A 50,305-nucleotide genomic window follows, 5' to 3' on the forward strand; every position below is an offset into this window, starting at 1 on the left:
GCGGCGCAGCCCGCCCCGGCCCAGCCGCCGGCGGCGCCGCAGCCACAGACCGGGGCGCAGCCGCAGGCCCCGGCCGATGCCGGCGCCGCCGCGCGCACCACCACCGACCCGCAGGTGCGCCAGGCCCTGCCGCCCGCCTCCCAGACGCAGCAGCAGCTGCCCCAGGACGATGGCGCCGGCCCGCCGCAGGGCTCCTCGGAGGTGCAGGCCCCGGTGCCCGAGGTGCAGAGCGCCGGCGAGACCGGGCAGCGGCAGGTGCCGAACAGCGCCGACCCGGAGCAGCCCACCGGCACGCCGGCCGCGCCCCAGCCGCAGGTGGCGCCGACGCCGGTGCAGCCCATCCCGGCCCCGCCGCCGCTGGGCAACCGCAACCTCTCCGCCGAGGAGCTGGAGCTGCAGAGCGCGCTGACGGGCCGGCGCATCACCGGCATCGTCAGCATCCCGGACGACAAGCTGGCCGTGCTGGTGCAGCCGGAAGGGCGGGACTGGCGGGCTTTCCGCAACAGCACCATGATGTGGATCGGCGGCGTCGCCATCCTCGGGGTGCTGGCGGTGCTGGCGCTGTTCTTCCTGGTGCGCGGGCGCATCCGCATGCGCCACGGCCCCTCCGGCCGCACCATGCAGCGCTTCGCACCTTCATCGTGCTGGCGCTCTCCGGGCTCAACCTGGTCTATGGCCGGCACCTGCTGCGGCCGGTGATCGGGCCGGAGGCCTTCACCACCGTCTCCGAGCTCGGCAAGATCGCCCACAACTTCCTGGCCTTCCCCTTCACCCTGGGCGTCCTCGGGCTGCTGGCGCTCTGGGTGCGGGACAACATCCCGAACAAGCTGGACTGGGTCTGGCTGAAGAATGGCGGCGGCTTCATCGGCGATGCGCACCCGCAGGCCGGGCGCTTCAACGGCGGGCAGAAGGCGGTGTTCTGGATCACGGTGCTGGGCGGCGGCGCGGTCGCAGCCTCCGGCTTCCTGCTGATGTTCCCCTTCTTCGTCCTGAACATCGAGGGCCAGCAGATCGGCCACATGCTGCACAGCGTGCTGTCGATGCTGATGATCGCGGCCATGCTGGCGCATATCTACATCGGCAGCCTGGGCATGGAGGGCGCCTTCAGCGCCATGGGCAGCGGCAAGGTGGACTACAACTGGGCCCGCGAGCACCACAGCATGTGGGTGGATGACGAGCTGAAGCGGGCGCATGAATCCGTGCGGCCCGAGCCCGCCACGCGCCCCGCCGGCGCCGACTGAGGCGGCCGGAAAGAACCGCAGGGCCGGGGGAATTCCGTTCCCCCGGCTTTTTTTTGCCCGCCGCCCCGGATAAGGCTTCCCGCATGCGCCTGATCGGATTGGCCGGCTGGAGTGGCGCCGGCAAGACCACCCTCCTCGCCCGGCTGATTCCCTGCCTGACCGGCCGTGGCCTGACGGTCTCCACCGTGAAGCACGCGCACCACCGCTTCGACGTGGACCAGCCGGGCAAGGACAGCCACACCCACCGGCAGGCGGGCGCGCAGCAGGTGCTGGTCTCCTCCGCGCAGCGCTGGGCGCTGATGACCGAGCTGCGCGGCGCCCCCGAGCCGGCCCTGCCGGAGCTGCTGGCGCAGCTCGCCCCGGTAGACCTCGTGCTGGTGGAGGGCTTCAAGCGCGACCACCACCCCAAGATCGAGGTGTTCCGCGCCGCCAACGGCAAGCCCTGGCTGCACCCGGAGGACCCCGCCATCCGCGCCGCCGCCACGGACACGCCGCCCCCCGGCGGCGCCCTGCCCCATGCCGGGCTGGACGATATCGAGGCGGTGGCCGGCCTCGTCCTGCGCTACGCTGCGCCATGGCCCAGCTGAGCGACGACTGCTTCGCCTTCGGCGGCGCGCTGCTCTCGGTGGAGGCGGCGGCGGCGCTGATCGCGGCGCGCGTGCCCCCTCTCGGCGGCACCGAGACGGTGCCACTGGCGCGGGCCCGCGGCCGCGTGCTGGCGGCCGACCTGTTCGCGCCGCACCCGCTGCCGCCCTTCTTCAACAGCGCCGTCGATGGCTATGCCTTCCGCCATGCCGATCTGCGCGCGGGGGAGGAGACGCGGCTGCGCCTCGCTGGCCGCCTCGCCGCCGGGCAGCAGGCGGCGGCGGCGCTCGCCCCCGGCACGGCCTGCCGCATCCTGACCGGTGCCCCCATGCCGCCGGGCGCCGACACGGTGATGATGCAGGAGGATGCCCGGCTGGAGGGCGGCGCGCTGCTGCTGCCGGCCGGGCTGAGGCTTGGCGCCAATTGCCGCCCGGCGGGGGAGGATGTGGCGCAGGGCGCGCTGGCCTTGCCGGCCGGGCGCCTGCTCGACCCGCCGGCCATCGGCCTGGCCGCGGCGCTCGGCCTGCCGGCGCTCGCCGTCACGGCGCGGCCGCGCATCGGCGTGTTCAGCACGGGCGACGAGCTGGCCACGCCCGGCACCCCCCTCGGCCCCGCCCAGACCTTCGACAGCAACCGCTTCTCCCTGCTGGCGCTGCTGGCCGGGCTGCCGGTGGAGCCGGTCGATCTCGGCATCCTGCCCGACCGCGCCGAGGCCACCCGTGCCGCGCTGCGCGAGGCGGCCGGGGCGCACGACATGCTGCTCACCTCCGGCGGCGTCTCGGCGGGGGAGGAGGACCATGTGCGCGCCGCCATCGAGGCGGCGGGCAGCTTGGTGTTCTGGCGCCTGGCGCTGAAGCCGGGGCGGCCGGCGGCGATGGGCGTCATCGGCGGAACCCCCGTGCTGGGGCTGCCGGGCAACCCGGTGGCGGCCTTCGTCACCTTCCTGCACCTGGCGCGGCCGCTGGCGCTGCGGCTCTGCGGCGCGGCGCCGGTACCGCTGCCGCGCTTCCTGGCGGAAGCCGCCTTCCCCTACCGCAAGAAGGCGGGGCGGCGGGAATATGTGCGCGTCACGCTCTGCCCCGGCGCGCCGGGCGGGCTGCCGGTGGCCGCCAAATACGCGCGGGAGGGGGCGGGACTGCTCTCATCCCTGACGCAGAGCGATGCCTTCGCCGAGCTGCCGGAGGAGTCCCTCGGCGTGGCGCCGGGGGACCGGCTGGTGGTGCTGCCCTTCGCGGGGCTTTTCTAGGGGCCTCTTCTGAAGCCGGCGTCCGGCCCCATCTCTGCGGCAGCATCCGCGAGGGAAAGAGCCGCATGTTCATCGCCATGAACCGCTTCCAGGTCGCGCCGGGCTCCGAGGCCGAGTTCGAGCAGGTCTGGAAGAGCCGCGAATCGCACCTGCACACCGTGCCCGGCTTCGTCGAGTTCCACCTGCTGCGCGGCCCGCAGCGGGAGGACCATGTGCTCTACGCCTCGCACACCATCTGGAAGGACCGGGAGTCCTTCGAGGGCTGGACCCGCTCCGACGCGTTCCGCGCGGCGCACCGGGGCGCCGGGCAGACCAAGGTGCTCTATCTCGGCCCGCCGCAGTTCGAGGGGTTCGAGGTGATCCAGACGGTGGGGCACCCCGGCCCCGGCGCCTGACGCGGCGGGGGCGCGGCCCTCAGGCCCGGGCGCGCGCCAGCCGGGCCTGCACCGCCGCGCGCACCACCGGCCGCAGCCGCTGGTAGCTCAGCCACAGCAGCGCCGCGCCGGCCAGCACGCCGCCGATCGCCAGCGGGTCCGGCTCCGGGCCGAGCTGCCGCGCCAGCCAGCCGCCCACCGTGCCGGGCATCAGCACCAGCGGCGCCCAGACCAGGGCCGAGAGCACGTTGGCGCTCTGGAACGGCCAGTTGCGCATGCCCACCACGCCCGCCGCCAGCGGTGTCACCGCCCGCATCGGCCCGAGGAAGCGGCCGATGAACACCGCCCACCAGCCCCAGCGCCGGAACACCACCACCGACCAGGCATAGACGCGGCGGCAGGATCTCGGCAGCCGCCGCCGCACCGCGTAGGGCCCGAACCAGCGTGCCAGCCAGTAGCCGGCGGCATCGCCCAGGATCCCTCCCGCCACGCAGGCCAGCAGCGCCGGCCCGGGCGCGATCAGCCCGCCGCCGATCAGCGCCCCCACCGCCAGCAGCAGCGCCGTGGACGGCACCACGATGCTGACGACGGGGAAGGATTCGAAAAAGGCGATGAGGAACGTCACCGGCGCCGCCCAGGCGGCATTGGCACGCACCCAGGCCTCGAAGGCCATGGTCCAGTCTTCCAACATGGCGGAGCGGTAGCAGAGCAGGCGGCACCCCCGCCAGAGAAGGCTGCGTGAGCGGGGCGGCGATGCCCCGGGCCAGGGGCGGGGGCCAGAGGCGGGGGGGCTTGAGGGGGAAGGCGCTGCGGCGGCACACTCCACGCAAGGAATGGAGGAGAATGGCCATGGCAGGCCGCCGCGGGCTGCTGCGTGCGTGCATGAAGGGCGCCGCCCTGGCAGGGGCGGGGGCAGGGACGTGGGCCGCGCCCGGCGCCCCGCGCGCCAGGGCCGCCGCAGCCTCCGGCTGGCCCGCCCGCCCGGTGCGGCTGATCCTCCCCGACGCACCGGGCAGCGGCAACGACACGGTGGCCCGGCTGGTGGCGCCGGCCCTGGAGGCCGCACTGGGCCAGCCCTTCGTCATCGAGAACCGTGGCGGCGCGGGCGGGCGCATCGGCGTCGAGGCCGCCCACAACGCGGCGCCGGACGGCTACAGCTTCCTGCTCGGCAATGCCGGCTCCAACGGCATCAACGCCGCCATCTACCGCGACCTGCCCTATGACCTCGCCACCGCCTTCGAGCCGGTCTCGCTGCTGGTGCAGGGCCCCAACGTGCTGGTGGTGAACCGCCGCCTGCTGGCGGCGCGCGACCTGCCGGCGCTGATCGCCGCCTTGCGGGCGCGGCCGGGGGCGCTGAACTACGCCTCCGGCGGCATCGGCTCCTCCGCGCACATGTCGATGGAGCTGTTCAAGGCGGAGGCCGGGCTCGACATCGTGCACGTGCCCTATCGCGGCACGCCGGCCATGGCGCAGTCCGTCATCGCCGGCGACACGGCGCTGATGTTCGCCAATCTGGTCAACGTCATGCCCTATATCCGCCGTGGCGAGCTCGCCGCGCTGGCCGTCACCTCCCTCGGCCGCAGCGCCGAGCTGCCCGAGGTGCCGCCGGTGGCCGACACCCTGCCCGGCTTCGAGACGCTGGCCTGGAACGGCATCCTCGCCCCGCGCGGCACCCCGGCGCCCATCCGCGAGCGGCTGCACGCCGCCCTGGCCGGGCTGCGCGACTCGGCCGAGTTGCGGGACCGCGTGCGGCTGCTCGGCGGCGAGCTGGTCGCCGGCCCGCCGGAGGCCTTCGGCCAGCGGATCGTCCACGACATCGCCCAGTGGAAGGCCCTGGCCGCCCGGGCCGGCATCCAGGCGGAGTGACACACCTCATGCGCATCACCGCCCTCGACTTCCTCGGCACCCAGGTCACGCCCAAGACCAACTGGTGCTTCCTGCTGGTGCGCACCGATGCCGGGCTGACCGGCCTCGGCGAGTGCACCCTCGCAAACCAGGAGGGCGCCCTGGCCGCCGAGGCCGCGCGGCTGGCCGCGCAGGTGGTGGGGGAGGAGGCCGCCGCGCGGAACCGGCTGTGCCAGGTGCTGCCGCACGCCCCCGGCGGGCTGGTGGCGCAGACGGTGCAGAGCGCCTTCGAGGCGGCGCTGTGGGACATCGCCGGGCAGGCGGCGGGCGTGCCGATCCATCACCTGCTGGGCGGCGCGCTGCGGCCGCGGGTGACGCTCTACGCCAACATCAACCGCGGCGCGCAGCCGCGCACGCCGGAGGGCTTCGCCGCCGCCGCGCGCCGCGCCGTGGCGCAGGGCTTCACCGCCGTGAAGCTGGCGCCCTTCGAGCCGATGGTCTGGCAGGATGCCGGTGGCGACACCGCCGCGCAGCGCGCCGCCTATGCCGGGGGGCTGGACCGCATCGCCGCCGTGCGGGAGGCGGTGGGCGGCGGGGCCGATGTCATGGTCGATGCCCATTGGCGCTTCTCGGCCGGCGGCGCCGCGGCGCTGATCCGCGACTTGGCGCCGCTCGATCTCTACTGGCTGGAATGCCCCGTCGCCGAGGGCAACCTGCCGGAGATCCGCCGCCTGCGCGGCCTGGCGAACGAGCGCGGCATGCGGCTGGCGGGGGCGGAGACGCTGAGCGGCCTCGCCGCCTACCGCCCGCTGATCGAGCAGGGCTGCTACGACGTGCTGATGCCCGACATCAAGCACGCCGGCGGGCATGAGGAGATCCGCCGCATCGCCGCGCTGGCGCTGACCGCCGGCCTCGAGGTCGCGCCGCACAACCCCACCGGGCCGGTCTGCCACGCGCATTCGCTGCATCTCTGCGCGACCCTGGCGAACTTCCTGCGCCTGGAGGTGCAGTTCGGCGAGACGGACCGCTTCTTCACCCTGGTCTCGGGCGGCGAGGCGCTGGCCTTCCAGGAGGGCGCGGCGCGGCTGCCCGACCGGCCCGGCCTCGGCATCGCGCTGCGGGAGGCGGAGGCGCGCGGCACCCCCTGGCAGGCGATGCCGCGCCCCTGGCTGGACCCGCGCCTCGGCTGAGGCGGCTCAGTTCACGCGCAGGTCGTACTGCTTCACCAGCCTGCCGAAGCGCTCATACTCGGCGTTGTGGTAGGCGGTGAAGTCGGCGCGGCGGCGCAGCAGGATCGGCATGTCCATCCGCCTGAAGCCCTCCACCACGGCGGGCGCCGCCACGGCCTGGGCGCAGGCCTCCTCGATCGGCTTCAGGATGGCATCCGGCGTGCCGGCGGGCGCGTAGAGGCCGGACCAGATGGTGAAGTTCAGGTCGAAGCCCAGCTCCCGCATGGTGGGCGTGTCCGGGAATTCCTTCGCCCGCGCCGCGCTGAAGACGGCGATGGGGTGCAGGTTGTACTGCCGGACCAGGTTGCCCTGGTCGGTGAACAGCGAGAGCTGCTTCCCCGCCATGGCCTGCATCACGTCGCCCGAGCCCCGGAAGGGGATGTGGTTCATCTCGATGCCCGCCAGCCGCTCCAGCGAGATCATGCTGATATGCGGCGTGCCGCCGGGGCCGGTGCTGGCATAGGCGAAGGCGCCCGGGTTCTCGCGCGCGCGGGCCACCACGTCCTGCAGCGTCCGCAGGCCCGAATCCTGCTGCGTCATCATCACCACATGCGCCGCCGAGATCTGGCACACGGGGATGAACTCCGCCTGCTGGAAGGGGGCGCCGCGGGTGTGCGGCGTCAGCACCAGCGAGCCGCCGGGCGCGAACAGGATGGTCTCGCCATCCGGGCGGGAGCGGGTGAGTTCCATGGCGCCCACCGTGCCGTTGGCGCCGGGCGAGTTCTTGATCACGACCTGACGGCCCAGGGCCTTGGCCATCTCGGGCTGCAGGATGCGGGCCATCAGGTCGGACGCGCCACCGGGCGGGTAGCCGACGATCATGGTGACGGCGTTCTGGGCCATGGCGGATGAGGCGCTTGCCAGGAGGCAGGCAAGCGCCGCCGCGAGGGCAGCGTAACGCATCGGGCTTCTCTCCCATTCGGCTTTTTTTGTTTTACGCACGCAACGCAGGCAGCATAGGAAAGGCCGGCCGCGCCAGCCAGGGGCGTCGCGCCCCTTCCGGCGTTCCTGAAACCCGGCGCTCTTGAAAAATGCCGCCTGAAAGGCGAAAACCCGGATGCTCTGGCATCCGCCCGTTGAGCGTCTGCGGACGCCATCGCGGAGGGTGGCCTTGCGGGACGATGCGGGTCCGCCACATCGTCAGGAGAATGCCGGGTTAGCACAGCGGTAGTGCAGCGGTTTTGTAAACCGAAGGTCGGGGGTTCGATCCCCTCACCCGGCAAATGCCCCCGCCCTCTTCCCCATTGTTTTCCCACGATGCCGCGATCGGCGGGCCCTGCGGGCTCCCGGCGGCGCGGCCGCCTTCCCATGTCAGGTGCCGCGGGTGGAAAGGGGATGCGATGAGGGCCGGCATGAGGATCTCCGCCTGGGGCGCCGCCCTGCTCTCCCTGGCGGCCTGCGCCGGCTGGGAGAAGCCCGGCGCCACCGGCGCCGAGAGGCAGGCCGCGCTGGGCCGGTGCGAGGCGGCCGGCCGCCAGATCCCCCCCGAGTGGCAGGATTACGTGGAACGCCCCGGCTACTGGGAGCCGTCGGTGACCGAGTGCGGCCGCGATGGCCGGCGCTGCTGGACCTCGCCGGGCGGCTTCCGCCCGCCCCAGTACCGGACGCGCGATGCCGCCGCGCCGCTGCGCGCCACGGTCATCGAGGCCTGCATGCGCGACCAGGGCTGGACGCGGAAGGAAGGGCTGTAGGGGATTTCCGGCCCGCCGGGATTCATCGGGCCGGAGCCTCCGCCCCGGGGCTGTTACGGCCAGATTCCCCTCGCCGCGCGCCGGATCGTATGCTGTGCTGCCCTGCGGCGGAGCGGGAGGCGGGCGATGCGGGCAGTGGCGGCGGAGGGCGGTGCATGGCCCTGATCGGCCACAATGGCGGCCCGCCGCTGGAGCCGGAGCCCGACCTTTCCTGGAATGCCTGGAACTGGCGCCGTGCCAGCCGCAAGGCCTGGAAGACGCCGCCGCGCGAGATCGCGCTGCGTCGCCTCGCCCGGGCCGAGGAGCTGGGGATGAGCTACCGCGAATACACGCTCGAGATCCTGGAGCGCGGCCGCCACCTCTGAGCGGCCTTCAGCCCGGCCCGTGCCCCTCTCCTGGTGGGTGCAGGCGGCGGCGGCGCTGGTGCCAGGCCAGCCAGGCGCGCAGCACCAGCCAGCAGCCCATGGCCCAGGCGGCGCCCAGGCACCAGCCGGCCAGCACGTCGGTCGGCCAGTGGACGCCGAGATAGACGCGGCTGCTGCCCACCAGCAGCGTCAGCCCGATGGCGATGCCGAGGATGTAGGCCTTGAGCCGCCTGTGGTGCGTCACCCCCGCCAGCAGCGTGCCGAGCGTCAGGTAGCAGGTGGCGGAGAGCATGGCGTGGCCGCTCGGGAAACTGGCCGTGTGCACCTCGACGAGATGCGCCACGAGGTCCGGCCGCGGCCGGTCGAAGCCCAGCTTCAGCAGGCTGTTCAGCGCCATGCCGCCGCCGAAGGAGACCGTCAGCAGCGTGGCGGAGAGCCATTTGCGCAGCATGACGATGTAGCCCAGCGCCACGGCGCCGATCAGCAGCAGCACGGCGTGGCTGCCGAGCGACGTGTAGTCGCGCATCATGATCTCCAGCCAGAACGGCCCGAGCGGGTCCGAGAGGTCGCCCGGGTTGCGCAGCGCCCGCAGCAGCGTCTCGTCGAAGGCGTGGGTGCCGCCTTCCAGCGCCTCGTCCATGATGGCGGCGAAGGCCAGCATGCCGCCCGCGCAGACCAGCAGGGCCGCCAGGGTGGCGAACTGCCCCCAGCTGAAGCGGCGGGAGAGAATGGTCAGGGTGTCGCGTAGCATCCGGGATTCCGCTTGCCGATAAGGCAGAGACGCGGCCATCTGGTGGGAGTTGCCACGCTTCCGCATCCCTCCGCTCCCTGGCGCGTTTCCCGCCGGATGTGCCAGCGCCAGGGCGCGGCCGGTTCTGCCAGGAGAAAGCCAGGGTGCAAAGCTGCGGAGCGAGCGTGATGCCGGCGACGGGGTACGGGGCCTGTGGGGTGGCGCATGGCTGAGCCGGACCGCCGCGCCCTGCTGATCGTCAACCGCAACGCCCGCAACGGCGGCGCCGTCATCGACGCGGCGCTGGCGGTGTTGCGCGATGCCGGCTGGTCGCTGGTGGAGCACCCCTGCAGCCCCGGCCAGACCGCCGCCGAGGTGATCCGCGCCCGCGCCGCCGAGGGCTTCGCGGCGGTGATCCTGGGCGGCGGCGACGGCACGCTGAACGGCGCCGCGCCGGCGCTGATGGAAACCGGCCTGCCCTTCGGCATCCTGCCGCTCGGCACCGCCAACGACCTGGCGCGCAGCCTGGACATCCCGTTCGACCCGGTGGAGGCGGCCCATGTCATCGCCGGCGGCGTGCTGCGGCCGATCGACCTGGGCGAGGTGAACGGCCGGCCCTTCTTCAACGTCGCCAGCATCGGCTTCAGCGCCACCCTGGCCAAGGGGCTGGGGCGGGAGGAGAAGAAGCGCTGGGGCAAGCTGGGCTACGCGCTGGCCGCCTTCCGCCTGCTGCGCCGGGTGCGCCGCTTCACCGCCTGGATCACCCATGACGGGGTGACGGAGCAGGTGAAGACCATCCAGGTTTCGGTCGGCAATGGGCGGCACTATGGCGGCGGCATGACCGTGGAAAGCTCCGCCCGGCCGGATGACGGCAAGCTCGACGTCTACAGCCTGGAGCTGGACCACTGGTGGCGGCTGCTGGCGCTGCTGCCCTATCTGCGCCGCGGCACGCAGGGGCAATGGCACGACGTGCGGGCCTTCCCCACCACCGCCTGCGAGGTGCGCACCCGCCGCCCCATGCCGGTGAACACCGATGGCGAGCTGAACGCCATGACCCCCGCGCGCTTCCGGCTGCTGCCGAAGGCGGTGCGGGTCTATGTGCCTTCCTCCAACCCTTCCCATGGGATGCCTGCCTGATGGATTCGCTGCTCGCCCTGGCCGCCGACCCGGCCGCCTGGGTCGCCCTCGCCACGCTGATGGCGATGGAGGTTGTCCTCGGCATCGACAACCTGATCTTCATCTCCATCATCACCAACAAGCTGCCGGTGGAACAGCAGGCGCGGGCGCGGCGCATCGGCATCGGGCTGGCGCTGGTGCTGCGGCTGGCGCTGCTCGGCACGGTGGCCATCATCGTCCGGCTCACCGCGCCGGTGTTCGAGCTGTTCGGCCACGGCTTCTCCTGGCGCGACCTGATCCTCATCGCCGGCGGCCTGTTCCTGGTGTGGAAGGCCACCAAGGAGATCCACCACAATGTCGACCCGCCGGCGGAGGGCGACATGTTCGCGGGGAAGGCCACGCTCACCTTCTCCAGCGCCATCGCGCAGATCCTGGTGCTCGACCTGGTGTTCTCGATCGACAGCATCATCACCGCGGTCGGCATGACGCCGCACATCCCGATCATGGTCATCGCCGTGCTGACGGCGGTGACGGTGATGCTGCTGGCGGCCGACCCGCTGGCCAACTTCATCAAGGCCAACCCGACGGTGGTGATGCTGGCGCTGGGCTTCCTGCTGATGATCGGCATGACGCTGATCGCCGAGGGCTTCGGGGCGCATGTGCCGAAGGGCTATGTCTATGCCGCCATGGCTTTCTCGACGCTGGTGGAGGCGCTGAACATCGTCAGCCGCCGGGCGAAGCGCCGCACCAGCTGAACCGGCAGAAAAAAGAGGGGGCGCGGGGGAATTCCTTCCCCCGCCCTGGCTTCCTGTCAGACGCCCCTCTGCAACCCTCCATCCACCGCGATGGCCTGCCCCGTGACATAGGCCGAGACAGGCGAGGCGAGGAAGGCGACCATGGCCGCCACCTCCTCCGGCTCTGCCAGCCGCCCCATCGGGATGTCGGCCGCCACGCGCTCCAGCACCGTCGCTTCCGGGATGCCCTCATCCTTCGCCATGGTGGCGGCGCGGTTGCGCCAGAGCGGCGTCAGCGCCCGCCCGGGCGAGACGCTGTTCACGCCGATCCCCTCCGGCGCCAGTTCCAGCGAGAGGGTCTTGGCCAGCGCCAGCACGCCGGCCTTGTGGGTGTTGGAGACGACCTGCTGCGCCGTGGGCTGGCGCGCCGAGACGGCGCCGAGCAGCACCACCCGCCCGCAGGCGGCCCGGCGCAGCGCCGGCAGCAGGGCGCGCACCACCCGCACCGTGCCCAGGATGTTGAACTCGTAATTGGCCAGCCATTGTTCGTCGGTCAGCGCCTCGAAGCTGGAGCGGTGGCTGCCGCCGGCGGCGCAGACCAGCGCGTCCAGGTGCCGCCCCTCCCAGCGCGCGGCGAGGGCCGCCACCTGCGCCGGGTCGGCCTGGTCGCAGCGGGCGGTCTCCGGCCGGGTGCCGGTCTCGCGCGCCAGGGCCTCGGCGGCCCCGGCCAGCCGGGCCTCGTCGCGCCCGGCGATGGTGACGCGCGCGCCCTCGCGCAGCAGCAGCGCCGCAGTGGCGAGGCCGATGCCGGAGGAGCCGCCCACCACCAGCGCCTCCCGCCCGTTCAGTTGCAGGTCCATGCACGTTCCCTCGGCTGCGGCCTCATTCCGGCCGGGTGCCGGAGGCCTGGAGAATGGGGCGCCACTTCTCCGTCTCCTGCTTCAGGAAGCGCGCCAGCGCCTCGGGCGTGGAGGGGCGCGGCTCGGCGCCGTGGTGGGAGAGGGCGGAGACGAGCTGCGGGTCGGCCAGCGCCTCGCGCAGCGCGGCGCTGAGCCGCGCCGCCACCGGCTGCGGCAGCCCCTTGGGGCCCAGCATGGCGTACCAGTTGGCCACCTCGAAGCCCGGCACCGTCTCGGCCACGGCGGGCACGTCGGGCAGCAGCGGGCTGCGGCGCGCGGTGGGCACGGCCAGGGCGCGCAGCTTGCCGGCCTCGATCAGCGGCAGGGCGGTGGGGGCGGTGGCGAAGGAGAAGTCCATCTTGCCGCTCACCAGGTCGGTCATCGCCGGCCCGCCGCCGCGATAGGCGACATGGGTGGTGCGGATGCCGGCCAGGTGGTCGAGCAGCGCGCCGCCCAGATGCCCGGCGCCGCCGATGCCGGAGGAGGAGTAGTTCAGCGCCTCCGGCTTCGCCTTCGCGGCGGCGATCAGCTCGGGCAGGGACTTCCAGGGCCGGTCCACCGGCACCACCAGCACGTTCAGCACGTCGGCGAAGAGGCCGATGGGGGTGAGGTCGGCCTGCGGGTTGAAGCCGAGATCGGTGAACAGGCTGGGGTTGATGGCGAGGGCGGAGATGGTGCCCATCAGCAGGGTGTGGCCGTCCGGCGCGGCGTTGACGACGGCCTGGGTGGCCACGTTGCCGCTGCCGCCGGGCCGGTTCTCCACCACCACCGGATAGGTGGTGCCGAGCGCCGCCTGCAGGCGCGGCGCCAGCAGGCGGGTGGTGATGTCCGTGGCGCCGCCCGGCGCGAAGCCGACGATGACGCGGACCGGGCGGTCCGGATAGGCGGCTTGCGCGCGTGCCCCCCCGCCCGGCGCCGGCAGGGCCTGGGCGGGCAGGGCAAGCGCGGCGCCCAGCAGGGTCCGGCGCTGCAGCATGGCGTTTCCTTCCTTCGCTGCGCCGGCCCTGCGGATTGGTCTTGTGGATGCGGGCCGGTCACGGAATGGCTCCCGGCGGCCATGCTGCGGGGCGGCCCGCAAAGTGTCAACAGTCTGCCGGCTGTCGACAAGCGGCGTGCGATGTGTTCCATGGCCGCATGGCCGCCACCGCATCCGCCCTTTCCGCCCCGGCCCCCAGCCCCGAGGCGCTGGACCGCATTGCCCGCCGCCGTGCCGAATCGCTGGCCGAACTGGCGCATGCCGGAATCGAGCGGATGATCCTGGAGGGGCTGCTGGCGCCGGGAGCGCGGCTGAACGAGCAGGCGCTGGCGGCACGGCTCGGCGTCTCGCGCGGGCCGCTGCGCGAGGCGCTGCGGGCGCTGGAGCGCGAGGGGCTGGTGCAGGGCGGCCCGGCGCAGCGCGGCATGAGCGTGCGCCGCCTGGATGCCGCCGAGGTGGCCGAACTGTACGACACGCGCGCGCTGCTGCAGGGCTTCTGCTGCGCCCTGCTGGCGCGCCGCGCCACCGCGCCGCAGATGGCCGCGCTGCGCGCCCAGGTGGCGGCCATGGCGGCGGCGCTCTCGGCCGGCGACGCGGCGCGCTACTACGCGCTGAACCTCGCCTTTCACGACGCGATGCTGGAGGCGGCGGCGCACCGCCGCACCGCCGCCCTCTACCGCGCCATGCTGAAGGAGAGCCACCCGGTGCGCCGGCAGATGCTGGACGACGCGGAGAACCGCCGCGCCAGCAATGCCGAGCACGCGGCGATGCTGGACGCCATCGCCGGCGGCGACGCGGAGGCGGCGCGCCGCGCGGGGGAGGCGCATGTCCTGGCCGGCAAGCGCCGCTGGCTGGCCGGGCTGGGCGGCGGGTGAGGCGCCGCCGCCCCGGCCTTCCGCCTCAGGCGGCCAGCAGCTCGTCCGCCGGGCCGAAGAACTCGTGGTGGATGCGCGCTGCCGGCACGCCCAGCGCCAGCAGCGCCGCCACGAAGACGCGCAGGAAGTCGCGCGGGCCGCAGAGATAGTAATCCGCCTCCGCCAGCGGCGTGTTGGCGCGCAGCCAGTCCGGGGTAATGCGGCCGGCCACGTCGTAATCCTGGCCGGGGCGGTCCTCCGGCCGCGGGCATTCGTAGAAGGTGGTCACCTGCACCCGGCCGGCGGCGGCCAGGGCCCGCGCCTCGGCGCCCAGGGCGTGGGTGGCGCCCGAGAGCGTGCCGTGGACGAACTGCACCGGCGCCGCTGGGGCGCCGCCCGCCACGGCGTGCAGCATGCTCAGCAGCGGCGTCTGGCCGACGCCGCCGCTGAGCAGCACGACCGGCCGCGCCGGCGGCTCCGGCAGGAAGAACTCGCCGGCGGGAGCGGCGACCTTCAGCCGGGCGCCAGGCTGCACCGCGTCGTGCAGCCAGTTGGAGGCGACACCCCGCGGCTCGCGCTTCACGCTGATGCGGTAGGAGGTGCCGCCCGGGGCGGAGGAGATGCTGTAGTTCCGCTTCAGCGGCGGCTGGCCTGGAATGTCGAGCCAGAAGGTGAGGTACTGGCCGGGCCTGTGCCGCAGCACCGGGCCGCCATCGGCCGGCACCAGGATGAAGGAGGTGATGACCTCGCTCTCCCGCAGCTTCTCCGCCACGGTGAAGTCGCGCCAGCCATTCCAGCCGCCGGGCGCCGCCGCGTGCTCGGCATAGATCTGCCCCTCGCGCCCGATCAGCAGGTCGGCCAGGAACCAGTAGGCCTCGCCCCAGGCGGCCAGGATCTCCGGCGTCGCGGCCTCGCCCAGCGTGTCCCGGATGGCGCCGAGCAGGGCGTCCGCCACGAAGGGGTAGTGCTCGGGCAGGATGTTCAGCCCGACATGCTTCTGCGCGATGCGCTCCACCGCGCCGGCGAGCACGCCGAGATTGTCGATGTTGCGCGCATAGGCCAGCACCGCGCCCGCCAGCGCCTTGGGCTGCGATCCGGTCTCGCCATGGTGGGACTGGTTGAACAGGTCGCGGATGGCGGCGTTCTCGAACAGGCGCTCATACATCCGGCGGGTGAGGGCGAGGCCGTGGACCTCCAGCGCGGGAACCGTGGCCTTCACGACCGAGATGGTCTGCGCGCTGAGCGGGCGGGGCATGGCGGTCTCCATAAGGTGTATTCTACATGCTCCTTATGCGGCCCTGGTAGAAAGATGTAAAGCTGCTACATCTTCCGGATGCGGCTCACGCTCTACACGGACTACGCCCTGCGGACCCTGATCTATCTCGGGCTGCGGCCCGAGCGGCGCGTCTCCATCCGGGAGATCGCGGTGGCGCACCGCATCTCGGAGAACCACCTGGTGAAGGTGGTGCACCATCTGGGCCGCGGCGGGTTCATCGAGACCACGCGCGGCAGGGGCGGCGGGCTGCGCCTGGCGCGCGCGCCCGAGGAGATCCGCATCGGCGCGGTGGTGCGCTTCACCGAGGAGGACATGGCGCTGGTCGCCTGCTTCCAGGACAGCGCCGAGGGCGCCGGCTGCCCGCTGACCAATGCCTGCCGGCTGCAATCGCTGCTGGGCGAGGCGCTGTCCGCCTTCCTGGCGGTGCTGGACGGCCAGACGCTGCGCGACCTGCTGGACGGGCCGAACCGCCCGGTAATGGCGGCGCGGCTCGGGATCGGGGCGCCGGAGGCGGCGCCCGCGCCCGTGCCCGCCGGCTGAGCGGGCGGGCGCGGCCTTAGCCGGTCTCCAGGATGCGCAGGCTGCCCATGGGCTGGGCAGGGGCCAGCAGGTCCACCGGGCGCCCGGCCAGCAGGTCGGCCAGCACCTTCAGCGGGCCGCCATGCGCCACCACCACGCAATCCTGCCGGAGCCCGGCATGGAAGCTTCGCAACCGCGCCACCAGCGCTGCGCCGCTCTCGCCGCCCGGGGGGGCGAAACCCCAGGGATCGGCCGCCCATTCGTCCAGCGCCGCGCGGGGCACGTCGTCCCAGGCCAGGCCTTCCCAGGCGCCGAAATCCAGCTCCAGCAGCCGCGCGTCCTCCACGATGGCGGCGCCACCGGCCAGCGCCCCGGCCAGGGCGCGGCAGCGCCGGGCGGGGCTGCTGAACCAGCGCGCCGGGCCCAGCCCGGCCAGCGCCTCGCGCAGCGGCGCCGGGTCGGCCCCGCGGCCCGGCGGCACGTCCAGCCGTCCGTAGCAGAGGCCGCGCGGCAGGTCGGTGGGCAGGTGGCGCACGAGGGCGACGCGCATGGCCGGGCTACGCAGGCCGGAAGGCGGGCGCCGTTCCGGCGCGTGTCGCCAGGGCGGCCGGCGGGCATGGCGGGGCGGGGCGGCGCATCGGGCGGGTCCGTCAGGCAGGAGAGGGCGGGGCGCGGGCTCCGCAGTAACAGCCCCGTGCGGGCGGGAACAGGCGCGGGGCGGTTTTCCCGCGGCCGCGCCGGGCGCAGGATCGGGCCACCGCCCGTTCCGCCGGGCACGGCTATCACCAGATCGGAGCCTCGCCGCCCCATGCCGGACCTGATGACCAACCCCCTGGAGGCCCTGCTCGCGCCCCTGCAGGCCGCCGCCCGCCGGCACGAGACGCCCTGCGGCGAGGGCCGCATGGTGTGGCACGAATGGGGGGAGGGGGCGCCGGGGGAACCCCCGGTGGTGCTGCTGCATGGCGGCTCCGGCTCCTGGCGCCACTGGGCGCGCAACATCCCGGCCCTGGCCGCGCGCCACCGCGTCCTGGCCGCCGACCTGCCGGGGCTCGGCGAATCCGACATGCCGCCGCGGCCGGATTCGCCCGATGCCATCGCCGCCATCGTCGCCGCCGGCGTGGCGGCGCTGCTGGACCCGGTGCGCTACCGGCTGGTGGGGTTCTCCTTCGGCGCCATGATCGGCGGGCATGTGGCGCGGCAGGCGCCGGAGCGGCTGGCGAGCTTCACCCTGGTGGGCGCCGGCGCCATGGGGCTGCGCCGCCGCCCGACGCCGATGCAGCCGGTGCGCAGCCTGCAAGGCCCGGCGCGTGAGGCGGCCAACCGCGCCAACCTGGCGGCGCTGATGCTGGCCCATCCGGAGCGGATCGACGGCGCGGCCCTGGCCCTGCAGGACTGGCATGTGCGGCATGCCCGGCTGCGCAGCCGCCCCTTCGCCGGCACCACCGCGCTGCGCGATGCGCTGGAGGGCCTCGCCGTGCCCCTGGCCGGGATCTGGGGCGAGCTGGACAGCACCGCCACGCCCTGGCTGCAGGACCGGCTGGACCTGCTGCGCGCCCTGCAGCCCGGCGTGGCCCTGGCCGTGGTGCCCGATGCCGGCCACTGGGTGATGTGGGAAGCGCCGGAGGCGTTCGGGGCGGCGCTCGCCGGCACATGGGAACACGCAATGTCGTGAAGTGGCGGAGGCGTGTGAAACCGATGCGCAGGTTTCAAATTAAAGGCAAAGGAATGCCGCCGCGAGGTTCAACGCCATGTTTGTCGCCCCCTTCAAGCGTATGTCGACCCTGGATACCAGCCCCGCCGTGCGCCTCGGGACCCTCGAGGCGGAGCGGCAGGCGTCCCTGCTCCGCGTGCCGCGCGAGACCATGCCGAAGCAGCCCGGCCAGCCGCTGCCGCCCAAGGCCGGCGGCGAGCCGGTTCGCCGCTGACGGCATCGCGGCCGGGGGCGGGTTCCTCCACCGGGCCGCTTCTCCGCCCATCCTGATTCCTGCCGCCCTGGCGAATCGTCGCCGGGGCGGCTTTCCGTTCCGGGTGTTTTCCGTTCTGGGGGATGCCAGGCGCCGGGCCTAGCGGGGCAGGGCGCCGGCCAGGTCCATGCTGCCTTCCAGCCGCGCCACCAGCGCGGCGAGCCGGGGCCGGGCTTCCTGCAGCAGGTATTCCGGGCTGACCAGGAAGGAGGGGGCGCCGCAATTCACCACCATCGGCGGCAGCCCGCCGCCGGGATGGAAGCCGAGGGCGATGGCGTTCACGTCCGGCTGCCAATCGCCGAAGGAGCAGCAGCAGCCATAGTCGCGCTGCTCGGCCAGGGCCCGCTCCACCGTGGCGCGCAGCCGGGCCTCGTCCGGCGCGTGGATCTGCCGCAGCACCGCCTCGCGCTCGGCGGGGCTGCAGGCGGCCAGCCAGGCGCGGCCCATGGCGCTGTTCACCAGCGAGATGCGCGAGCCGGCCTCGAGGTTCACCGCGATCGCCGCGTCGCCCCGCGCCAGTTCCAGATAGACCACCCCCAGCCGGTCCCGCGTGCCGAGCGCCACCACGCTGTGCGTCTCGGTGGCGAGCTGCTGCAGCAGGGGGCGCGCCACGCGGCGGATGTCGAGCCCGCCCAGCATGGCGCTGCCCAGCGCCAGCACCGCCGTGCCCAGCCGGTAGCGCCCCAGCTCCGGCACGTAGTGCAGGTAGCCGAGCTGGGTGAGGGTGTGGGTCAGGCGTGAGACGGTGGAGCGCGGCAAGCCGCAGCGCGCCGCGATCTCCTGGTTGCCGAGCAGCGACTCGCCCCGGCGGAAGCAGCCCAGCACCTCCAGCCCGCGCGCCAGCGCGGTGACGAAATCGCGGTCCTGCCCGGCGGGGCTGTCCGGCTGGTGGGCTGTGGGGGCGGCACGGCGGCGTGGCATGGGCATCCTGTTCGGAATGGCGACGCCACGCTTGACGCGCGCGGCGCTTTGCGCGACCCAATAGCACAAACATGCGGAATTCAATTCCGCAATGCAGAATTAAGCGCGCCGCATCCCAGGGAGAAGACGCCGATGACCGGTCCCGTGACCTATCAGGTGGAAGACGGCATCGCCGTCATCATGGTGGAGAACCCGCCGGTGAACGCCCTCTCCGCCGCCGTGCGCGGCGGGCTGAAGGAGGCGGCCGAGCGCGCCGGCGCCGACCCGGCCGTGGCGGGCATCGTGCTGGGCGGGCGGGGCTCCACCTTCATCGCCGGGGCCGACATCACCGAGTTCGGCAAGCCGCCCGTGCCGCCCAGCCTGAACGAGGTGATCGCGGCGCTGGAGGCCTGCCCGAAGCCGGTGGTGGCCGCCATCCACGGCGCCGCGCTGGGCGGCGGGCTGGAGGTGGCGCTGGGCTGCGATGCCCGCATCGTCGGGCCGCGCGCGCAGCTCGGCCTGCCGGAGGTGAAGCTCGGGATCCTGCCCGGCGCCGGCGGCACGCAGCGCACCCCGCGCCTGATCGGCGCCGACAAGGCGGTGGCGCTGGCCGCCTCGGGCGACAAGGTTTCTGCCAGTGACGCGGTGGCGATGGGCCTCGCCGATGCGCTGGAGGAGGGCGACCTGATCGCCGCCGCCAAGGCCAAGGTGCGGGCGCTGGCCGCGGCGCCCCTGCCGCCGCGCCTGAACGTGCGGGATGACCGCCTGACCGCCCCCGGCGCCCGCGAGGCCTTCGAGGCGGCGGCGCAGAAGCTGGCCAAGCGCGCCGCCGAGGAGCCGCAGGTGGCGGCCATCGTGCAGTCCGTGCGCAACGCCTTCGAGATGCCGCTGGAGCAGGGCCTCGCCGGCGAGCGCGCCTTCTTCACCCAGCTGCGCGACGACCCGCGCAGCCTGGCGCTGCGCCATGTGTTCTTCGCCGAGCGCGCGGCGGCGCACATCCCCGGCCTGCCGCGCGGCACGCAGCCGCGCAAGGTGGCGCGCGTCGCGGTGCTGGGCGCCGGCACCATGGGGGGTGGCATCTCCATGGCCTTCGCCAATGCCGGCATCCCGGTGACGATCATCGAGACCGAGACGGCGGCGCTGGAGCGCGGCCTGAAGCGGATCGACGGCATCTATGCCACCTCGGTCAAGCGCGGCAGCCTGAGCGCCGAGGCGCATGCGAAGCGCATGGGGCTGATCGAGGGCAAGGTGGGCCTCGAGGCCGCCGCCGGCGCCGACCTGGTGGTGGAGGCGGTGTTCGAGGAGCTGGAGCTGAAGAAGGAGATCTTCGGCAAGCTGGACAACATCGCCCCCGGCGCCATCCTGGCCAGCAACACCTCCTATCTCGACATCAACGCCATGGCCGCAGCCACCTCCCGGCCGCAGGACGTGCTGGGGATGCACTTCTTCTCCCCCGCCAACGTCATGAAGCTGCTGGAGGTGGTGCGCGCCGAGAAGACCTCGCCCGAGGCGCTGGCGACGGCGGTGGAGATCGGCAAGAAGCTGGCCAAGGTGCCGGTGGTGGTGGGCGTCTGCCACGGCTTCGTCGGCAACCGGATGCTGGCGCGCCGCACCCAGCAGGCCGAGCGCCTGCTGCAGGAAGGCGCGACGCCCGCCCAGGTGGACAAGGCGCTGACCGATTTCGGCTTCCGCATGGGCCCCTTCGCCATGGGCGACCTGGCCGGGCTCGACATCGGCTGGCGCATCCGCAAGGCGACGGGCGGCAGCGCCCCCGTGGCAGACGCGCTGTGCGAGGCCGGCCGCCTCGGCCAGAAGACCGCCAAGGGCTACTATGACTACCCTGAGGGCGCGCGCGCGGGCGTGGAATCGGCCGAGGTGCAGGGCATCATCGAGGGCGTCTCGCAGAAGCTCGGCATCCAGCGTCGCCAGATCAGCCAGCAGGAGATCGCCGAGCGGCTGATCTACCCGATGATCAACGAGGGCGCGCGCATCCTTGAGGAAGGCATCGCCGCCCGCCCCGGCGACATCGATGTGGTCTGGCTCTATGGCTACAACTGGCCGGCCTGGCGCGGCGGCCCGATGCACCATGCCGATGCGCTGGGCCTCGCGCACGTTGCCGAGCGCCTCGCCGCCTATGCGGCGCAGACCGGCGACGACAGCCTCAAGCCCGCCCCGCTGCTGGCGAAGCTGGCCGCCGAGGGCGGTTCCTTCGCCAGGCTGAAGGCCGAGGCGAAGGCCGCCTGAGCGAAGCGCCGCCGGTGACCCGCGCCCCCCACCCCTGGGAGGCGTCCTACCCGCCCCAGGGGCGGTGGGACGCGCCTATCGAGACCTCCACCCTGCCGGCGCTGCTGGATGCGGCGGCGGCGCGCTGGGGCGCGCGCCCGGCGCTGCGCTACCGCGAGGCCGTGCTCTCCTTCGAGGGGCTGCGCGCGCTCGCCGACCGCGTGGCCGCCGGGCTGCTGGCCGGGGGGCTGCGCCCGGGCGAGGCGGTGGCCCTCTACCTGCCCAACACGCCGTGGCACCCCGCCTGCTTCTTCGGCGTGCTGCGCGCGGGGGGGCGGGTGGTGCATCTCTCGCCGCTCGATGCGCCGCGCGAGCTACTGCACAAGCTGCATGACAGCGGCGCCCGCTGGCTCGTCACCACCGACTTCCCGACGCTGCTGCCCAACGCGCTGCGGCTGCTGAAGGAAGGCGCGGTGGAGCGCGCCTTCCTGGCGCCGGAAGCCGAATGGGGCGGCACGCCGGCCCCGGCGCAGCCGGATTTTTGTTCGCTGCCGCTGGCGGAGCCGGACGGCACGCCCTGGCCGGTGCTGGACGAGGATGCGGTGGCGCTGCTGCAATACACCGGCGGCACCACCGGCCGGCCCAAGGGCGCGATGCTGACGCACCGCAACCTCACCGCCGCCGTCTCCATCTACCGTGCCTGGCGCGACACGGACACGCTGGAGCCCGGCGCGCAGCGCGTGCTGGGGGCGCTGCCGCTGTTCCACATCTACATGCTGGCCGCCGTGCTGCTGCGCCACCTGGCCGACGGCAACGAGCAGATCCTGCTGCCGCGCTTCGACGCCGCGCAGGCGGCGGACCTCATCGAGCGCGAGCGCATCACCATCTTCCCCGGCGTGCCGACCATGCTGATCGGCCTGCTCAACCTGCCCGGCATCGAGGCGCGGGACCTCTCCTCGCTGCGGCAATGCTCCTCGGGCGGGGCGCCGATGCCCTTCGAGGTGCAGCAGAGGCTGGAGGCGCTGCTGAAGCTCCGCGTCGGCGGCGGCTGGGGGATGACGGAGACGGGGCCGGCCGGCAGCCGAATGCCCTTCCACGGCCCGAAGCGCGCCGGGATGATCGGCCTGCCGCTGCCGGGGGTGGAGATGCGCGTCGTGGCGCTCGACGACCCTTCCCGCGCCCAGCCGCCCGGCGAGCATGGCGAGATCGCCATCCGCGGCCCCAATGTCTTCCCCGGCTACTGGAACCGCATGGAGGAGAACGCCGCCGCCTTCCGCGATGGCTGGTTCCTCACCGGCGATCTCGGCTGGATGGACGAGGCCGGCTACTTCACGCTGGTGGACCGGCGGAAGAACATGATCATCTCCTCCGGCTTCAACGTCTATCCGGCGGCGATCGAGCAGGCCATCTACGAGCACCCGGATGTCGAGGAATGCCTCGTCATCGGCGTGCCGGACCCCTACCGGGGGCAGGCGGCCAAGGCCTTCGTCAAGCTGCGCGACACGGCGCCGGTGCTGACGCTGGAGACGCTGCGCGCCTTCCTGGCCGACCGCATCGGCCGCCACGAGATGCCCGCGGCGCTGGAACTGCGCGCCGCCCTGCCGCGCAGCCCGGCCGGAAAGCTGCTGGCCGCCCGCCTCCGCGAGGAAGAAGCGGCGGCGCAAGAGACAACCCACAAGGAAATGCCCGTATGAGGGAAGCCGTCATCGTCTCCACCGCCCGCACGCCGATCGGCCGCGCGGCGCGGGGCAGCCTGAACATCACCCACGGCGCCGAGATGGCGGCGCACGCCATCACCCATGCCCTCTCCCGCGCCGGGGTGGAGCCGGCGGCGGTGGAGGAGGTGATCCTGGGCTGCGGCTACCCCGAGGGCGCCACGGGCGGCAACATCGCCCGCGCCGGGCTGCTGCGCGCCGGCCTGCCGGTGGAGACGGCCGCCATGGTGGTCAGCCGCTTCTGCGCCTCCGGCCTCGATGCCATCGCCAACGCCGCGCGGCGGGTGATGGTGGATGGCGTGGATGTCGCCGTGGCCGGCGGCCTCGAATCGATCAGCCTGACCGTGCCGAAGGTGGACCGCGCCGCCGCGCGCAACGCCTGGCTGGCCGAGCACCGCCCACATCTCTACGACAGCATGATCGAGACCGCCGACCTCGTGGCCGAGCGCTACAACATCTCGCGCGAGGCGCAGGACGAGTTCGCGCTGCTCAGCCAGCAGCGCACCGCCGCCGCGCAGCAGGCCGGGGTGTTCGACAACGAGATCGCGCCGATGGAAGTCACCTACGCGGTGACGGACAAGGCCACGGGCGAGGTGTCGAAGCAGACCAAGATCTTCGACCGCGACGAGGGCAACCGCGCCGACACCACGCTGGAGGGGCTGGCGAAGCTGAAGCCGGTGCGCGAGGGCCAGTTCATCACCGCCGGCAATGCCAGCCAGCTCTCCGACGGCGCCAGCGCCTGCGTGGTGATGTCGGCGGAGGAGGCGGCGCGGCGGGGCCTGAAGCCGCTCGGCATCTTCCGCGGCTTCGCCAGCGCCGCCTGCGAGCCGGAGGAGATGGGCATCGGCCCGGTCTTCGCCGTGCCGCGCCTGCTCAAGCGCCAGGGCCTGACGGTGGACGACATCGACCTGTGGGAGCTGAACGAGGCCTTCGCCTCGCAGTCCATCTACTGCCGCGACCAGCTCGGCATCCCGCAGGAGAAGCTGAACGTGAATGGCGGCGCCATCTCGATCGGCCATCCCTTCGGCATGAGCGGCGCGCGGCTGGTGGGCCATGCGCTGCTGGAAGGCAAGCGGCGCGGTGCCAGGCGCGCCATCGTCACCATGTGCGTGGCCACCGGCATGGGTGCCGCCGGCCTGTTCGAGATCTGCTGAGAGGGGACGCCGCCATGGAACTCCGCTACACGCCCGAGGAAATCGCCTTTCGCGACGAGCTGCGCGCGACCTTCCGCAGCAAGATCCCGGCCGAGATCCGCCAGAAGGTGAGCGAGGGCCGCCACCTGGAGCGCGACGAGATCGCGCAGGCCCACCGCATCCTGCACGCCGAGGGGCTGGCCACGCCCAACTGGCCGGTGCAGTGGGGCGGCAAGGACTGGACCCCCGTGCAGCGCTACATCTACACGGAGGAGGTGCAGTTCAACGCGGTGCCGATGCCGCTCTCCTTCAACGTCGCCATGGTCGGGCCGGTCATCGCCAACTTCGCGAGCGAGGAGCAGAAGCAGAAGTTCCTGCCCGCCACGGCCAGCCTGGATATCTGGTGGGCGCAGGGCTTCTCGGAGCCCGGCTCCGGCTCCGACCTCGCCAGCCTCAAGACCACGGCGAAGCGCGAGGGCGACCACTACATCGTCAACGGGCAGAAGACCTGGACCACGCTCGGCCAGCACGCCGACTGGATCTTCCTGCTCGTGCGCACCGATCCGGCGGCGCCGAAGAAGCAGCAGGGCATCTCCTTCCTGCTGGCCGACATGAAGACGCCGGGCATCACCGTGCGGCCGATCATCACCATCGATGGCGGGCACGAGGTGAACGAGGTCTTCTTCGACGACGTGAAGGTGCCCGTCGAGAACCTCGTCGGCGAGGAGAACAAGGGCTGGGACTACGCCAAGTTCCTGCTCTCCAACGAGCGCACCAACATCGCCCGCGTCGGCTTCTCGAAGGAGAAGCTGGCGCTGGTCAAGGCGCGCGCCAAGGAGACGCCGGCCGGCGAGGGCATGCTGTGGGACGATGTGGGCTTCCGCCACCGCGTCGCCATGGCCGAGATCGAGCTGAAGGCGCTGGAGATCACCCAGATGCGCGCGGTCGCCGCGCAGCGCCACCGCGCCGCCGACAAGCCGGACCCCACCTCCTCGATCCTCAAGATCAAGGGCTCCGAGATCCAGCAGATGGCCACCGAGCTGATGATGACGGTGGCCGGGCCCTATGCCGCCGCCATGCCGGGGCACTCGCACAACGAGCCGCCCGTGGGGCCGGACTGGGCGGATGCCGTGGCGCCGCAGTTCTTCAACTACCGCAAGGTGTCGATCTACGGCGGCTCGAACGAGATCCAGCGCAACATCATCGCCAAGGCCTTCCTCGGTCTCTGACAGGGGGCCTCTGAGACAGGAGAGTTTCATGGATTTCGATCTGACCGAGGAACAGCGCCTCCTGAAGGAGAGCGTCGACCGGCTGATGGCCGACGCCTATGGCGATTTCGAGAAGCGGAAGCACCACCAGGACAACCCGCAGGGCTACAGCCCGAAGCTGTGGTCGCAATATGCCGAGATGGGGCTGCTCGGCCTGCCCTTCAGCGAGGAGCAGGGCGGCTTCGGCGGCGGCGCCGTCGAGACGATGACGGTGATGGAGGCGATCGGGCGTGGCCTCGCCGTCGAGCCCTATCTCGCCACCGTGGTGCTGGGCGGCGGCTTCCTGCGCCTCGGCGGCAGCGCGGCGCAGCAGGAGGCGCTGATCCCCGGCATCGCCGAGGGCAGCACCACCCTGGCCTTCGCGCAGATCGAGCGCCAGTCGCGCGACGACCTGTTCGATGTCGCCACCACCGCCCGCCGCACCGATGGCGGCTGGGTGCTGGATGGCGCCAAGAGCCTGGTGCTGCATGGCGACAGCGCGCAGCACCTGATCGTCTCCGCCCGCACCGCCGGGCAGCGGCGGGACCGCGGCGGCATCTCCCTGTTCGTTGTTCCTGCCGATGCGCAGGGCGTCTCGCGCCGCGGCTACCCGACGCAGGACGGGCTGCGCGCCGCCGAGGTGCTGCTGGAGGGCGTCGCGCTCCCCGCCGGTGCACTGCTCGGCGCCGAGGGCGAGGGGCTGGCGCTGATGGAGCGGGTGGTGGACGTGGCGCTCGCCGCGCTCTGCGCCGAGGCGGTGGGCGCCATGGAGGCACTGCACGAGCTGACGCTGGACTACCTGAAGCAGCGCAAGCAGTTCGGCGTCACCATCGGCAGCTTCCAGGCGGTGCAGCACCGCGCGGCGGACATGCTGGTGGCGCTGGAGCAGGCGCGCTCCATGTCGATGTACGCGGCGATGATGGCGGAGAACCCGGACCCGGCGGTGCGCCGCCCGGCCATCGCCGCCGCCAAGGCGCTGGTGAACCGCTCGGCCGAGTTGATCGGCAAGGAGGCGATCCAGCTGCATGGCGGCATCGCCATGACGATGGAGTACAAGGCCGGCCACTACTTCAAGCGGCTGACCATGCTGGTGAACCAGTTCGGCGAGACCGACACGCATCTGCGCGTCGTGGCCGCCGCCGGGGGACTCAGCGAAGCGGCATGAAGGGTTCTTTTTTGTAAAAAAGAACCAAAAAACTTTTGTCAGTCTGGCGGTGCGCGGGTTGCTGGCGCACCGCCAGACGAACAAAGTCTTTTTGTTTCTTTTTCTTCAGAAAAAGAAGAATGCTTCACTTCACCCTGAAGATCGTCACGTCCCGCCAGTCGCGATCCTCCAGCTCCCGTGTCGTCGGCACGCGCATGGTGGCGATGGCCTCCATCCCGTCCTTCGGCAGGTAGGCCCGGCCGGGGTCGGCCAGCAGCACCTCCGCCCCCTCGGCGGCCAGGCGGCGCAGCCATGGCATGATGTGCCCGGTCATCGGTGCCTCGTAGCAGACATCGCCCGCCAGCACCGTGTCCCAGCGCCGTGGCTGGCCCACCACATCCGCCTCGGCGGCGGCGACGGTCACGCCGTTCAGCGTGGCGTTGAGGTGGATGGCGGCGATGGCCAGCGGGTCGATCTCGGCGGCCTCCACAAGGCGCGCGCCCTGCCGCGCGGCGGCGATGGCGGCCAGCCCGCCGCCCGCTGCGAAGTCCAGCACCCGCCGCCCGGCGACGGGGATGGTGCCATCCAGGATCAGCCGCGCCAGCACCTGGCTGCCGGGCCAGGCGAAGGCCCAGAAGGGCGGCTCGATGCCCTGCATCCGCAGCCAGTCCTCGCTGGCCTGCCAGATCGGCGTGATCTCGGTGGCGAGGTGGAGTTCGATCTCGGGCGTCAGCGCCGGGCGGGCGATGGCGGTGTGGGTGGCGATGAAGGCGCCATCATCCCGGGGGTCATCGCGCCTCACAGGCGGCCCGCCAGGAAGGCGAGGGCGATCAGCAGCCCCACCTCGCGGTTGTTCTGGAACAGGCGCAGGCAGCGGGCGGGGTCGTGGATGTCGAGCCGTGCCACCTGCCAGCCCAGCACCGCCGCCGGCGCCAGCAGCACGGGGTAGAAGAGCGGCCCCAGCCCCGCCTGCCAGCCGGCCGCCAGCAGCAGCGCCACGGCACCGCCATAGCAGGCGACGAGAAAGGGCCGCGTGCGCTCGCCCAGGCGGCGCGCGCTGCTGCGCACCCCCACCAGCGCGTCATCCTCGCGGTCCTGGTGGGCGTAGATGGTGTCGTAGCCCAGGATCCAGAGGAAGGCGGCGGCGTAGAGCAGCAGCCCGGGGGCATCCAGCCGGCCGGTGGCGGCGGCGTAGCCCATCGGCGCGCCCCAGGAGAAGGTGAGGCCGAGCACCGCCTGCGGCCAGTCCGTGACGCGCTTGGCCAGCGGGTAGAGCCCCACCGGCACCAGCGAGACGACCCCGAGCAGGATGGACAGCCCGTTGAGCTGCACCAGGATGATCAGCCCGAGCGCCAGCAGCGCACTGAGGAAGGCCAGCGCCTGCCGCGGCGAGACGGCGCCAGAGGCGAGCGGGCGCCCGGCGGTGCGCGTCACCTGCCGGTCCAGGTCGCGGTCCCACAGGTCGTTGACGACGCAGCCCGCGCCGCGCATCACCACGGAGCCGATGCCGAACAGCAGGATGAGCGCCACGCCCACCCCCCAGCCCGGCGCCGCCAGGGCGAAGGCCCAGAGCGCCGGCAGGAACAGCAGCCAGGCACCGATGGGCCGGTCCAGCCGCATCAGCAGGGCGAAGGGCTGCCAGCCCTCGGGGAGTTGCGCGACCCAGCTGCGGGCGCGGATATCGGTGTGCGTGTTCACGTCTCTATAAGCCTCGCCGGAGGGCGCCATGTCCATCCCACGCCTGTATGTCGAAGCCGCCCTGGGCGCGGATGCCGAGCTGCCGGGGCTGCCCGGCCAGGGCCACTATCTGGGCCAGGTGATGCGCAAGCGGGAGGGCGACCCGGTGCTGCTGTTCAACGGCCGGGACGGCGAGTGGCGCGCCAGCATCGCCGCCCTGCGCAAGGACAAGGTGAGCTTCCGCCCCGAGGCCGAGGCCCGCCCCCAGGCCGCCTCGCCCGACCTGCGGCTGCTGCTGGCGCCGGTGAAGCGCGACGCGATGGACTGGATCGTGGAGAAGGCCACGGAGCTCGGCGTGCGGCGCATCCAGCCCGTCTTCACCGCGCGCTGCGTGGTGGGGCGGGTGAACCTGGAGCGGCTCGGCGCCATCGCCCGCGAGGCGGCGGAGCAGTGCGAGCGGCTGGACCTGCCGGAGATCGCCCCCCCGCTCGACCTGCACGCGGCGCTCGATGCCTGGGACGGCGCCCCCCTGCTGGTGGGGGATGCGCGCGGCAAAGCACCATCGCTCAGCGTGGTATTGCAGGGAAAGGCGCCGCCGATCGGGCTTCTCGTCGGGCCGGAAGGTGGATTCACGGAGCCGGAGCTTGACGCGGTGCGCCGGCGACCCTTTGTTTCACCGGCCGCGCTCGGGCCCCGCATCCTGCGGGCCGAGACGGCAGCGGTCGGGGGCCTCGCCGTGCTTCAGGCACTGGCGGGGGACTGGGCCGCTCCCTCCTGAGCTTTTTTCCTGCACGCCAGCCACGCCGGGCACTTTGCGCCCCGGGCCCCGGGCATATGGAAGGTGACCATGTCGAATCCCGGCGAGGCCGATCTCACGCCGATCACATCCGTGCGGCAGCTGGCGGAATGGTTCGCGCAAGGCAGCAAGCCGCGCGAAGCCTGGCGCATCGGCACCGAGCACGAGAAGTTCGGCTTCCGCCGCGACGACCTCTCCCCCCCGCCCTACGAGCCGGGCGGCATCCGCGCCATGCTGGAGGGGCTGGAGCGCATGGGCTGGGAGCCGATCCTGGACCGCGGCAACCCGATCGGGCTGAAGCGCGGCGATGCCTCGGTCAGCCTGGAGCCAGGCGGGCAGTTCGAGCTCTCCGGCGCGCCGCTCAAGGACCTGCACGGCACCGCGGCGGAGCTCGAGGACCATCTGCGCGAGGTGCGGGAGGTGGCCGCGCCGCTCGGCCTCGGCTTCGCGCCGCTCGGCTTCCACCCGCTGGCCCGGCGGGAGGACATGCCGTGGATGCCGAAGGGCCGCTACGCCATCATGCGGGAGTACATGCCGCGCGTCGGCGCCATGGGGCTCGACATGATGCTGCGCACCTGCACCGTGCAGGTGAACCTCGACTTCGGCGACGAGGCCGACATGGTGGAGAAGCTGCGCATCAGCCTCGCCCTGCAGCCGCTGGCCACCGCGCTCTTCGCCAACTCCCCCTTCCGCGAGGGGCGGCCCAACGGCTTGCGCACCCTGCGCGGCCGCGTCTGGACCGAGACGGACCCGGACCGCACCGGCATCCCCCCCGTGGTGTTCGAGGCGGGCTTCGGCTTCGAGCGCTTCGCGCAGCATGTGCTCGACGTGCCGATGTACTTCCTGATGCGCGAGGGCCAGTGGATCGACGCCACCGGCTCCACCTTCCGCGACTTCATGGCGCGCGGCCTGCCCGGCCACCCCGGCATCGAGGCGACGATGGGGGACTGGGCGGACCATGTGACCACCGTCTTCACCGATGTCCGCCTCAAGCGCTTCCTGGAGATGCGCGGCGCCGATGCCGGCAGCCCGGAGATGATGGTGGCCCTCTCCGCCTTCTGGACCGGCCTGCTCTACGACGACGCGGCGCAGAAGGCCGCCGCCGCCCTGGTGCGCGGCTGGGACGTGGCGGAGATGCAGGCGCTGCGCGTGGCGGTGCCGGAGGGGGGGCTGGCCACGCCCTTCCGCGGCGCCACGGTGCGCGAGCTGGCGCATGTGGCGGTGGCCATCGCGCGCGACGGGCTGCGCGCCCGGGGCCTCGGCGAGGAGCGCCACCTGGCGCCGCTGGAGCGCATCGTGGAAAGCGGCGAGACCCAGGCCGACCGCTGGCTGCGCCTCTATGGTTCGGAATGGGGCGGCGACGTCTCCCGCATCCTGGCGGCGGCGGCGGTCTGAGGCGCGGCACCGCCCGCCGGCGGTGCCTTCTGCCAGCCTCCGCTCAGGCAGGCACCGGGGCATGGCGCTGTGCCGCCTCGGCCATCAGCCGGATGGCCGCCGGCACGTCGGGCGCCGTGCCCAGCGTCTCCAGGGCCTCGTCCACGCTCAGCAGCAGGCGCAGGCCATGCGGGAAGCGCTGGATGATCACGCACCACTCCTCTTCCGCCCAGGCGGTGGGAGCGGCGAGCAGCGTCACCTCGCCGTCGCAGCCGACGCTGGGGAACAGGCTCCAGCGCCCGGGCAGGGCACGCAGGCCGGCCGTCAGCGCGGCGATCTCGGCGGCGCTGAGCCGGTCGGCTTCCTGGAAAACATGCACCGCGCACATTCTGTGCCCCTTTAACGTCCGGGGCACGACAGCCGCACCCACACCCGGTTTTCCCACGAGGTTTTCGCGGAGAAAGGTTAACATCCCTTAAAAATCATGAGTTGATCACGGAAATGTTAAAAGCAGGGAAAGGCTAATCCGTGCACGCACTCCTGTTCATGGAGTGTTCCGGATGCTGGCATCCTGCTCCTCGGCGCCCCACATGCCCATCCCGCGCATCCGGTGATTCCCGCATGAACCATATCATCCCCGCCGCCACGCCCTTCCTGCCGCCCAAGCGCCCGGCCCCGCCGCAGACGCGGCGGCTGCAGGTGGTCTCGCCCTATGAGCCGGCGGGCGACCAGCCCACCGCCATCGCGCAGCTGGTGGAAGGGCTGAGGCAGGGGGAGCGGGACCAGGTGCTGCTCGGCGTCACCGGCTCGGGCAAGACCTTCAGCATGGCCAAGGTGATCGAGGCGCAGCAGCGCCCGACGCTGATCCTGGCGCCGAACAAGACGCTGGCTGCGCAGCTCTACGGCGAGATGAAGTCCTTCTTTCCGGAGAACGCGGTCGAGTACTTCGTCAGCTACTACGACTACTACCAGCCGGAAGCCTATGTGCCGCGCTCCGACACCTATATCGAGAAGGACGCGCAGATCAACGAGCAGATCGACCGGATGCGGCACAGCGCCACCCAGGCGCTGCTGGAGCGCAACGACGTCATCATCGTCGCCTCCGTCTCCTGCATCTACGGCATCGGCTCGGTCGAGCTGTACTCGAACATGGTGGTCAAGCTGCAGCTCGGCGGGCGCATCGCGCGCGAGCAGCTGCTGAAGGCGCTGGTGGAGCAGCAGTACCGCCGCAACGACGCCGCCTTCCAGCGCGGCACCTTCCGCGTGCGCGGCGAGACGGTGGACATCTGGCCCTCGCACCTCGAGGACCGCGCCTGGCGCGTCTCCCTGTTCGGCGACGAGGTGGACAGCCTCCGCGAGTTCGACCCGCTGACCGGCGAGATCGCCGGCGAGATGGAGAGCGTCGCCGTCTACGCCAACAGCCACTACGTGACGCCGCGCCCGACTCTGCTGCAGGCGATCCGCGACATCCGCGTGGAGCTGAAGCAGACGCTGGAGCGGCTGACCGCCGAGGGCAAGCTGCTGGAGGCGCAGCGGCTGGAGCAGCGCACCACCTTCGACCTGGAGATGATGGAGACCACCGGCTCCTGCAAAGGCATCGAGAACTACTCCCGCTACCTCTCCGGCCGCGGCCCCGGCCAGCCGCCGCCGACGCTGTTCGAGTACCTGCCCGAGAACGCGCTGCTCGTCGTCGATGAGAGCCATGTGACGGTGCCGCAGATCGGCGGCATGTACCGGGGCGACTTCGCGCGCAAATCGGTGCTAACCGAGTTCGGCTTCCGCCTGCCCTCCTGCATGGACAACCGCCCGCTGAAGTTCGAGGAGTGGGAGAGCTTCCGCCCGGACACCATCTTCGTCAGCGCCACGCCGGGCGGCTGGGAGATGGAGCGGACGGGCGGCACCTTCGCCGAGCAGGTGATCCGCCCCACCGGGCTGATCGACCCGCCGGTGGAGATCCGCCCCGTCGAGGGCCAGGTGGACGACCTGCTGGCCGAGTGCCGCACGGTGATGGGCAAGGGCGGGCGCGTGCTCGTCACCACCCTGACCAAGCGCATGGCCGAGGACCTGACGGAGTACATGACCGAGGCCGGCATCAAGGTGCGCTACCTGCACTCGGATGTGGACACGCTGGAACGCATCGAGATCATCCGCGACCTGCGCAAGGGCGTGTTCGACGTGCTGGTGGGCATCAACCTGCTGCGCGAGGGGCTGGACATCCCGGAATGCGCCCTCGTCGCCATCCTCGACGCCGACAAGGAGGGCTTCCTCCGCTCCACCACCTCGCTGATCCAGACCATCGGCCGCGCCGCGCGCAACGCCGAGGGCCGCGTGGTGCTCTACGCCGACCGCATGACCAACAGCATGCGCGCCGCGCTGGAGGAGACCGACCGCCGCCGCAGCAAGCAGCAGGCCTACAATGCCGAGCACGGCATCACGCCGCAGACCATCCGCCGGCAGATCAGCGACGTGCTGCAATCGGTCTATGAGCAGGACTACGTCACCGTCGCGCCCACGGCGGCGGAGGAGGACGGGCCGGTCGAGTTCGTCGGCAAGGACCTGCGCGCCAGCATCGCCGAGCTGGAGCGCAAGATGCGCGCCGCCGCCGCCGATCTGGAGTTCGAGACCGCGGCACGGCTGCGCGACGAGATCAAGCGGCTGGAGAACCTGGAGCTGGGCCTCGGCGCGCCGGCGCTGGAGCCGAACCGCGCCGGCCGCTCCATGCAGGAGGCGGCGCCACGGCGCGGCGGCAAGGGGGAATGGAAGCCGAAGCCGCTCGGGCCGGGGGGCGGAGGGTATGACCCGGAGAAGAAGCGCGGCGGGCGCGGGCGGGGGAAGAAGTAAGGAAGGGCGCGGAGAGGGGTCCCCTCCCCGCGCCCGCGCCTTTCCCTCCCGGCTCAGCCGGCCAGGGCGGCCTCGCGGCGCAGCAGCCGCAGCGGCTGGATGCGCACCACCGCCCCCTCCAGCGGGCCGCCGCGGATCTGGAACACCGTCTCCAGCTCGCCCGTGTCGCTCGGGTTCTCGAAGGGCAGCTCCAGCGTCATCTCCGCGCCGGGCTTCAGCTCGGCCACCGGCACCGTCACCCGTGCCAGCTCCCGCCCCGGCACGCCCTTCATGATCTTGATATCAAACATCTTGGCGCGCGGCGGCGCCGGCAGGATCGAGTTCTCCGGCTGCTCGGGCGCGGGCGGAACGGCCTCGAAGGTCAGCCGCGCCCGCAGCAGCCAGGCGCCGCGCGGGATGCGGATATAGGGGCCGAAGGCGATGGTGACCTTGTCGGACAGGGTCACCACCAGCGCGCCATTCTCCCGCTGGTGCGCCTGGCCGGAGCGCAGCAGCTCCGTCTCCACCGGGAAGTCCGGCTTCTGGCTGTGGAACAGGCTGCGGAAGTAGCGGCCCTGCGAGGGGCGCTTCTCCGGCACCGCCGGCTCCGGCAGGCCGCTGCCGTGCAGCGGCACGCCGGGCGGCGGCTCGGCGCCCAGCTTGCCCCGCACCGTGTCGCGGATCAACGAGACGTAGCGGCCGAGATGGCGGGAGAGCCAGGCGCGGCGTTCCTCGTCCGTCTGCCGCGGGCGGCCCAGGCCGGGCTTCAGCACGGAGGCGAAGTCGGCATCCTTGCGCAGCGGCACGACGTTGAAGTGTGCGCCGAAATCCTCGCCCAGCAGGGCGCGCCGGTCGATGCCGAGCAGCGTCACGTCCAGTCCCAGCGTCCAGGCCGGCAGCGCGCCATGCACGCGCAGCGAGATCAGGCTCTCGGCGGTGGCGAGGTAGCGGATGAAGCTGTCGGCGTCGCCGAACTCGACATGCGGGATGTCCAGCTCGTCCAGCATCTGCATGTCCTGCTCGTCATGCGCGATGAAGATGCGGCTGGGGTCGGCCTCGTGCAGCTGGCGGAGGAAGAGGTGGACGTCGGCATCCACCCGGTTCCAGAAGCTGGCCGTGCCGTTCAGCACGGAGACGAGCTGCTCCTTGCGGCGGAACAGCGGGCGCGGCTCGAACAGCGCCGAGAAGAAGCCGGGGCAGGGCATCGGCTGGTGCGCGATGCCCAGGGTGTTGAACACCGCGTCGCCCGCCATGTCGCGGCAGGTGACGAGGTCGAAGCCGCCATAGCGGCGGTAGTAGCCGGCGGAGCCCGCGCCCTGCACGCGCTCGGCGAAGGCGCGGTCGGCGGCCGGGCGGTCCTCGCCGAAGGCGTCGAAGTAGAAGGCGCCGGCGCCGAGGTTGATCTTCACCGGCACGTCGCTCTCCGCCACCTCGGCGATGCGCTCGACGTTGCGGCTGACCGTCCCGGAGTTGAGGATCTGCGGCGTGCCGCAGATGATGGCGATGTCGGTGTCCGCCGGCAGCGGCTCGCGGTCCGAGAGGTAGCGGATGGTCTCGTGGTGCGGGCCGATGGCGGCGTGCATGATGTTGCGCACGCCGCGATAGATCACGCGGTCGCCGACATTCAGCAGCAGGCCGCCGGCCTGGTCGGGGAGCGTCAGGTAGGTGACCCTGAGGGCGGACATGGTGTCTCCAGTCGGTTTCGCCTGGCCGGATAGGCTCGTCGCGGGGCGCGGGCGACTATATGGCCGACGGCGGAACGGGGAAACAGATCCGCGCGTCAGCCCGCGGCCGTGGCCCGCAGCAGGGCGCGCAGCGCCTCCACCTCTGGCGCCACGGCGGCCTCGGCCTTGGCCTGCATGCGGCGGTAGGCGCCGAGCACTGCCTCGCCCAGCGTGGTGAGGCGCGCGCCCCCGCCGCTGCTGCCGCCGCGCGAGGCCTGCACCAGGGGCTGGCCGAACTCCGCCTCCAGCGCCTCCAGCAGCCGCCAGGCGCGGGCGTAGGACATGCCGGTGGCGCGGCCGGCGGCGCTGATCGAGCCCAGCTCGGCCACCGCCTGCAGCAGGTCGGCCTTGCCGGGGCCGAGCTGCGCCGCGCCCACCACCGCCACCCGCAGATGCCGCACCGCCGGCGGCGCGCCGTTCCGCCCCTGTTCCATGGCGGTCAGCAAAGCATGCGGGCGGGCCGCATTCCAGGCTTGCCGTTGTATCCGGCGGAACATAACGTCGCCGCCCATGCAACGCCGCGCCCTGCTCGGCAGCCTGCTGGCTGCTCCCGCCCTCCTGCCGTGCCGCGCCGCCCAGGCCCAGGCCCAGGCCCAGACGCAGGCGCCCGCCGCCCTCACCGTCTTCGCCGCGGCCAGCCTGCAGGATGCGCTGAAGGCGCAGGACGCGGCCTGGCGGGCGGCGGGCGGGGCGCCGCTGCGCCTGTCCTTCGCTTCCTCCTCGGTGCTGGCGCGGCAGATCGGGCAGGGGGCGCGGGCCGACCTCTTCGCCTCGGCCGACGAGCCCTGGATGGACTACCTGCAGCAGCGTGGCCTGATCCGGCCGGAGACGCGCGCCCCGGTGCTCGGCAACACGCTGGTGCTGGTGGCGCCGGCCGACCAGCCGGCGCCGGTGGCGCCGGCCGGCATCGCCGCGCGGCTGGGTGCCGGCGGGCGGCTGGCGGTGGGCGACCCCGCGCATGTGCCGGCCGGCCGCTACGCCGAGCAGGCGCTGGCGCAGCTCGGCCTGTGGGATGCGCTGCGCCCCCGGCTGGCGCGGGCCGAGAATGTGCGCGCGGCGCTGCTGCTGGTGGAGCGGGGCGAGGCGCCGCTCGGCATCGTCTACGGCACCGACGCGGCGGCGAGCGACCGGGTGGCGGTGGTCGGCCGCTTTCCCGCCGGCAGCCACCCGCCCATCACCTATCCCTTCGCCCTGACGCGGGAGGCCGCCCCCGGCGCCGGGGCGCTGCTGGCCTTCCTGAAGGGCCCGCAGGCCGCGCCCGGCTGGCGCCGCGCCGGCTTCTCCCTGCCCGAATGAGGGGGGTGGGGAGGCCCGGGAAGGACGCGCGCCGCCGATGCTGACGCCGGAGGAATGGGAGGCCGTGCGCCTCTCGCTGAGCGTCTCGTTGCGCGCCGTGGCCTTCTCCCTGCCCCCCGCCATCCTGGTGGCGCTGGCCCTGGCGCGCGGCCGCTTCCCCGGCCGCACGCTGCTCGACGCCGTGGTGCACCTGCCCCTGGTGGTCCCGCCCGTCGTCACCGGCTGGGCGCTGCTGATGCTGTTCGGCCTGCGCGGCCCGCTCGGCGCGCCGCTGGCCGAGTGGTTCGGCATCCGCCTGGCCTTCACCAGCGCCGGCGCCGCCCTGGCCACGGCGGTGATGACCTTCCCGCTGATCGTCCGCGCCATCCGCCTCTCGCTGGACGGGCTGGACCGCGGGCTGGAGGAGGCGGCGGCGACGCTTGGCGCCGGGCGGCTGGACCGCTTCCTGACGGTGACGCTGCCGCTGATGGCGCCCGGCATCCTCTCCGGCGCGGTGGTGGCCTTCGCGGCGGGGCTCGGCGAGTTCGGCGCCATCATCACCTTCGCCTCCAACGTGCCGGGGGAGACGCAGACCCTGCCGCTGGCCATCTACACCGCCACCCAGGTGCCGGGGGGCGAGGCGGCGGCGGCGCGGCTGGCGGGCATCGCCTTCGCGCTGGCCATCGCTGGGCTGCTCTCGGCCGACCTGCTCTCGCGCCGGCTGGCGCGGCTGCTGGGCCGGCCATGAGCGGGCGCGAAGCTTGATGCTGGAGGTCGCGCTGCGCCACCGGCTGGGCGCCTTCGCGCTGGAGGCCGAATTCACGGCGCCGGCGGGGGTGACGGTGCTGTTCGGCCCCTCGGGCAGCGGCAAGTCCAGCATCCTGGCGGCGGTGGCGGGGCTGCTGCGCCCGGCCGAGGGCCGCGTGGCGCTGGCGGGCGCGCCGCTGACCGACACGGCGGCCGGGCTGTTCCTGCCGCCGGAGCGGCGGCGCTGCGCCACGGTGTTCCAGGAGGGGCGGCTGTTCCCCCACCTCTCCGTCGAGTCGAACCTGCGCTACGGGCTGCGCCGCGCGCCCCGCGGCGCCGAGGGGCCGGGCTTCGCCGAGGTGGTGGCGCTGCTCGGGCTGGAGGGGCTGCTGGGCCGCCGCCCGGCGCGGCTCTCGGGCGGCGAGAAGCAGCGCGTGGCGCTCGGCCGCGCCCTGCTGGCCCGCCCGCGCCTGCTGCTGCTGGACGAGCCGCTGGCGGCGCTCGACGCGCCCCGCCGGCAGGAGGTGCTGCCCTTCCTGGAGGCTTTGCGCGACCGCGCCGGCCTGCCCATGCTCTACGTCACCCACGCCATCGAGGAGGCGGACCGGCTGGCGGACACGCTGGTGCTGCTGGAGGGCGGCCGCGTGCTGGCGCATGGCCCCCTGGCGGCGCTGACCGCGCGCACCGACCTGCCCCTCCTGGCCGCGCGGCGCGACGCCGGCGTGGTGCTGCCCTGCCGCGTGGCGGCGCAGGACCGCGCGGCCGGGCTGACGCTGCTGGACTTCCCCGGCGGGCGGCTCTCCATCTCCTGGCGGGATGCGCCGGTGGGCGCGGCGCTGCGGCTGCGCGTGCGGGCGCGGGACGTGGCGGTGGCGCTGCCCGGCGGCGCGCTGGCCGGAACCCTGCCTTCCACCCTCTCGCTCGGCAATGCGCTGCCCGCCACGCTGCGGGCGGTGGAGGCGCTGGGCGAGGCGGAATGCTTCCTGCGGCTGGCGGTGGGCGAGAGCCTGCTGCTGGCGCGGGTGACGCGCGAGGCGGTGGCGCGGCTGGGGCTGCGGCCGGGCCAGGAGCTCCTGGCGCTGGTCAGCGCCGTCTCGGCCGGGCAGGGCTGAGGGAGGCGGGCGGCCGTTGCCGCCCGCCGCCGGCTGCGGCACACCGCAGGGCCTGAGGAAACGCGCAAGGCCCCGCCCACCATGACAGCCTCCCCCGCGCCGGAAGGGCGCACCCGCGTGCTGCTCGCGCTCTGCGGCTGCGTCGTGCTCTGCATGACCACCTGGTTCTCCGCCGCCGCGGTGCTGCCGCAGCTGCGCGCGCTCTGGGCGGTCTCGGAGGCGGTGGCGGGGTGGCTCACCATCGCCGTGCAGCTCGGCTTCGTGCTGGGCGCGCTGGGCGCCGCACTCACCGGCCTGCCGGACCGGCTGCCGCCGCGCACGCTGATGGCCGCCTCGGCCCTCGGCGCGGCGCTGGCCAACCTGGCGCTGCTGGCGGCGCCGGGGCCGGGCAGCGCCATCGCGCTGCGCGTCGCCACGGGCGTGCTGATGGCCGGCCTCTACCCGCCGGCGCTGAAGCTCGTCGCCACCTGGTTCCGGAGCGGGCGCGGCGTGGCGCTGGGCAGCGTCATCGGCGCGCTCACCCTCGGCTCGGCGCTGCCGCACGCGGTGAATGCGGGGGGCGGGCTGCCCTGGCAGGGCGTCATCCTGGCGGCCAGCGCCGCCACGCTGGCGGGGGGCGTCGGCGTGCTGCTGTTCCTGCGCGAGGGACCCTACCCCTTCCCGCGCGCGCGGTTCGAGCCGGCGCGGCTGCGCCAGGCGCTGGGCAACCGGGCGGTGCTGCTCGCCACCGGCGGCTATCTCGGCCACATGTGGGAGCTCTACGCGATGTGGAGCTGGATGCTGGCCTTCCTCGCCGCCCGGCCCGGCGCCACCGGCGGCGATGCCTCGCTGCTCACCTTCCTCATCGTCGCCGCCGGCGCGCCGGCCTGCGTGCTGGCCGGATGGCTGGCCGACCGGCTGGGCCGCACCACCCTGACCATCGGGCTGATGGCGGTCTCGGGCGGCTGCGCCGGGCTGATCGGCTTCGCTTGGCCAGGACCGGCCTGGCTGCTGCTGGCCATCGGCCTGCTCTGGGGCGCCACGGTGATCGCCGATTCGGCGCAGTTCTCGGCGGTGGTGACGGAGGTGGGCGACCCGGCGCTGGTCGGCACCGCGCTCACCGCGCAGCTCGGCCTCGGCTTCGGGCTGACGGCGCTGGCCATCTGGGCGCTGCCGCTGGCCGCCGGGGCGCTGGGCGGCTGGCAATGGGCCTTCCTGGTGCTGGTGCCGGGGCCGCTGCTCGGCATCCTCTCCATGGCCCGGCTGCGCGCCCTGCCGGAGGCGCGGCGCATCGCCGGCGGGCGGCGCTGAGGGCTCAGCCCTCCTCCGCCTCCATGGCGCGCCCGGCGCGGTGCCGCCGCAGCAGCAGCACGCCGATCAGCGCCGAGCCGAGGAACAGCACCCCCGCCAGCACCAGCTGCGAGCTGCGCTCCACCGCCACGCCGGCGCCCGCCAGGGTGAAGATGGCGGTCTGCGGCACGTAGCCCAGCGCCGAGGCGGCCAGGAAGGGCAGGGCGGGAAGGCCGGAGAGGCCGGCCAGCAGGTTCAGCGCCAGGTTGTTGCCCACCGGCAGCAGCCGCAGCGCCAGGGTGGCGCCGAAGGGGCTGGCCGCCAGCGCGTCCCGCAGCGGCCGCAGGCGGCGGCCGAAGCGGCCGGCCAGGCGCCGCTCCGCCCAGCCGCGCCCGACCATGCGGGCCCAGCCATAGGCGGCGGCGCAGCTCAGCACCTGCGCCAGCATCGAGAGCGCCAGCCCCGGCCACGGCCCCAGCGCATAGCCGCCGAGGAAGGCGATGGCCTGCCGGGGCACGCCCACCGCCGCCGCCAGCGTGCCCACCAGCAGGAAGGCGGCCTCGCCCCACAGCGTCTGCTCCAGGCCGAAGCGGCGCACCCAGGCCTCGGCCTGGGCGCCGCCCGGGGCGCCGCCCAGCTCGCGCAGCAGCCAGCCGCCGAGCGCGAGGCCGGCCGCCAGCAGCAGCATGCGCCCCAGCGCGGCGAAGGGGCTGCGGCGGGCGGCGGGCCCCTGCGGGCTCATTCGGGCGTGGCGGCCAGCGATGAGGCCGGCGATGAGGCTGGCGATGAGGCCGTCGTTGATGCCGGCGGGGCGGCGAGGAGCTGCGGCCGCTTCCAGCGGCGCTGCAGCCACATCACGCCCAGGATGTCGGTGACGCCCACCGCCAGTCGGTCCAGCGTGCCGTAGTTGGACTGGCCGCGCAGCCGGGGGCGGTGGTTCACCGGGCGGCTCACCACCCGCCCGCCCTGGCGCAGCACCAGGGCAGGCAGGAAGCGGTGCATGTGGTCGAAGGCTGGCAGGCTCAGGAACAGCGTGCGCGGGAACAGCTTCAGGCCGCAGCCGGTGTCCGGCGTGGCGTCGCCCAGCAGCCGGGCGCGGATGCCGTTGGCGAGGCGGCTGGAGAGGCGCTTCACCTGGTTGTCGCGCCGGTTGACGCGCCAGCCCGCCACCATCAGCGGCGGCTGGCCGGGCGTGCCATGCGCCTGCGCATAGTCCCAGAGGGCGGGGATGTCGGCCGGGTCGTTCTGCCCGTCGCCGTCCAGCGTCGCGATCCAGGCGCCGCGCGCGGCCCGCACGCCGGTGACGATGGCGGCCGACTGCCCGCAGGAGACGGCATGCCGCAGCACCACCAGCGCCGGCACCGTGGCCCGCAGGCCGGCCAGCGCCTCGGCCGTGGCGTCGGTCGAGCCGTCGTCCACATAGATGATCTCGTGCGGCACGCCGGAGAGGGCGGCACCGATCTCGGCCACCAGCGGCGCGATGTTGGGCGCCTCGTTCCGCACGGGGACGACGACGGAGAGGAGGGGGTCGGCAGGGCTCATGCCGGTGCTTTCGGCTGCGGCGGTGCGCGGATGGTCCGGCATGGGCGCGCGGGGTAGCAGCCATGGGCGGGGCCGACAAGCCGTCGCGGGTCCGCCCCGCTGCATTGCTAATGCGTCCTGGCGGACCACCTCTGCCAGAAACCCTATGCTAGAGTGGCGCGCCATGCCTTTCGATCCGCACCCCCCACATTCCGCCCGCCAGGACAGCCGCCGCGCCATCGCCGGGTGGCTGCTCGGCGTCGCCGGCCTGATCTGGGCCATGGTGGCGCTGGGCGGCGCCACGCGCCTCACCGGCTCGGGCCTGTCCATCATGGAATGGGCGCCGCTCTCCGGCGCCCTGCCGCCGCTCTCCGAGGCCGAGTGGCAGCGCCTCTACGACCTCTACCGCACGATCCCGCAATACGAGCTGGTCAACCGCGGCTTCGGGATCGAGGGCTTCAAGCAGATCTTCTGGCTGGAATGGGCGCACCGCCTCTGGGGGCGGATGATCGGCCTCGCCTTCCTGCTGCCGCTGCTCTGGTTCTGGGTGCGCGGGCGCATCCCGGCCGGGCTGAAGCCGCGCCTGCTGCTGCTGTTCGCGCTGGGCGGGCTGCAGGGGGCGGTGGGCTGGTTCATGGTCGCCTCCGGCTTCGAGGCGGACCGCACCGCCGTCTCCCCCTACCGGCTGGTGCTGCATCTGGGCCTCGCCCTGGTGCTCTACGGCATGGTGCTCTGGACGGCGCTCGGCCTGCTGCGGCCGGAGCGCACCGGGCCCCGCCAGCCCGCCGGGCTGCGCCGCCTGGTGCACGCCACGGCCGGGCTGGTGGTGCTGGCCATGCTGGCGGGCGGCTTCGTCGCCGGGCTGCGCGCCGGCCTCACCTACAACACCTTCCCGCTGATGGACGGCCAGCTCATCCCCGAGGGCTATGCCCAGCTCTCCCCCTTCTGGCACAACCTGACGACCAACATCGCCGCCGTGCAGTTCAACCACCGCCTGCTGGCCACCCTGGCGGGCGTGGCGGCGCTGGCCGCAGCCGCCTGGGGCGCGCGCGCCCTGCCGGCCGGCTTCGCCCGCGGCGCCGTGCTGGCGCTGGGCGGGGTGGTGGCGCTGCAATACGTGCTGGGCGTCGCCACCCTGGTGATGGTGGTGCCGGTCTGGCTCGGCACGCTGCACCAGACCGTGGCCGTCGGCGTCCTCACCGCGGCGCTGGTGGCGCTGCACGCCCTGCGGCCGCCCCGCATGGCCGCCCGATGAGCATCTCCATGAGCCGACCACCATGAGCCAGGGCATGGCGCCGGGCGATCTGCCCCTGGCGGTGCTGCGGGCGCTGCCCGCCGCCGTCTTCGTCTTCGACGGGACCGGGCGGCTGGCCATGGCCAACGCGGCCGCCTACGACGTGCTGGGCATGACCCCCGAGCCGCCGCTGGAAGGCCGCGCGGTGGCCGACATCATCCGGCTCATCGCCTATAGCGGCCTGTACGGGCCGGGCGACCCGGAGGCGCAGACGGCCACCGCCCTGGCGGCGGACCGCAACCAGAGGCTGCGCCGCACCGCCCGCACCACCGATGGCCGCTGGTTCGACCTGCTCTCCGAGCCCCTGCCGGATGGCGGCTGGATCAGCCTGGTGGTCGACGTCACCCTGCACCGCCGGGCGCTGGAGACCAGCCACCTGCGGGAGCGGCTGACCGACCACGCCCTGCGCTACCACCCCTCCGGCATCGGCCTCTACGACGCCCAGGCCCGGCTGGTGCTGTTCAACGAGGCCTATGAGCGGATCCTGGAGATGCCGCCCGGCACGCTGCGGCTCGGCATGACCTTCGAGGCGGTGTTCGACCAGATGGCGCTGCACCAGGCCATGGAGCCGCAGCTGGCCGAGACGCTGCGGCAGCAGCGCATGGCCATCGACCGCAGCCGGCCGCACCAGCAGGTCCGCCAGCGCCCGGATGGCCGCGCCATCAGCTCCATCAGCCAGCCGACGCCGGAGGGCGGTTTCCTCGTCTCGCTGCAGGACGTGACGGAGCTGCAGCAGGCGCGCAACGAGGCCACCCGCCGCGCCGCCCTTCTGGACGGCGTGCTGGCGGCGCTGCCGCACGGCGTCTGCGTCTATGGGCCCGACCGGCGGCTGAGCATGGTCAACGACGCCTATCAGCGCCTGCTGAAGGGCGCCGAGCTGCGGGTGGGCGAGCACCTGATGGAGATCTGCCGCCGCCGCGAGGCGCAGGGCGAGTACGGGCCGGGCGTCACCGCCGAGATGGTGTTCCGCCGCCAGTTCGCGTTCAGCCCCACGGGCCGCGAGCGCACCCGGCCCGACGGCACCGTGGTCAGCACGCATGGCGCGATGCTGCCCGATGGCGGGCACATCGCGGTGGTGAGCGACGTCACGCCCCTGCGGCGGGCCGAGGCGGCCGCCCAGCAGCGCGCCAGCCTGCTGCAGGCCATGCTCGACAGCATGCGCCATGGCGTCTGCCTGTTCGACGCCGAGCACAAGGTCGTCGCCGCCAACGCCCTGGCGGCGCGCATGATCGGGCTGCGGCCCGAGGACATGGCGCCCGGCACGCCGCTCGCGGTGCTGCGCCGCCGGCAGTACGAGACCGGCGAGTTCGGCACCGGCGCGGCCGCGGACGAGCTCTACACCAGCCGCGCGGTCAACCTGGTGCCGCGGCTGGACCGCTACAGCCGCATCCGCCCCAATGGCTCGGTGCTCGAGATCACCACCGACCCGACGCCGGATGGCGGCTATGTCCGCACCTACACGGACGTGACCGAGGAGCGGCGCGTGCGTGCCGCCATCGAGCATGCCCGCGCCCTGGCCGAGGAGGCGGACGCTGCCAAGAGCCGCTTCCTGGCCACCATGAGCCACGAGCTGCGCACCCCCCTGAACGCCGTGATCGGCTTCTCGGAGGCGTTGCAGGCCGAGCCGCAGGGGCCGCACGTGGCCGAGTTCGCCGGCACCATCCTGGAGGCCGGCCGCCACCTGCTCTCGCTGATCGACGAGATCCTGGAGGTGGCCAAGGCCGGCACCGGCACGCTGGCGGCCGAGACCCGCCCGCTCCACCTGGCCAGCGTGCTGGAGGGCGCGGTGCGGCTGATGCGCAACGGTGCCGAGGCCGGCGGCGTCGCGCTCTCGGTGGAGGCGCTGCCGGCCCTGCCGCGCGTGCTGGCCGATGAGCGGCGGCTGCGCCAGGTGCTGCTCAACCTGCTCTCCAACGCGGTGAAGTTCACCCCGCAGGGCGGCGCGGTGCGGATCGGCGCCGCGCTCCTGCCGGATGGCGGGGTGGAGGTACGCATCGCCGATAACGGCATCGGCATCGAGCCGGGGCAGCTTGAGCGGGCCTTCGAGCCCTTCGTGCAGTTGGAAACCACCCATGCCCGGCGCTATGCCGGATCGGGGCTGGGCCTCTACCTGGCGCGCGCCCTGGCGCAGTCGATGGGCGCCACGCTGGCCCTGGAGAGCACGCGGGGCCTGGGCACCGTCGCGCGGCTGCGGCTCGAGGCGGCGGAACAACAACAGGAGCAGACGGAATGAGCGCAATCGAGACCACCGACCGGCTGTTCTTCCGCGACCTCGACCGCACCGCGGCGGAGCGCCAGCTCGCGGAGGCGCTCTCCGGCGCCGAGGATGGCGAGCTGTTCCTGGAATATGTGGAGAGCGAGGCGATCAGCCTCGACGATGGCCGCATCCGCTCCGCCAGCTTCGACGCCACGCGCGGCTTCGGCCTGCGCGCCGTGGCCGGCGAGGCAGCCGGCTACGCGCATGGCGGCGAGATCTCGGAGGCCGCGCTGGCCCGCGCCGCCGCCACGGTGCGCGCCGTGGCGGCCGGCCATTCCGGCCATCTCGCCGTGGCGCCGCGCGCCACCAACGCCCGCCTCTACGACGACGCCAACCCGCTCTCGGCCCTGGAATTCCCGGCCAAGACGGCGCTGCTGGCGGAGATCGACGCCTATGCCCGCGGCCGCGACAGCCGCGTGACGCAGGTGATGGCCAGCCTGACCGGCGAGTGGCAGGCGGTGCAGGTGCTGCGCGCCGGCGGCGAGCGGGTGGCCGACCTCCGCCCGCTGGTGCGGCTGAACGTCTCGGTGGTGGTGGAGCAGGGCGGGCGGCGCGAGACCGGCAGCCACGGCCTCGGCGGCCGCTTCGGCTACAGCCGCGTGGTGGGCGAGGCGGTGTGGAAGGCGGCGGTGGACGAGGCGCTGCGCCAGGCGGTGCTGAATCTCGACAGCATCCCCGCCCCGGCCGGCGAGATGGAGGTGGTGCTCGGCCCCGGCTGGCCCGGCATCCTGCTGCACGAGGCGATCGGCCACGGGCTGGAGGGCGACTTCAACCGCAAGAAGACCTCGGCCTTCGCCGGGCTGCTCGGCCAGCGCATCGCCGCGCCCGGCATCACGGTGGTCGATGACGGCACCATCCCCGACCGGCGCGGCAGCCTGACGGTGGATGACGAGGGCACCCCCTCCGGCCGCACCGTGCTGATCGAGGACGGCATCCTGACCGGCTTCCTGCAGGACCGGCAGAACGCCCGGCTGATGGGCGTGGCCGCCACCGGCAATGGCCGCCGCCAGAGCCATGCCCACGCGCCGATGCCGCGCATGACCAACACCGTCATGCTGGGCGGCAACACGCCGCCGGAGGAGATCCTCGCCAGCGTCAAGCGCGGCATCTGGGGGGTGAATTTCGGCGGCGGGCAGGTGGACATCACCAGCGGCAAGTTCGTCTTCTCGATGTCCGAGGCCTACCTGATCGAGGACGGCAAGGTGGGCGCGCCGGTGAAGGGCGCCATGCTGATCGGCAACGGGCCGGAGGCGCTGACCCGCGTCTCCATGATCGGCGACGACATGGCGCTCGACCCCGGCATCGGCACCTGCGGCAAGCAGGGGCAGGGCGTGCCGGTGGGCGTCGGCCAGCCGACGCTGAAGATGAACGGCCTGACCATCGGCGGAACGGCGGTGTGAGCCTCCCGCCGCTCAGGCCCGCCCGGCCGGAGGAGGCGGAGGCCCTCGCCGCCCTGGTGGGGCGGGCCTATGCCGCCTACCTGCCCGTCATCGGCCGCCGCCCGGCGCCGATGGACGACGACTACGCCGCCCGCATCGCCGCCGGCCAGGCCTGGGTGCTGGAGGCGGAGGATGGCGGACTGGCCGGGCTGCTGGTGCTGGAGGTGGCCGGCAGCCATCTCTGGCTGGAGAACGTCGCGGTCGATCCGGCGCGGCAGCGGGCCGGCCTCGGCCGGGCGCTGATGCGCTTCGTGGGCGGGGAGGCGCTGCGCCGCGGCCTGCCCGAGGTGCGGCTGCTGACCAATGAGCGGATGGAGCGCAACCTCGCCTTCTACGCCCGGCTGGGCTTCGCCGAGCTGGAGCGGCGCGAGGAGAAGGGGTTCCGCCGCGTCTACATGGCCATCCCGGCGGAGCGGCTGGCCGGGTAGGCGGCAGGGCGCAGGCGGCAGGACCGGTAGAGGACCGGGCCGGGAGAGGATCGGGCCTTCCCCGGCCCGATCCGTGTCAGAGCATCCGTGTCAGCGCGCGCGGCGGGTGGGCGTGGTGCTGCGCGCCGGCGTGGTGCTGCGGGCGGGCGCCGTGCTGCGCGCCGGGGCGGTGCTGGTGGCCGGCGGCGCCGTGACGCGCGGCGTGACGGCGGCCGGCGTCGCCGCCGCGGCGCCGGGCTCGACCGTCACGTTCACCTTCACGCTGGTGGAGCCGGGCAGCAGCCGCACCACGAAGCTGTCGGCGCCCGAGAAGCCGGGGTCCGGCGTGTAGTCGATGCGCGTCCAGTCGCCCACGCTGTGCACATGCACGCGGCCGCGCGACGGGCGGCTGGTCAGCAGCCCGGCATCGAACGGCTCCGGCCCGGGGCGGGAGACCCGCACGGCGCACCAGCCGCCATCGTTGCGCACCGTCATCGGCACGTCGGTCTGCTGGGCATCGACCAGCTTCGGCTCGTCCTGCACGGTGCAGAGCTGCGCGGCGCCCTGCAGGTCGGCGGCGAAGATCGGCCGCTTGGATTGCAGGGCGGCCGGGCCGGACTGGGGCTGGGCACAGGCGGCGAGCAGGGCCGGAAGGGCCAGCGCGGCCCAGGCAGCATGAAGGCGCATCAGCGGGAAGCCCGGCGGGTGGGAGCGGGGGCGGCGGGCGCCGAGGCGCTGGAGACGCAGCTGCCCAGCGTGGCCGGCAGCAGGTCCTTGGCGGCGGCGTAGGGCGCCAGCTCGGTGGCGGAGGGCAGGGCCATCACTTCCTCGAACAGCCGCGCGTTGCGGGCGCAGAAATCGGCGCCGATGCGGTTGGCTTCCTGGGCGCGGGCATTGGCGAGGTTGGTGATGAAGGTGTCGTTCGCCCGCTGCCCGGCGCGGCGGTCGCGCCCGGTGAAGTGCCGGATCACCGCCATGTCGTTGCTGCTCAGCGTCGAGCGGTAGCGGGTGATGAAGTCGTTGTAGGGCTTCTCGGTGTCGCAGGTGGTGGCGACGACCATCAGCTCCGTCTTCAGGGCCGAGAGCTCGAACATCGCCTGCGCCTCAGGATCGGCGCAGCGGAAGGGCGCGGCCATCGCGGCGGTGGAGGCGAACAGGGTGCTGAGCATGAGCAACCCCGCCAGGCCACGGCGGACCCTGCTGGACGACGCCCCGGCGAGGGAGGTGGTCGGGCGCATGTCTGGAAGCGGGTGGCGCTGAACCATACCCATCTCCTCTCCGTTCTTGATACTGCGCGCGGTGACTGCCGCGGACTGGCTGCGGAAAACTGGAATGGCGCGGGCGGGCGTGGCCGTGCCCGTGTCCCGGTCCGGTTCCCGCCCCGGGCAGGGAGGCACCGCGACCGGATGCCGGCTCCGGCCCCCGCCCGGGCGCGCCCGGAACGGGGAGCGGCGGGGCCGGAACGGCCGGAAGGCATCAGGGCTGCGGCGCGGTGGTGCCCGGCGCTGGAATACCGTGCCGGCCTGGACCAGGGCAAGGGAGAGAACGCCCCGGCCCGCCGATTGTGCGTTTGCGAAATCAAGTTGTTACGCCATATTGCTGCGCTGGCGTCTGCACTGTGTTCCCGGTGCATCAGGCCGCGCCGCCGGATGGCAGGCACCGGCGCCGAATCGTGCTAAGCCGCGCCACCCCGCCTCCTGGCCCTCCGGCGCCCGGCGCGGGGCTGGAGCAGGCGCATGACCACGCATGGATGGATCGTCGCGGCACCCCGCTCGGGCGCCGGCAAGAGCACCCTGACCCTGGCGCTGCTGGCCGCCCTGCGCCGGCGCGGCCTGGCCGTGGGCGCCGCCAAATCCGGCCCCGACTACATCGACCCCGCCTTCCACGCCGCCGCCTGCGGCCGCCCCAGCCGCAACCTGGACAGCTGGGCCATGCCGGGGCCGCTGCTCGACGCCACGGCGCGCGCGGCGGCGGAGGGGCTCTCCCTGCTGCTGGTCGAATCGGCCATGGGGCTGTTCGACGGCGCGGGGGGCGCGCCCGGCCGCCAGGGCAGCGCCGCCGACCTCGCCGCGCGGCTCGGCCTGCCGGTGCTGCTGCTGCTCGACGTCTCCGGCCAGTCGCAATCGGCCGCCGCGGTGGCGCATGGCTTCGCCACGCTGCGGCCGGATGTGCGGGTGGGCGGCGTGGTGCTGAACCGCGTGGCCAGCCCCCGGCACCGCCGCGGCGCGGCCGAGGCCATCGCCGCGGCCGGGCTGCCGGTGCTGGGCGCCCTGCCGCGCGAGGACGCCATCGCCCTGCCGGAGCGGCATCTGGGGCTGGTGCAGGCGCGCGAGCTGGGCCACCTGCCGGGGCTGCTGGAGCGGCTGGCCGACCTCGCCGAGTCGCATCTCGACCTGGAGGCGATCCTGGCCGACGCCGCACCCCTGGCCGTGCCGCCCGCCGCCGCCGCCCGCCCGCTGCCGCCGCCGGGCCAGCGCGTGGCCGTGGCGGAGGATGCCGCCTTCAGCTTCCTCTACCCCCACATCGCCGAGGGCTGGCGGCAGGCCGGCGCCGCGCTGGTGCCCTTCTCCCCGCTGGAGGACGCGCCGCCGCCCGAGGATTGCGACGCCTGCTGGCTGCCCGGCGGCTACCCCGAGCTGCACGCCGGAAGGCTGGCCGCCGCCACGCGCTTCCTGGCCGGCCTGCGCCGCTTCGCCGCCACCCGCCCCGTGCATGGCGAGTGCGGCGGCTACATGGTGCTGGGCGAGGGGCTGGAGGATGCGGAGGGCCAGCGGCACGCCATGGCCGGGCTGCTCGGCCACGCCACCAGCTTCGCGCGGCGGAAGATGAACCTCGGCTACCGCGAGGCGCGGCTGCTGGAAGGCGGCGTGCTCGGCCCGGCCGGCGCGGTGCTGCGCGGGCACGAATTCCACTACGCCACGGTCACCACCCCGGGCGGGGACCCGCCGCTGGCCACGCTGCGGGATGCCACGGGCGCCGATCTCGGCCCCGGCGGCGGGCGGCGCGGCCGGGTCAGCGGCAGCTTCTTCCATGTCATCGCCGCGCAGGAGCCGTGATGCCCGCCTATCCCAGCCTCGATGCCCTCCTGGCCGCCTGCGCCACCCCGCCGCCTGGCGACGAAGCCGCCGCCGCCGCCGTGGCCGCGCGCCAGGCGCGGCTGACCAAGCCGCCCGGCAGCCTCGGCCGGCTGGAGGAGCTGGCGGCCTGGATGGCGCGCTGGCAGGGCCGCGCCCTGCCGGTGCTGGAGCGGGTGCAGGTGCTGGTCTTCGCCGGCAACCACGGCGTGGCGGCGCGCGGCGTCTCGCCCTACCCGGCGGCGGTGACGGCGCAGATGGTGGCCAATTTCGCCGCCGGCGGCGCCGCCATCAACCAGCTCGCGGCGGTCGCCGGGGCGGCGCTGCGCGTGGTGCCGCTGGCGCTCGACACCCCGACCGAGGACTTCACCGCCGCCCCCGCGATGGACGAGGCGGCGTTCCTGGACGCGGTGAACCAGGGCGCCGCCGCGCTGGAGCCGGGGGTGGGGCTGCTCTGCCTGGGCGAGATGGGCATCGGCAACACCACCGCCGGCGCGGCGCTGGCCGCCGCGCTGTTCGGCGGCGGCGGCGCCGCCTGGGCCGGGCGCGGCACAGGCGTGGATGAGGCCGGCCTCGCCCGCAAGCGCGCCGCGGTGGATGCCGCCATCGCCTGCCACGCCCCCGCGCTCGCCGACCCGCTGGAGGCCGCGCGCCGCCTCGGCCGGCCGGAGCTGGCGGCGATCCTCGGCGCCACGCTGGAAGCGCGGCGCAGGGGCGTGCCGGTGCTGCTGGACGGCTTCGGCTGCACCGCCGCCGCCGCGTCGCTGGCGCGCCTCGCCCCCGGCGGGCTGGACCATGCGCGGGTGGCGCATTGCTCGGCCGAGGCGGGGCACGCAAGGCTGCTGGCGGCGCTCGGCCAAGCGCCGCTGCTCGATCTCGGGATGCGGCTGGGCGAGGGTTCGGGCGCCGCGCTCGCCGTGCCGCTGCTGCGCGCGGCGCTGGCCTGCCACGCCGGCATGGCCACCTTCGACGAGGCGGGCATCTCGGGCGCGGCCGGATGAGCGGCTGGCTCATCGGCTGGCTGGCCGCGCGCCGGGCGGAACTCGGCGCGGCGCTCGGGCTGATGACGCGCCTGCCGCTCGGCCGCTGGCCGATGCCGGAGGCGCCGGAGGGCTTCGCCCGCGCCGCCTGGGCCTACCCTCTGGCCGGCGCGCTGGCGGGCGGGCTGGCGGGGGGAGCTCAGGCGCTGCTGCTCTGGGCCGGGATGCCGCCTGCCCTGGCCACGGCCTGGGCGCTGGCCGCCCTGCTGCTGCTGACCGGCGCCCTGCACGAGGACGGGCTGGCCGACATGGCCGACGGCTTCGGCGGCGGGCGGGACCGCGAGCGCAAGCTCGCCATCATGCGCGACAGCCGCATCGGCAGCTATGGCGCGCTGGCGCTGCTGCTCTCGCTCGGGCTGCGCGGGGCGGCGCTGGCGCTGCTGGCCTCGCCGCTGGCCTGGGCGGCGGCGGGCGCGCTCTCCCGCGCGGCGCTGCTCCTCCCGCTCGGCCTGCTGCGCCCGGCGCGGGCGGAG

At 73.7% G+C, this 50,305-nt stretch carries 50 protein-coding genes, 1 tRNA gene and 1 pseudogene; 35 read left to right on the plus strand and 17 right to left on the minus strand.

The features are described from left to right. The 5 genes and pseudogenes from ACFOY6_RS11855 to ACFOY6_RS11875 form a co-directional block, all read left to right on the plus strand. Nucleotides 1–699, plus strand: a pseudogene (locus tag ACFOY6_RS11855) (hypothetical protein); the annotation flags it as partial. After that, nucleotides 642–1,241: a formate dehydrogenase subunit gamma gene (locus ACFOY6_RS11860; RefSeq protein WP_379650893.1), complete on the plus strand. Its 600-nt coding sequence runs from the start codon at nucleotides 642–644 to the stop codon at nucleotides 1,239–1,241. The pseudogene ACFOY6_RS11855 and the gene ACFOY6_RS11860, both read left to right, overlap by 58 nt. An 83-nt stretch (nucleotides 1,242–1,324) precedes the next feature. Then, nucleotides 1,325–1,828, plus strand: a complete 504-nt coding sequence (mobB, locus tag ACFOY6_RS11865; RefSeq protein ID WP_379650894.1) for a molybdopterin-guanine dinucleotide biosynthesis protein B — start codon at nucleotides 1,325–1,327, stop codon at nucleotides 1,826–1,828. Further along, the gene (locus ACFOY6_RS11870; protein ID WP_379650896.1) at nucleotides 1,816–3,072 is read left to right on the plus strand and encodes a molybdopterin molybdotransferase MoeA; all 1,257 of its coding nucleotides are present in this window, start codon (nucleotides 1,816–1,818) and stop codon (nucleotides 3,070–3,072) included. The genes mobB and ACFOY6_RS11870 overlap by 13 nt, the downstream gene beginning before the upstream one ends. A 65-nt stretch (nucleotides 3,073–3,137) precedes the next feature. After that, the gene (locus ACFOY6_RS11875; protein ID WP_109515618.1) at nucleotides 3,138–3,467 is read left to right on the plus strand and encodes an antibiotic biosynthesis monooxygenase family protein; all 330 of its coding nucleotides are present in this window, start codon (nucleotides 3,138–3,140) and stop codon (nucleotides 3,465–3,467) included. Between the two features lie 19 nt (nucleotides 3,468–3,486). Here the strand turns inward: ACFOY6_RS11875 and ACFOY6_RS11880 are convergent, their stop codons facing one another. Then, nucleotides 3,487–4,119, minus strand: coding sequence for a DedA family protein (locus ACFOY6_RS11880; RefSeq protein WP_379650898.1), 633 nt, complete (start codon nucleotides 4,117–4,119; stop codon nucleotides 3,487–3,489). Nucleotides 4,120–4,295: 176 nt separating this feature from the next. On the opposite strand from ACFOY6_RS11880, the gene ACFOY6_RS11885 reads away from it, so the two are divergent. Together ACFOY6_RS11885 and ACFOY6_RS11890 are read left to right on the plus strand one after the other, a co-directional pair. Further along, complete coding sequence (locus ACFOY6_RS11885) at nucleotides 4,296–5,312, plus strand: Bug family tripartite tricarboxylate transporter substrate binding protein (protein WP_379632084.1); 1,017 nt, start codon at nucleotides 4,296–4,298, stop codon at nucleotides 5,310–5,312. 8 nt (nucleotides 5,313–5,320) lie between these two features. After that, a complete protein-coding gene (locus ACFOY6_RS11890; RefSeq protein ID WP_379650900.1) occupies nucleotides 5,321–6,481 on the plus strand; it encodes a mandelate racemase/muconate lactonizing enzyme family protein in 1,161 nt (386 codons plus the stop codon). A 6-nt stretch (nucleotides 6,482–6,487) separates the two neighbouring features. Here ACFOY6_RS11890 and ACFOY6_RS11895 read toward each other — a convergent pair whose 3' ends face one another. Next, entirely contained in the window at nucleotides 6,488–7,363 is an 876-nt protein-coding gene (locus ACFOY6_RS11895; RefSeq protein WP_379632092.1) for a tripartite tricarboxylate transporter substrate binding protein, read from the minus strand. Nucleotides 7,364–7,670: 307 nt separating this feature from the next. Here ACFOY6_RS11895 and ACFOY6_RS11900 point away from each other — a divergent pair. The 3 genes from ACFOY6_RS11900 to ACFOY6_RS11910 all read left to right on the plus strand — a co-directional run bounded on the left by ACFOY6_RS11900 (nucleotide 7,671) and on the right by ACFOY6_RS11910 (nucleotide 8,576). Continuing rightward, nucleotides 7,671–7,742: transfer RNA gene (locus tag ACFOY6_RS11900), tRNA-Thr, on the plus strand. 130 nt (nucleotides 7,743–7,872) lie between these two features. Continuing rightward, the gene (locus ACFOY6_RS11905) at nucleotides 7,873–8,211 is read left to right on the plus strand and encodes a hypothetical protein (RefSeq protein WP_146201818.1); all 339 of its coding nucleotides are present in this window, start codon (nucleotides 7,873–7,875) and stop codon (nucleotides 8,209–8,211) included. Nucleotides 8,212–8,366: 155 nt separating this feature from the next. Beyond that, complete coding sequence (locus ACFOY6_RS11910) at nucleotides 8,367–8,576, plus strand: hypothetical protein (RefSeq protein WP_109515612.1); 210 nt, start codon at nucleotides 8,367–8,369, stop codon at nucleotides 8,574–8,576. A gap of 7 nt (nucleotides 8,577–8,583) precedes the next feature. Here ACFOY6_RS11910 and ACFOY6_RS11915 read toward each other — a convergent pair whose 3' ends face one another. Next, a complete protein-coding gene (locus ACFOY6_RS11915; protein WP_379650902.1) occupies nucleotides 8,584–9,327 on the minus strand; it encodes a phosphatase PAP2 family protein in 744 nt (247 codons plus the stop codon). A 204-nt stretch (nucleotides 9,328–9,531) separates the two neighbouring features. Here ACFOY6_RS11915 and ACFOY6_RS11920 point away from each other — a divergent pair, with 204 nt between their 5' ends. Both ACFOY6_RS11920 and ACFOY6_RS11925 read left to right on the plus strand, forming a co-directional pair. Continuing rightward, complete coding sequence (locus ACFOY6_RS11920; RefSeq protein ID WP_379632100.1) at nucleotides 9,532–10,443, plus strand: lipid kinase; 912 nt, start codon at nucleotides 9,532–9,534, stop codon at nucleotides 10,441–10,443. Further along, on the plus strand, nucleotides 10,443–11,177 hold the full coding sequence (locus tag ACFOY6_RS11925) for a TerC family protein (RefSeq protein ID WP_379632102.1): 735 nt from the start codon (nucleotides 10,443–10,445) through the stop codon (nucleotides 11,175–11,177). Before ACFOY6_RS11920 ends, ACFOY6_RS11925 begins: the two co-directional genes overlap by 1 nt. Nucleotides 11,178–11,233: 56 nt before the next feature. On the opposite strand, the gene ACFOY6_RS11930 is transcribed toward ACFOY6_RS11925, so the two are convergent. Both ACFOY6_RS11930 and ACFOY6_RS11935 read right to left on the minus strand, forming a co-directional pair. After that, nucleotides 11,234–12,016, minus strand: coding sequence for an SDR family oxidoreductase (locus ACFOY6_RS11930; protein ID WP_109515607.1), 783 nt, complete (start codon nucleotides 12,014–12,016; stop codon nucleotides 11,234–11,236). A 22-nt stretch (nucleotides 12,017–12,038) separates the two neighbouring features. Further along, nucleotides 12,039–13,031, minus strand: a complete 993-nt coding sequence (locus ACFOY6_RS11935) for a Bug family tripartite tricarboxylate transporter substrate binding protein (protein WP_379650904.1) — start codon at nucleotides 13,029–13,031, stop codon at nucleotides 12,039–12,041. A 158-nt stretch (nucleotides 13,032–13,189) separates the two neighbouring features. Between ACFOY6_RS11935 and ACFOY6_RS11940 the strand changes: the two genes are divergently transcribed. Beyond that, nucleotides 13,190–13,906: a GntR family transcriptional regulator gene (locus ACFOY6_RS11940; protein WP_109515605.1), complete on the plus strand. Its 717-nt coding sequence runs from the start codon at nucleotides 13,190–13,192 to the stop codon at nucleotides 13,904–13,906. Between the two features lie 25 nt (nucleotides 13,907–13,931). Here the strand turns inward: ACFOY6_RS11940 and hmpA are convergent, their stop codons facing one another. Further along, nucleotides 13,932–15,140 (minus strand): NO-inducible flavohemoprotein, encoded by a 1,209-nt coding sequence (gene hmpA / locus ACFOY6_RS11945; RefSeq protein ID WP_379650907.1) that lies wholly within the window; start codon nucleotides 15,138–15,140, stop codon nucleotides 13,932–13,934. Between the two features lie 78 nt (nucleotides 15,141–15,218). Between hmpA and ACFOY6_RS11950 the strand changes: the two genes are divergently transcribed. Then, complete coding sequence (locus ACFOY6_RS11950; RefSeq protein ID WP_379650909.1) at nucleotides 15,219–15,701, plus strand: RrF2 family transcriptional regulator; 483 nt, start codon at nucleotides 15,219–15,221, stop codon at nucleotides 15,699–15,701. 16 nt (nucleotides 15,702–15,717) lie between these two features. On the opposite strand, the gene ACFOY6_RS11955 is transcribed toward ACFOY6_RS11950, so the two are convergent. Then, the gene (locus ACFOY6_RS11955; protein WP_379650911.1) at nucleotides 15,718–16,230 is read right to left on the minus strand and encodes a histidine phosphatase family protein; all 513 of its coding nucleotides are present in this window, start codon (nucleotides 16,228–16,230) and stop codon (nucleotides 15,718–15,720) included. Between the two features lie 258 nt (nucleotides 16,231–16,488). Between ACFOY6_RS11955 and ACFOY6_RS11960 the strand changes: the two genes are divergently transcribed. Further along, entirely contained in the window at nucleotides 16,489–17,352 is an 864-nt protein-coding gene (locus ACFOY6_RS11960; protein WP_379650913.1) for an alpha/beta fold hydrolase, read from the plus strand. A gap of 76 nt (nucleotides 17,353–17,428) precedes the next feature. Beyond that, nucleotides 17,429–17,605, plus strand: a complete 177-nt coding sequence (locus tag ACFOY6_RS11965) for a hypothetical protein (protein ID WP_379632106.1) — start codon at nucleotides 17,429–17,431, stop codon at nucleotides 17,603–17,605. Nucleotides 17,606–17,743: 138 nt separating this feature from the next. Here the strand turns inward: ACFOY6_RS11965 and ACFOY6_RS11970 are convergent, their stop codons facing one another. Next, nucleotides 17,744–18,565 carry an IclR family transcriptional regulator gene (locus ACFOY6_RS11970; protein WP_219929674.1) on the minus strand — a complete coding sequence of 274 codons (822 nt, stop codon included), beginning with the start codon at nucleotides 18,563–18,565 and terminating at the stop codon, nucleotides 17,744–17,746. Between the two features lie 132 nt (nucleotides 18,566–18,697). Here ACFOY6_RS11970 and ACFOY6_RS11975 point away from each other — a divergent pair, with 132 nt between their 5' ends. The 5 genes from ACFOY6_RS11975 to ACFOY6_RS11995 are packed head-to-tail and all read left to right on the plus strand — an operon-like array spanning nucleotide 18,698 to nucleotide 26,027. Next, nucleotides 18,698–20,788, plus strand: a complete 2,091-nt coding sequence (locus ACFOY6_RS11975) for a 3-hydroxyacyl-CoA dehydrogenase NAD-binding domain-containing protein (protein WP_379650916.1) — start codon at nucleotides 18,698–18,700, stop codon at nucleotides 20,786–20,788. A gap of 14 nt (nucleotides 20,789–20,802) precedes the next feature. After that, nucleotides 20,803–22,461 (plus strand): AMP-binding protein, encoded by a 1,659-nt coding sequence (locus tag ACFOY6_RS11980; RefSeq protein ID WP_379650918.1) that lies wholly within the window; start codon nucleotides 20,803–20,805, stop codon nucleotides 22,459–22,461. Then, nucleotides 22,458–23,636 carry an acetyl-CoA C-acyltransferase gene (locus ACFOY6_RS11985; protein WP_379650920.1) on the plus strand — a complete coding sequence of 393 codons (1,179 nt, stop codon included), beginning with the start codon at nucleotides 22,458–22,460 and terminating at the stop codon, nucleotides 23,634–23,636. Before ACFOY6_RS11980 ends, ACFOY6_RS11985 begins: the two co-directional genes overlap by 4 nt. 14 nt (nucleotides 23,637–23,650) lie before the next feature. Continuing rightward, a complete protein-coding gene (locus ACFOY6_RS11990; RefSeq protein ID WP_109515598.1) occupies nucleotides 23,651–24,844 on the plus strand; it encodes an acyl-CoA dehydrogenase family protein in 1,194 nt (397 codons plus the stop codon). A gap of 28 nt (nucleotides 24,845–24,872) precedes the next feature. Next, nucleotides 24,873–26,027 (plus strand): acyl-CoA dehydrogenase family protein, encoded by a 1,155-nt coding sequence (locus ACFOY6_RS11995; RefSeq protein WP_379632118.1) that lies wholly within the window; start codon nucleotides 24,873–24,875, stop codon nucleotides 26,025–26,027. Nucleotides 26,028–26,151: 124 nt separating this feature from the next. Here the strand turns inward: ACFOY6_RS11995 and ACFOY6_RS12000 are convergent, their stop codons facing one another. Both ACFOY6_RS12000 and ubiA read right to left on the minus strand, forming a co-directional pair. Then, nucleotides 26,152–26,808, minus strand: coding sequence for a class I SAM-dependent methyltransferase (locus ACFOY6_RS12000; protein WP_379650922.1), 657 nt, complete (start codon nucleotides 26,806–26,808; stop codon nucleotides 26,152–26,154). After that, entirely contained in the window at nucleotides 26,805–27,740 is a 936-nt protein-coding gene (gene ubiA / locus ACFOY6_RS12005; RefSeq protein ID WP_379650924.1) for a 4-hydroxybenzoate octaprenyltransferase, read from the minus strand. Before ubiA ends, ACFOY6_RS12000 begins: the two co-directional genes overlap by 4 nt. Between ubiA and ACFOY6_RS12010 the strand changes: the two genes are divergently transcribed. Together ACFOY6_RS12010 and ACFOY6_RS12015 are read left to right on the plus strand one after the other, a co-directional pair. Further along, entirely contained in the window at nucleotides 27,733–28,461 is a 729-nt protein-coding gene (locus tag ACFOY6_RS12010) for a 16S rRNA (uracil(1498)-N(3))-methyltransferase (protein ID WP_379650926.1), read from the plus strand. The two genes, ubiA and ACFOY6_RS12010, sit on opposite strands and share 8 nt — an antisense overlap. 69 nt (nucleotides 28,462–28,530) lie before the next feature. Beyond that, nucleotides 28,531–29,874, plus strand: a complete 1,344-nt coding sequence (locus ACFOY6_RS12015; protein ID WP_379650928.1) for a glutamate--cysteine ligase — start codon at nucleotides 28,531–28,533, stop codon at nucleotides 29,872–29,874. A 43-nt stretch (nucleotides 29,875–29,917) separates the two neighbouring features. Here ACFOY6_RS12015 and ACFOY6_RS12020 read toward each other — a convergent pair whose 3' ends face one another. Continuing rightward, nucleotides 29,918–30,232, minus strand: coding sequence for a hypothetical protein (locus ACFOY6_RS12020; RefSeq protein ID WP_379632124.1), 315 nt, complete (start codon nucleotides 30,230–30,232; stop codon nucleotides 29,918–29,920). A gap of 242 nt (nucleotides 30,233–30,474) precedes the next feature. On the opposite strand from ACFOY6_RS12020, the gene uvrB reads away from it, so the two are divergent. Then, the gene (gene uvrB, locus ACFOY6_RS12025) at nucleotides 30,475–32,694 is read left to right on the plus strand and encodes an excinuclease ABC subunit UvrB (RefSeq protein ID WP_379650930.1); all 2,220 of its coding nucleotides are present in this window, start codon (nucleotides 30,475–30,477) and stop codon (nucleotides 32,692–32,694) included. Nucleotides 32,695–32,747: 53 nt separating this feature from the next. On the opposite strand, the gene ACFOY6_RS12030 is transcribed toward uvrB, so the two are convergent. Beyond that, the gene (locus ACFOY6_RS12030) at nucleotides 32,748–34,358 is read right to left on the minus strand and encodes a hypothetical protein (RefSeq protein ID WP_379650932.1); all 1,611 of its coding nucleotides are present in this window, start codon (nucleotides 34,356–34,358) and stop codon (nucleotides 32,748–32,750) included. 95 nt (nucleotides 34,359–34,453) lie between these two features. Further along, complete coding sequence (locus tag ACFOY6_RS12035) at nucleotides 34,454–34,831, minus strand: winged helix-turn-helix domain-containing protein (RefSeq protein WP_379650934.1); 378 nt, start codon at nucleotides 34,829–34,831, stop codon at nucleotides 34,454–34,456. 76 nt (nucleotides 34,832–34,907) lie between these two features. Between ACFOY6_RS12035 and modA the strand changes: the two genes are divergently transcribed. From modA to ACFOY6_RS12055, 4 genes are all read left to right on the plus strand, one after another. Beyond that, nucleotides 34,908–35,693 carry a molybdate ABC transporter substrate-binding protein gene (gene modA, locus ACFOY6_RS12040; protein WP_379650936.1) on the plus strand — a complete coding sequence of 262 codons (786 nt, stop codon included), beginning with the start codon at nucleotides 34,908–34,910 and terminating at the stop codon, nucleotides 35,691–35,693. Between the two features lie 37 nt (nucleotides 35,694–35,730). After that, nucleotides 35,731–36,420, plus strand: a complete 690-nt coding sequence (gene modB / locus ACFOY6_RS12045) for a molybdate ABC transporter permease subunit (RefSeq protein WP_109515588.1) — start codon at nucleotides 35,731–35,733, stop codon at nucleotides 36,418–36,420. A 16-nt stretch (nucleotides 36,421–36,436) separates the two neighbouring features. Then, the gene (modC, locus tag ACFOY6_RS12050) at nucleotides 36,437–37,531 is read left to right on the plus strand and encodes a molybdenum ABC transporter ATP-binding protein (RefSeq protein WP_379650956.1); all 1,095 of its coding nucleotides are present in this window, start codon (nucleotides 36,437–36,439) and stop codon (nucleotides 37,529–37,531) included. Nucleotides 37,532–37,612: 81 nt separating this feature from the next. Then, nucleotides 37,613–38,821, plus strand: coding sequence for an MFS transporter (locus tag ACFOY6_RS12055; protein ID WP_379650938.1), 1,209 nt, complete (start codon nucleotides 37,613–37,615; stop codon nucleotides 38,819–38,821). Between the two features lie 4 nt (nucleotides 38,822–38,825). Here the strand turns inward: ACFOY6_RS12055 and ACFOY6_RS12060 are convergent, their stop codons facing one another. Further along, nucleotides 38,826–39,542, minus strand: a complete 717-nt coding sequence (locus tag ACFOY6_RS12060) for a TVP38/TMEM64 family protein (protein WP_109515586.1) — start codon at nucleotides 39,540–39,542, stop codon at nucleotides 38,826–38,828. Further along, complete coding sequence (locus ACFOY6_RS12065; protein ID WP_379650940.1) at nucleotides 39,539–40,342, minus strand: glycosyltransferase family 2 protein; 804 nt, start codon at nucleotides 40,340–40,342, stop codon at nucleotides 39,539–39,541. The genes ACFOY6_RS12060 and ACFOY6_RS12065 overlap by 4 nt, the downstream gene beginning before the upstream one ends. A 163-nt stretch (nucleotides 40,343–40,505) precedes the next feature. Here ACFOY6_RS12065 and ACFOY6_RS12070 point away from each other — a divergent pair, with 163 nt between their 5' ends. Genes ACFOY6_RS12070 through ACFOY6_RS12085 form a run of 4 tightly spaced genes read left to right on the plus strand, consistent with a single transcriptional unit; the run spans nucleotide 40,506 to nucleotide 45,739 of the window. Then, nucleotides 40,506–41,576, plus strand: coding sequence for a COX15/CtaA family protein (locus tag ACFOY6_RS12070; protein WP_379650942.1), 1,071 nt, complete (start codon nucleotides 40,506–40,508; stop codon nucleotides 41,574–41,576). Nucleotides 41,577–41,598: 22 nt separating this feature from the next. Beyond that, the gene (locus ACFOY6_RS12075; RefSeq protein WP_379650944.1) at nucleotides 41,599–43,848 is read left to right on the plus strand and encodes a PAS-domain containing protein; all 2,250 of its coding nucleotides are present in this window, start codon (nucleotides 41,599–41,601) and stop codon (nucleotides 43,846–43,848) included. Continuing rightward, entirely contained in the window at nucleotides 43,845–45,272 is a 1,428-nt protein-coding gene (gene tldD, locus ACFOY6_RS12080; protein ID WP_379650946.1) for a metalloprotease TldD, read from the plus strand. The genes ACFOY6_RS12075 and tldD overlap by 4 nt, the downstream gene beginning before the upstream one ends. Then, nucleotides 45,269–45,739 carry a GNAT family N-acetyltransferase gene (locus tag ACFOY6_RS12085; protein ID WP_379650948.1) on the plus strand — a complete coding sequence of 157 codons (471 nt, stop codon included), beginning with the start codon at nucleotides 45,269–45,271 and terminating at the stop codon, nucleotides 45,737–45,739. The genes tldD and ACFOY6_RS12085 overlap by 4 nt, the downstream gene beginning before the upstream one ends. A 90-nt stretch (nucleotides 45,740–45,829) precedes the next feature. On the opposite strand, the gene ACFOY6_RS12090 is transcribed toward ACFOY6_RS12085, so the two are convergent. After that, on the minus strand, nucleotides 45,830–46,405 hold the full coding sequence (locus ACFOY6_RS12090; protein WP_109515581.1) for a hypothetical protein: 576 nt from the start codon (nucleotides 46,403–46,405) through the stop codon (nucleotides 45,830–45,832). Then, complete coding sequence (locus tag ACFOY6_RS12095; RefSeq protein ID WP_109515580.1) at nucleotides 46,405–46,887, minus strand: hypothetical protein; 483 nt, start codon at nucleotides 46,885–46,887, stop codon at nucleotides 46,405–46,407. Before ACFOY6_RS12095 ends, ACFOY6_RS12090 begins: the two co-directional genes overlap by 1 nt. 567 nt (nucleotides 46,888–47,454) lie before the next feature. On the opposite strand from ACFOY6_RS12095, the gene ACFOY6_RS12100 reads away from it, so the two are divergent. The 3 genes from ACFOY6_RS12100 to ACFOY6_RS12110 form a co-directional block, all read left to right on the plus strand. Then, nucleotides 47,455–48,774 (plus strand): cobyrinate a,c-diamide synthase, encoded by a 1,320-nt coding sequence (locus ACFOY6_RS12100; RefSeq protein ID WP_379650950.1) that lies wholly within the window; start codon nucleotides 47,455–47,457, stop codon nucleotides 48,772–48,774. Beyond that, nucleotides 48,774–49,793 (plus strand): nicotinate-nucleotide--dimethylbenzimidazole phosphoribosyltransferase, encoded by a 1,020-nt coding sequence (gene cobT, locus ACFOY6_RS12105; protein ID WP_379650952.1) that lies wholly within the window; start codon nucleotides 48,774–48,776, stop codon nucleotides 49,791–49,793. Before ACFOY6_RS12100 ends, cobT begins: the two co-directional genes overlap by 1 nt. Next, nucleotides 49,790–50,305: adenosylcobinamide-GDP ribazoletransferase (locus ACFOY6_RS12110; RefSeq protein ID WP_379650954.1), on the plus strand; the 516-nt coding region annotated here is incomplete at its 3' end. The genes cobT and ACFOY6_RS12110, both read left to right, overlap by 4 nt.

The sequence above is a fragment of the Teichococcus aestuarii genome, assembly GCF_042651065.1.
Taxonomy (GTDB): Bacteria; Pseudomonadota; Alphaproteobacteria; order Acetobacterales; family Acetobacteraceae; genus Pseudoroseomonas; species Pseudoroseomonas aestuarii.

Bases quoted from the DNA above. Each gene is read 5' to 3' on its own strand.
- mobB (WP_379650894.1), top strand. From the start codon at position 1,325: ATGCGCCTGATCGGATTGGCCGGCTGGAGTGGCGCCGGCAAGACCACC.
- ACFOY6_RS11870 (WP_379650896.1), top strand. From the start codon at position 1,816: ATGGCCCAGCTGAGCGACGACTGCTTCGCCTTCGGCGGCGCGCTGCTC.
- ACFOY6_RS11875 (WP_109515618.1), top strand. From the start codon at position 3,138: ATGTTCATCGCCATGAACCGCTTCCAGGTCGCGCCGGGCTCCGAGGCC.
- ACFOY6_RS11880 (WP_379650898.1), bottom strand. From the start codon at position 4,119: ATGGCCTTCGAGGCCTGGGTGCGTGCCAATGCCGCCTGGGCGGCGCCG.
- ACFOY6_RS11885 (WP_379632084.1), top strand. From the start codon at position 4,296: ATGGCAGGCCGCCGCGGGCTGCTGCGTGCGTGCATGAAGGGCGCCGCC.
- ACFOY6_RS11890 (WP_379650900.1), top strand. From the start codon at position 5,321: ATGCGCATCACCGCCCTCGACTTCCTCGGCACCCAGGTCACGCCCAAG.
- ACFOY6_RS11895 (WP_379632092.1), bottom strand. From the start codon at position 7,363: ATGGCCCAGAACGCCGTCACCATGATCGTCGGCTACCCGCCCGGTGGC.
- ACFOY6_RS11905 (WP_146201818.1), top strand. From the start codon at position 7,873: ATGAGGATCTCCGCCTGGGGCGCCGCCCTGCTCTCCCTGGCGGCCTGC.
- ACFOY6_RS11910 (WP_109515612.1), top strand. From the start codon at position 8,367: ATGGCCCTGATCGGCCACAATGGCGGCCCGCCGCTGGAGCCGGAGCCC.
- ACFOY6_RS11915 (WP_379650902.1), bottom strand. From the start codon at position 9,327: ATGCTACGCGACACCCTGACCATTCTCTCCCGCCGCTTCAGCTGGGGG.
- ACFOY6_RS11920 (WP_379632100.1), top strand. From the start codon at position 9,532: ATGGCTGAGCCGGACCGCCGCGCCCTGCTGATCGTCAACCGCAACGCC.
- ACFOY6_RS11925 (WP_379632102.1), top strand. From the start codon at position 10,443: ATGGATTCGCTGCTCGCCCTGGCCGCCGACCCGGCCGCCTGGGTCGCC.
- ACFOY6_RS11930 (WP_109515607.1), bottom strand. From the start codon at position 12,016: ATGGACCTGCAACTGAACGGGCGGGAGGCGCTGGTGGTGGGCGGCTCC.
- ACFOY6_RS11935 (WP_379650904.1), bottom strand. From the start codon at position 13,031: ATGCTGCAGCGCCGGACCCTGCTGGGCGCCGCGCTTGCCCTGCCCGCC.
- ACFOY6_RS11940 (WP_109515605.1), top strand. From the start codon at position 13,190: ATGGCCGCCACCGCATCCGCCCTTTCCGCCCCGGCCCCCAGCCCCGAG.
- hmpA (WP_379650907.1), bottom strand. From the start codon at position 15,140: ATGCCCCGCCCGCTCAGCGCGCAGACCATCTCGGTCGTGAAGGCCACG.
- ACFOY6_RS11950 (WP_379650909.1), top strand. From the start codon at position 15,219: ATGCGGCTCACGCTCTACACGGACTACGCCCTGCGGACCCTGATCTAT.
- ACFOY6_RS11955 (WP_379650911.1), bottom strand. From the start codon at position 16,230: ATGCGCGTCGCCCTCGTGCGCCACCTGCCCACCGACCTGCCGCGCGGC.
- ACFOY6_RS11960 (WP_379650913.1), top strand. From the start codon at position 16,489: ATGCCGGACCTGATGACCAACCCCCTGGAGGCCCTGCTCGCGCCCCTG.
- ACFOY6_RS11965 (WP_379632106.1), top strand. From the start codon at position 17,429: ATGTTTGTCGCCCCCTTCAAGCGTATGTCGACCCTGGATACCAGCCCC.
- ACFOY6_RS11970 (WP_219929674.1), bottom strand. From the start codon at position 18,565: ATGCCACGCCGCCGTGCCGCCCCCACAGCCCACCAGCCGGACAGCCCC.
- ACFOY6_RS11975 (WP_379650916.1), top strand. From the start codon at position 18,698: ATGACCGGTCCCGTGACCTATCAGGTGGAAGACGGCATCGCCGTCATC.
- ACFOY6_RS11985 (WP_379650920.1), top strand. From the start codon at position 22,458: ATGAGGGAAGCCGTCATCGTCTCCACCGCCCGCACGCCGATCGGCCGC.
- ACFOY6_RS11990 (WP_109515598.1), top strand. From the start codon at position 23,651: ATGGAACTCCGCTACACGCCCGAGGAAATCGCCTTTCGCGACGAGCTG.
- ACFOY6_RS11995 (WP_379632118.1), top strand. From the start codon at position 24,873: ATGGATTTCGATCTGACCGAGGAACAGCGCCTCCTGAAGGAGAGCGTC.
- ACFOY6_RS12010 (WP_379650926.1), top strand. From the start codon at position 27,733: ATGTCCATCCCACGCCTGTATGTCGAAGCCGCCCTGGGCGCGGATGCC.
- ubiA (WP_379650924.1), bottom strand. From the start codon at position 27,740: ATGGACATGGCGCCCTCCGGCGAGGCTTATAGAGACGTGAACACGCAC.
- ACFOY6_RS12015 (WP_379650928.1), top strand. From the start codon at position 28,531: ATGTCGAATCCCGGCGAGGCCGATCTCACGCCGATCACATCCGTGCGG.
- uvrB (WP_379650930.1), top strand. From the start codon at position 30,475: ATGAACCATATCATCCCCGCCGCCACGCCCTTCCTGCCGCCCAAGCGC.
- ACFOY6_RS12030 (WP_379650932.1), bottom strand. From the start codon at position 34,358: ATGTCCGCCCTCAGGGTCACCTACCTGACGCTCCCCGACCAGGCCGGC.
- ACFOY6_RS12035 (WP_379650934.1), bottom strand. From the start codon at position 34,831: ATGGAACAGGGGCGGAACGGCGCGCCGCCGGCGGTGCGGCATCTGCGG.
- modA (WP_379650936.1), top strand. From the start codon at position 34,908: ATGCAACGCCGCGCCCTGCTCGGCAGCCTGCTGGCTGCTCCCGCCCTC.
- modB (WP_109515588.1), top strand. From the start codon at position 35,731: ATGCTGACGCCGGAGGAATGGGAGGCCGTGCGCCTCTCGCTGAGCGTC.
- modC (WP_379650956.1), top strand. From the start codon at position 36,437: ATGCTGGAGGTCGCGCTGCGCCACCGGCTGGGCGCCTTCGCGCTGGAG.
- ACFOY6_RS12055 (WP_379650938.1), top strand. From the start codon at position 37,613: ATGACAGCCTCCCCCGCGCCGGAAGGGCGCACCCGCGTGCTGCTCGCG.
- ACFOY6_RS12060 (WP_109515586.1), bottom strand. From the start codon at position 39,542: ATGAGCCCGCAGGGGCCCGCCGCCCGCCGCAGCCCCTTCGCCGCGCTG.
- ACFOY6_RS12065 (WP_379650940.1), bottom strand. From the start codon at position 40,342: ATGAGCCCTGCCGACCCCCTCCTCTCCGTCGTCGTCCCCGTGCGGAAC.
- ACFOY6_RS12070 (WP_379650942.1), top strand. From the start codon at position 40,506: ATGCCTTTCGATCCGCACCCCCCACATTCCGCCCGCCAGGACAGCCGC.
- ACFOY6_RS12075 (WP_379650944.1), top strand. From the start codon at position 41,599: ATGAGCCAGGGCATGGCGCCGGGCGATCTGCCCCTGGCGGTGCTGCGG.
- tldD (WP_379650946.1), top strand. From the start codon at position 43,845: ATGAGCGCAATCGAGACCACCGACCGGCTGTTCTTCCGCGACCTCGAC.
- ACFOY6_RS12090 (WP_109515581.1), bottom strand. From the start codon at position 46,405: ATGCGCCTTCATGCTGCCTGGGCCGCGCTGGCCCTTCCGGCCCTGCTC.
- ACFOY6_RS12095 (WP_109515580.1), bottom strand. From the start codon at position 46,887: ATGCTCAGCACCCTGTTCGCCTCCACCGCCGCGATGGCCGCGCCCTTC.
- ACFOY6_RS12100 (WP_379650950.1), top strand. From the start codon at position 47,455: ATGACCACGCATGGATGGATCGTCGCGGCACCCCGCTCGGGCGCCGGC.
- cobT (WP_379650952.1), top strand. From the start codon at position 48,774: ATGCCCGCCTATCCCAGCCTCGATGCCCTCCTGGCCGCCTGCGCCACC.